Origin of the sequence: Campylobacter sp. TJR-1 (assembly GCF_032840035.1) — a bacterium.
GTDB lineage: Bacteria > Campylobacterota > Campylobacteria > Campylobacterales > Campylobacteraceae > Campylobacter > Campylobacter fetus.
Genome location: NZ_JAWIZX010000006.1, coordinates 1 through 57671, shown reverse-complemented (window position 1 = coordinate 57671; position 57671 = coordinate 1). Strand labels below are relative to the sequence as shown.

General features: G+C 34.7%; 56 protein-coding genes, 8 tRNA genes and 1 pseudogene (1 of these 65 running past the window's edge). 49 read left to right on the top strand and 16 right to left on the bottom strand.

Annotated elements, in window-relative coordinates; all coding sequences use genetic code 11:
• The 3 genes in view from RVY88_RS07560 to RVY88_RS07550 are tightly spaced (each overlapping or abutting the next) and all read left to right on the top strand, a layout consistent with a single transcriptional unit that may run on beyond the window.
• Positions 1 to 765 carry the 3' portion of a hypothetical protein gene (locus RVY88_RS07560; protein ID WP_002850207.1) on the top strand. 237 nt of this gene lie to the left of the window's left edge, so only the last 765 of its 1002 coding nucleotides appear in the window; its start codon lies off the left edge, out of view; it ends in the stop codon at positions 763 to 765.
• Positions 762 to 1289 (top strand): hypothetical protein, encoded by a 528-nt coding sequence (locus tag RVY88_RS07555; RefSeq protein WP_011732176.1) that lies wholly within the window; start codon positions 762 to 764, stop codon positions 1287 to 1289. Before RVY88_RS07560 ends, RVY88_RS07555 begins: the two co-directional genes overlap by 4 nt.
• On the top strand, positions 1276 to 1812 hold the full coding sequence (locus RVY88_RS07550) for a hypothetical protein (RefSeq protein ID WP_162167338.1): 537 nt from the start codon (positions 1276 to 1278) through the stop codon (positions 1810 to 1812). The genes RVY88_RS07555 and RVY88_RS07550 overlap by 14 nt, the downstream gene beginning before the upstream one ends.
• Here RVY88_RS07550 and tilS read toward each other — a convergent pair.
• From tilS to panC, 3 genes are read right to left on the bottom strand one after another with little or no spacing between them, the layout of a single operon-like run.
• The gene (tilS, locus tag RVY88_RS07545) at positions 1775 to 2785 is read right to left on the bottom strand and encodes a tRNA lysidine(34) synthetase TilS (protein WP_162167337.1); all 1011 of its coding nucleotides are present in this window, start codon (positions 2783 to 2785) and stop codon (positions 1775 to 1777) included. The two genes, RVY88_RS07550 and tilS, sit on opposite strands and share 38 nt — an antisense overlap.
• Positions 2773 to 4083 carry a 30S ribosomal protein S12 methylthiotransferase RimO gene (rimO, locus tag RVY88_RS07540; protein ID WP_002850202.1) on the bottom strand — a complete coding sequence of 437 codons (1311 nt, stop codon included), beginning with the start codon at positions 4081 to 4083 and terminating at the stop codon, positions 2773 to 2775. The genes tilS and rimO overlap by 13 nt, the downstream gene beginning before the upstream one ends.
• 1 nt (position 4084) lies before the next feature.
• Positions 4085 to 4906 (bottom strand): pantoate--beta-alanine ligase, encoded by an 822-nt coding sequence (gene panC, locus RVY88_RS07535; RefSeq protein WP_002850200.1) that lies wholly within the window; start codon positions 4904 to 4906, stop codon positions 4085 to 4087.
• Positions 4907 to 5077: 171 nt separating this feature from the next.
• Between panC and prfB the strand changes: the two genes are divergently transcribed.
• Genes prfB through RVY88_RS07515 form a run of 4 tightly spaced genes read left to right on the top strand, consistent with a single transcriptional unit; the run spans position 5078 to position 8276 of the window.
• Positions 5078 to 6187 carry a peptide chain release factor 2 gene (prfB, locus tag RVY88_RS07530; protein ID WP_038453970.1) on the top strand — a complete coding sequence of 370 codons (1110 nt, stop codon included), beginning with the start codon at positions 5078 to 5080 and terminating at the stop codon, positions 6185 to 6187.
• A gap of 45 nt (positions 6188 to 6232) precedes the next feature.
• Positions 6233 to 6556: a hypothetical protein gene (locus tag RVY88_RS07525; protein WP_011732173.1), complete on the top strand. Its 324-nt coding sequence runs from the start codon at positions 6233 to 6235 to the stop codon at positions 6554 to 6556.
• A 9-nt stretch (positions 6557 to 6565) separates the two neighbouring features.
• Complete coding sequence (locus RVY88_RS07520; protein ID WP_144686135.1) at positions 6566 to 7882, top strand: dihydrolipoyl dehydrogenase family protein; 1317 nt, start codon at positions 6566 to 6568, stop codon at positions 7880 to 7882.
• Between the two features lie 10 nt (positions 7883 to 7892).
• Entirely contained in the window at positions 7893 to 8276 is a 384-nt protein-coding gene (locus RVY88_RS07515; protein WP_162167336.1) for a sel1 repeat family protein, read from the top strand.
• A 35-nt stretch (positions 8277 to 8311) separates the two neighbouring features.
• On the opposite strand, the gene accA is transcribed toward RVY88_RS07515, so the two are convergent.
• The 5 genes from accA to gpmI are packed head-to-tail and all read right to left on the bottom strand — an operon-like array spanning position 8312 to position 13005.
• Positions 8312 to 9244: an acetyl-CoA carboxylase carboxyl transferase subunit alpha gene (gene accA, locus RVY88_RS07510; protein ID WP_011732172.1), complete on the bottom strand. Its 933-nt coding sequence runs from the start codon at positions 9242 to 9244 to the stop codon at positions 8312 to 8314.
• A complete protein-coding gene (locus tag RVY88_RS07505; RefSeq protein ID WP_002850194.1) occupies positions 9244 to 10458 on the bottom strand; it encodes a beta-ketoacyl-ACP synthase II in 1215 nt (404 codons plus the stop codon). The genes accA and RVY88_RS07505 overlap by 1 nt, the downstream gene beginning before the upstream one ends.
• A gap of 21 nt (positions 10459 to 10479) precedes the next feature.
• A complete protein-coding gene (acpP, locus tag RVY88_RS07500; protein ID WP_002850193.1) occupies positions 10480 to 10713 on the bottom strand; it encodes an acyl carrier protein in 234 nt (77 codons plus the stop codon).
• A 60-nt stretch (positions 10714 to 10773) separates the two neighbouring features.
• Positions 10774 to 11517 (bottom strand): 3-oxoacyl-ACP reductase FabG, encoded by a 744-nt coding sequence (gene fabG / locus RVY88_RS07495; RefSeq protein WP_162167335.1) that lies wholly within the window; start codon positions 11515 to 11517, stop codon positions 10774 to 10776.
• Positions 11518 to 11541: 24 nt separating this feature from the next.
• On the bottom strand, positions 11542 to 13005 hold the full coding sequence (gpmI, locus tag RVY88_RS07490; protein ID WP_002850189.1) for a 2,3-bisphosphoglycerate-independent phosphoglycerate mutase: 1464 nt from the start codon (positions 13003 to 13005) through the stop codon (positions 11542 to 11544).
• Between the two features lie 98 nt (positions 13006 to 13103).
• Here gpmI and mraY point away from each other — a divergent pair, with 98 nt between their 5' ends.
• The 3 genes from mraY to RVY88_RS07475 all read left to right on the top strand — a co-directional run bounded on the left by mraY (position 13104) and on the right by RVY88_RS07475 (position 15536).
• Entirely contained in the window at positions 13104 to 14168 is a 1065-nt protein-coding gene (gene mraY, locus RVY88_RS07485; RefSeq protein ID WP_038453964.1) for a phospho-N-acetylmuramoyl-pentapeptide-transferase, read from the top strand.
• 3 nt (positions 14169 to 14171) lie between these two features.
• Positions 14172 to 15368 (top strand): UDP-N-acetylmuramoyl-L-alanine--D-glutamate ligase, encoded by a 1197-nt coding sequence (murD, locus tag RVY88_RS07480; RefSeq protein WP_162167334.1) that lies wholly within the window; start codon positions 14172 to 14174, stop codon positions 15366 to 15368.
• 92 nt (positions 15369 to 15460) lie between these two features.
• Positions 15461 to 15536 (top strand) — tRNA-Phe (locus tag RVY88_RS07475).
• Positions 15537 to 15670: 134 nt separating this feature from the next.
• Here the strand turns inward: RVY88_RS07475 and RVY88_RS07470 are convergent.
• Both RVY88_RS07470 and RVY88_RS07465 read right to left on the bottom strand, forming a co-directional pair.
• A pseudogene (locus RVY88_RS07470) lies at positions 15671 to 16036 on the bottom strand (NAD(P)H-dependent oxidoreductase); the annotation flags it as partial.
• 15 nt (positions 16037 to 16051) lie between these two features.
• Positions 16052 to 16207 carry an NAD(P)H-dependent oxidoreductase gene (locus tag RVY88_RS07465; RefSeq protein ID WP_238389023.1) on the bottom strand — a complete coding sequence of 52 codons (156 nt, stop codon included), beginning with the start codon at positions 16205 to 16207 and terminating at the stop codon, positions 16052 to 16054.
• 239 nt (positions 16208 to 16446) lie between these two features.
• Here RVY88_RS07465 and pglE point away from each other — a divergent pair, with 239 nt between their 5' ends.
• The 11 genes from pglE (at position 16447) to RVY88_RS07410 (ending at position 27758) form a co-directional block, all read left to right on the top strand.
• The gene (gene pglE / locus RVY88_RS07460) at positions 16447 to 17541 is read left to right on the top strand and encodes a UDP-N-acetylbacillosamine transaminase (protein WP_152789292.1); all 1095 of its coding nucleotides are present in this window, start codon (positions 16447 to 16449) and stop codon (positions 17539 to 17541) included.
• A complete protein-coding gene (gene pglF / locus RVY88_RS07455; protein ID WP_162167333.1) occupies positions 17538 to 19325 on the top strand; it encodes a UDP-N-acetylglucosamine 4,6-dehydratase (configuration-retaining) in 1788 nt (595 codons plus the stop codon). The genes pglE and pglF overlap by 4 nt, the downstream gene beginning before the upstream one ends.
• Before the next feature lies 1 nt (position 19326).
• The gene (locus tag RVY88_RS07450; RefSeq protein ID WP_002850175.1) at positions 19327 to 20232 is read left to right on the top strand and encodes a PDC sensor domain-containing protein; all 906 of its coding nucleotides are present in this window, start codon (positions 19327 to 19329) and stop codon (positions 20230 to 20232) included.
• On the top strand, positions 20216 to 20827 hold the full coding sequence (gene hisH / locus RVY88_RS07445; RefSeq protein WP_162167332.1) for an imidazole glycerol phosphate synthase subunit HisH: 612 nt from the start codon (positions 20216 to 20218) through the stop codon (positions 20825 to 20827). The genes RVY88_RS07450 and hisH overlap by 17 nt, the downstream gene beginning before the upstream one ends.
• A complete protein-coding gene (hisA, locus tag RVY88_RS07440; protein ID WP_162167331.1) occupies positions 20827 to 21537 on the top strand; it encodes a 1-(5-phosphoribosyl)-5-[(5-phosphoribosylamino)methylideneamino]imidazole-4-carboxamide isomerase in 711 nt (236 codons plus the stop codon). Before hisH ends, hisA begins: the two co-directional genes overlap by 1 nt.
• A 65-nt stretch (positions 21538 to 21602) precedes the next feature.
• Positions 21603 to 21968, top strand: coding sequence for a chemotaxis response regulator CheY (locus RVY88_RS07435; protein WP_002850168.1), 366 nt, complete (start codon positions 21603 to 21605; stop codon positions 21966 to 21968).
• Positions 21968 to 22795 carry a 50S ribosomal protein L11 methyltransferase gene (locus RVY88_RS07430; RefSeq protein ID WP_162167330.1) on the top strand — a complete coding sequence of 276 codons (828 nt, stop codon included), beginning with the start codon at positions 21968 to 21970 and terminating at the stop codon, positions 22793 to 22795. Before RVY88_RS07435 ends, RVY88_RS07430 begins: the two co-directional genes overlap by 1 nt.
• Positions 22785 to 24716 (top strand): ATP-dependent zinc metalloprotease FtsH, encoded by a 1932-nt coding sequence (ftsH, locus tag RVY88_RS07425; RefSeq protein ID WP_002850165.1) that lies wholly within the window; start codon positions 22785 to 22787, stop codon positions 24714 to 24716. Before RVY88_RS07430 ends, ftsH begins: the two co-directional genes overlap by 11 nt.
• A 2-nt stretch (positions 24717 to 24718) precedes the next feature.
• Positions 24719 to 25336 (top strand): phosphatidylserine decarboxylase, encoded by a 618-nt coding sequence (locus RVY88_RS07420; protein WP_127349444.1) that lies wholly within the window; start codon positions 24719 to 24721, stop codon positions 25334 to 25336.
• 4 nt (positions 25337 to 25340) lie between these two features.
• Positions 25341 to 26075: a CDP-diacylglycerol--serine O-phosphatidyltransferase gene (pssA, locus tag RVY88_RS07415; RefSeq protein ID WP_002850161.1), complete on the top strand. Its 735-nt coding sequence runs from the start codon at positions 25341 to 25343 to the stop codon at positions 26073 to 26075.
• A gap of 162 nt (positions 26076 to 26237) precedes the next feature.
• Complete coding sequence (locus tag RVY88_RS07410; RefSeq protein ID WP_162167329.1) at positions 26238 to 27758, top strand: 2-isopropylmalate synthase; 1521 nt, start codon at positions 26238 to 26240, stop codon at positions 27756 to 27758.
• A 13-nt stretch (positions 27759 to 27771) separates the two neighbouring features.
• Here the strand turns inward: RVY88_RS07410 and RVY88_RS07405 are convergent, their stop codons facing one another.
• From RVY88_RS07405 to der, 5 genes are read right to left on the bottom strand one after another with little or no spacing between them, the layout of a single operon-like run.
• Entirely contained in the window at positions 27772 to 30102 is a 2331-nt protein-coding gene (locus tag RVY88_RS07405; RefSeq protein ID WP_162167328.1) for a tetratricopeptide repeat protein, read from the bottom strand.
• 9 nt (positions 30103 to 30111) lie between these two features.
• Positions 30112 to 31356: a serine--tRNA ligase gene (serS, locus tag RVY88_RS07400; RefSeq protein ID WP_162167327.1), complete on the bottom strand. Its 1245-nt coding sequence runs from the start codon at positions 31354 to 31356 to the stop codon at positions 30112 to 30114.
• Positions 31357 to 31365: 9 nt separating this feature from the next.
• A complete protein-coding gene (trpS, locus tag RVY88_RS07395; RefSeq protein ID WP_162167326.1) occupies positions 31366 to 32337 on the bottom strand; it encodes a tryptophan--tRNA ligase in 972 nt (323 codons plus the stop codon).
• Between the two features lie 3 nt (positions 32338 to 32340).
• Entirely contained in the window at positions 32341 to 32874 is a 534-nt protein-coding gene (locus tag RVY88_RS07390) for a shikimate kinase (protein WP_134867510.1), read from the bottom strand.
• Positions 32864 to 34255: a ribosome biogenesis GTPase Der gene (gene der, locus RVY88_RS07385; protein ID WP_317051289.1), complete on the bottom strand. Its 1392-nt coding sequence runs from the start codon at positions 34253 to 34255 to the stop codon at positions 32864 to 32866. The genes RVY88_RS07390 and der overlap by 11 nt, the downstream gene beginning before the upstream one ends.
• 127 nt (positions 34256 to 34382) lie before the next feature.
• On the opposite strand from der, the gene RVY88_RS07380 reads away from it, so the two are divergent.
• The 28 genes from RVY88_RS07380 to RVY88_RS07245 all read left to right on the top strand — a co-directional run bounded on the left by RVY88_RS07380 (position 34383) and on the right by RVY88_RS07245 (position 56526).
• Complete coding sequence (locus tag RVY88_RS07380) at positions 34383 to 35273, top strand: DMT family transporter (protein WP_162167324.1); 891 nt, start codon at positions 34383 to 34385, stop codon at positions 35271 to 35273.
• 57 nt (positions 35274 to 35330) lie between these two features.
• Entirely contained in the window at positions 35331 to 36125 is a 795-nt protein-coding gene (gene kdsA / locus RVY88_RS07375; RefSeq protein WP_024305412.1) for a 3-deoxy-8-phosphooctulonate synthase, read from the top strand.
• Between the two features lie 4 nt (positions 36126 to 36129).
• Positions 36130 to 36456 carry a DMT family transporter gene (locus RVY88_RS07370; protein ID WP_002850143.1) on the top strand — a complete coding sequence of 109 codons (327 nt, stop codon included), beginning with the start codon at positions 36130 to 36132 and terminating at the stop codon, positions 36454 to 36456.
• A complete protein-coding gene (locus RVY88_RS07365; RefSeq protein ID WP_002850141.1) occupies positions 36456 to 36776 on the top strand; it encodes a DMT family transporter in 321 nt (106 codons plus the stop codon). Before RVY88_RS07370 ends, RVY88_RS07365 begins: the two co-directional genes overlap by 1 nt.
• 53 nt (positions 36777 to 36829) lie before the next feature.
• Entirely contained in the window at positions 36830 to 37300 is a 471-nt protein-coding gene (ribH, locus tag RVY88_RS07360) for a 6,7-dimethyl-8-ribityllumazine synthase (protein WP_002850139.1), read from the top strand.
• A gap of 1 nt (position 37301) precedes the next feature.
• Positions 37302 to 37697, top strand: coding sequence for a transcription antitermination factor NusB (gene nusB, locus RVY88_RS07355; protein WP_002850137.1), 396 nt, complete (start codon positions 37302 to 37304; stop codon positions 37695 to 37697).
• Entirely contained in the window at positions 37697 to 38380 is a 684-nt protein-coding gene (gene pyrF, locus RVY88_RS07350; protein ID WP_162167323.1) for an orotidine-5'-phosphate decarboxylase, read from the top strand. The genes nusB and pyrF overlap by 1 nt, the downstream gene beginning before the upstream one ends.
• Before the next feature lie 57 nt (positions 38381 to 38437).
• A tRNA-Ser gene (locus RVY88_RS07345) sits at positions 38438 to 38528 on the top strand.
• Positions 38529 to 38655: 127 nt separating this feature from the next.
• Entirely contained in the window at positions 38656 to 39216 is a 561-nt protein-coding gene (locus RVY88_RS07340) for a superoxide dismutase family protein (RefSeq protein WP_011732164.1), read from the top strand.
• A 189-nt stretch (positions 39217 to 39405) separates the two neighbouring features.
• Positions 39406 to 39481: transfer RNA gene (locus RVY88_RS07335), tRNA-Thr, on the top strand.
• A gap of 56 nt (positions 39482 to 39537) precedes the next feature.
• Positions 39538 to 39622: transfer RNA gene (locus tag RVY88_RS07330), tRNA-Tyr, on the top strand.
• Positions 39623 to 39630: 8 nt separating this feature from the next.
• Positions 39631 to 39707: transfer RNA gene (locus RVY88_RS07325), tRNA-Gly, on the top strand.
• A gap of 138 nt (positions 39708 to 39845) precedes the next feature.
• Positions 39846 to 39920 (top strand) — tRNA-Thr (locus tag RVY88_RS07320).
• A gap of 75 nt (positions 39921 to 39995) precedes the next feature.
• Positions 39996 to 41195 (top strand): elongation factor Tu, encoded by a 1200-nt coding sequence (gene tuf, locus RVY88_RS07315; RefSeq protein ID WP_002850129.1) that lies wholly within the window; start codon positions 39996 to 39998, stop codon positions 41193 to 41195.
• A 47-nt stretch (positions 41196 to 41242) separates the two neighbouring features.
• Positions 41243 to 41410 carry a 50S ribosomal protein L33 gene (gene rpmG / locus RVY88_RS07310; RefSeq protein WP_010401324.1) on the top strand — a complete coding sequence of 56 codons (168 nt, stop codon included), beginning with the start codon at positions 41243 to 41245 and terminating at the stop codon, positions 41408 to 41410.
• Positions 41411 to 41436: 26 nt separating this feature from the next.
• A tRNA-Trp gene (locus RVY88_RS07305) sits at positions 41437 to 41512 on the top strand.
• Between the two features lie 13 nt (positions 41513 to 41525).
• Positions 41526 to 41705 (top strand): preprotein translocase subunit SecE, encoded by a 180-nt coding sequence (secE, locus tag RVY88_RS07300; RefSeq protein WP_162167322.1) that lies wholly within the window; start codon positions 41526 to 41528, stop codon positions 41703 to 41705.
• A gap of 9 nt (positions 41706 to 41714) precedes the next feature.
• Positions 41715 to 42245, top strand: coding sequence for a transcription termination/antitermination protein NusG (gene nusG, locus RVY88_RS07295; RefSeq protein WP_002850123.1), 531 nt, complete (start codon positions 41715 to 41717; stop codon positions 42243 to 42245).
• A gap of 17 nt (positions 42246 to 42262) precedes the next feature.
• Positions 42263 to 42688, top strand: coding sequence for a 50S ribosomal protein L11 (gene rplK / locus RVY88_RS07290; protein WP_002850121.1), 426 nt, complete (start codon positions 42263 to 42265; stop codon positions 42686 to 42688).
• A 59-nt stretch (positions 42689 to 42747) separates the two neighbouring features.
• Positions 42748 to 43452, top strand: a complete 705-nt coding sequence (gene rplA, locus RVY88_RS07285; protein WP_002850119.1) for a 50S ribosomal protein L1 — start codon at positions 42748 to 42750, stop codon at positions 43450 to 43452.
• Between the two features lie 104 nt (positions 43453 to 43556).
• Positions 43557 to 44042, top strand: a complete 486-nt coding sequence (rplJ, locus tag RVY88_RS07280; RefSeq protein WP_002850117.1) for a 50S ribosomal protein L10 — start codon at positions 43557 to 43559, stop codon at positions 44040 to 44042.
• A 32-nt stretch (positions 44043 to 44074) separates the two neighbouring features.
• Positions 44075 to 44449: a 50S ribosomal protein L7/L12 gene (rplL, locus tag RVY88_RS07275; protein ID WP_002850115.1), complete on the top strand. Its 375-nt coding sequence runs from the start codon at positions 44075 to 44077 to the stop codon at positions 44447 to 44449.
• A 99-nt stretch (positions 44450 to 44548) separates the two neighbouring features.
• Positions 44549 to 48688: a DNA-directed RNA polymerase subunit beta gene (rpoB, locus tag RVY88_RS07270; RefSeq protein WP_011732163.1), complete on the top strand. Its 4140-nt coding sequence runs from the start codon at positions 44549 to 44551 to the stop codon at positions 48686 to 48688.
• On the top strand, positions 48681 to 53207 hold the full coding sequence (gene rpoC / locus RVY88_RS07265) for a DNA-directed RNA polymerase subunit beta' (protein WP_317051288.1): 4527 nt from the start codon (positions 48681 to 48683) through the stop codon (positions 53205 to 53207). Before rpoB ends, rpoC begins: the two co-directional genes overlap by 8 nt.
• Before the next feature lie 180 nt (positions 53208 to 53387).
• On the top strand, positions 53388 to 53771 hold the full coding sequence (rpsL, locus tag RVY88_RS07260; RefSeq protein ID WP_002850111.1) for a 30S ribosomal protein S12: 384 nt from the start codon (positions 53388 to 53390) through the stop codon (positions 53769 to 53771).
• A 66-nt stretch (positions 53772 to 53837) separates the two neighbouring features.
• Positions 53838 to 54308: a 30S ribosomal protein S7 gene (gene rpsG / locus RVY88_RS07255; protein WP_002850109.1), complete on the top strand. Its 471-nt coding sequence runs from the start codon at positions 53838 to 53840 to the stop codon at positions 54306 to 54308.
• A gap of 12 nt (positions 54309 to 54320) precedes the next feature.
• Complete coding sequence (gene fusA / locus RVY88_RS07250; RefSeq protein ID WP_002850108.1) at positions 54321 to 56396, top strand: elongation factor G; 2076 nt, start codon at positions 54321 to 54323, stop codon at positions 56394 to 56396.
• 53 nt (positions 56397 to 56449) lie between these two features.
• A tRNA-Arg gene (locus tag RVY88_RS07245) sits at positions 56450 to 56526 on the top strand.
• A 271-nt stretch (positions 56527 to 56797) separates the two neighbouring features.
• On the opposite strand, the gene RVY88_RS07240 is transcribed toward RVY88_RS07245, so the two are convergent.
• On the bottom strand, positions 56798 to 56992 hold the full coding sequence (locus tag RVY88_RS07240) for a hypothetical protein (RefSeq protein WP_010401894.1): 195 nt from the start codon (positions 56990 to 56992) through the stop codon (positions 56798 to 56800).
• Positions 56993 to 57671 lie beyond the last annotated feature (679 nt).

The following is a 57671-nucleotide window of genomic DNA, read 5'->3' as shown; positions in this document are numbered from 1 at the left end:
TGGGCTATCCCTGCGGTTAGTAAGCAAGATTTTTCTAAATTTGCTATACAATACAATAGTGTAGATATAGTAGCTGTGGATAATAACTGGTCTATTGTAGTCCCAAAAGGTGAAATAGCAGCTTTTGATAGTTCTCTAAATAGAGCTGATGCAGATCTTATATATTCCCCGTTTTCTATCTTATATGAGAGTATCTTAAGAAATATGATAAAAGATAAATTGATACTATATATCTATAATATAGAAGATAGCATGACTATGATGATATTTCAAAATAAAGAAATGAGATTTTCGGCATATTTTGATACTAGAAAAGACAGTAGTCATTTGGTAGATGAAAAAGAGCTTAGTAAAGAAGATACTACAGATATAGACAATGTTATAGAAAAAGAAGAAGATAAGCTAAACGAATTAGACGGACTAGATGATTTAAGCTCCGTTATAAATAGTTCAAAAAAAGAGTCTTTTGAAGATCTGCAAAGCTCTGAAATAAATGATATCAATAGAAATTTAGAAGATAGCGTAAGAGATATCGGTAGAGAAACTTTGCTTTTAAATAATATACGTTTGGCGATTATGGAGTTTTATAAAAATGAAGCTTATAGAAGCGATTTTATAGAGCATATAATGATTTTTGATGGTTTGAAATTAGAAAAGTCATTTTTAAGCATCCTTGAATCAGAGCTTTTGATAGAAGCCGATATACAAGAGATAAATATTGAAAATGATATGAATGATATTATGATCAGAGAGCTTTATGTATGAGTTATAGCTTTATTAAACCAAAATTAAAACCGATATTTTCAATATTTTCTAAGATATGGATAGCTGCTATTTTGATAGTAACTTTTTCTTTGGTATGCGCTGATTTATTTATTAAATTTGAAACATATTCGCTTAAAAAACAAAACGACGAAAAACAAATCAGATACGACAAGATATTTGCACAGATTTCAAATTTAAAATCCGAGATGAAGACTCTTATGGTGCAAAGAGATGCTGCTCTTGATATATATTCATCAAATAATATTCTAAAAAAAAGTCTTCATAATCTATTTGATTTGGTGCCAGATGCTATCACGTTAAATGATGTTTATATTGATACAAACTCACTTATCGTCAAAGGACTTACTCCTACAAAAGATGTTTATAAGCTGCTACTAGAAGCTCCATTAAAATCTATCTTTAATAGCTCAAGTACTACTTTTTATCAGCTAGAAAATGGTTGGTTTAACTTCGTTAGTATAAATAAAATGGATAATTTAGAGGTCGAAAATGAGAAAAGATAGAAGCTTAGAAGAGATTGATATCGTAAAACTACTATTTTACGCATTATTTTTTGCAATTTGCTGTATTATCATGATATTTGGTTTTATAGTACCTAGTATCAAAGAGTATAAAAATGCAAAAATTATCAACAATGATAAGATAATAAATTTAAACAAAATAGAACAAGTATATAACAGTCAATTAGCAAATTTAACAAGCTTAAAAGATAAAAATATAAGACCTTTAGAAGCTATAGTTAGTCATTTTAACGAGATGAAATTCGTAACTGGAGCCGGAAAATATTTTAGCAATGTGAAGTTAAATAAACTTCCGCAGTTAGATAAAAACGAACATTTTTTGAGATATGAATTAAATGTCACCGGTCTTATAAAAAGCCCACAAAATTTCTATAGTTTTATAGATTTTATAAATGAATACGAGAATATAATAAGGGTTGATTTTCCTATCTCTATGAAGGGAAACGGGGATAAGATAGATACGAGTTTTAAGATAAAGGTTTATGTTTCTCAAAAAGAGACATAAGATGTTGATTTTGACTTAAATATCCGCGAAGTAGTGGAGGAATGCGTAAAACTCTACACTTTTCTTTGAATTTTTTATCCATTTTTTCCTTTATAAACGGTGCTACGAAATAGTTCGTTTCATTAGAAGTTACACACACTTTGTGAGATATCACGTAATCGTTTTTTAAGCATTGTTTTCTTGAGCTTTGGCTCATTAAAACATCTAATTTTTTACAAGCCAAATCTACTAAATTTATAGAATTTATGCTTTTTTCTATGATAAAAAACTCCGAGTCTTCATAGATAAACTCCCCTAAAAGTGCAGTTCTATCTGCTCTTAAAAACTCAAAGCTTTTTATAACTCCTTTTTCAAATTTTTCTATAAAAGCATCACTGAAATTTGCTCTTATAAAGTTTCTTTTGAATTTAAAATCGAAATTTGAAATATCTGTGAAGTAGTTGATATTTTTCTGTTTTAAATAAGATATAATCTCATTTCTACTTACGTTTATCAGCGGTCTTATAACGCTAATTTGTTTTTTGATATTTTCAAATTCGGCTATTTTTGTATTTGTAGGCTCTAATCCACATAACTGCACTGTTCCAGAACCTTTGCTAAGCTGCATAAATAGCCACTCTAAGCAGTCATTTAGCTGATGAGCTAAAATCAGTGTGTCATAGTTAAATTTAATACAAATTTCATCAAAAAATTTATGTCTAATATCGCGTGCCTTTTTCTCAAAATTTGAGCCATTTTCTAAATTTAAAGGTGCTATTTTTATATAAATATTTTTATTAAATTTTAAGCAAAGTTCCTTTGCGCTAACTTCTTCTTCGTCACTTTGCACTCTGGTTTTATAATTTATAAATGCGCAGTCAAACTCGATATTTTTCTCATTTAATATATGAAAAAGTGCGGTACTGTCGGTTCCATATGAAAATGCTAACAAGCACTTTTTATGATGCAAACTATCTAAATTTAAGAGTTGCAAATAATCTCTCCGATAAGCTTGTCTTTGACAAATTCATTTATCTTGCAGTCATAAATTTCGCCCACTTTAGGATCTTTTATTTGAGTGTCATTTATGAGAATCTCGCCGTCGATCTCTCTATCCCATATTATGCTTTTAGCTCCAAAAAACATTTCTCCTTCGCTGCTTGAGCCGTTTATCTGGACTTTTATGACCTCGCCTACTAGACTTTTGAAACTACCTTCTATCTGTTTTTTTATAATTTTTTCTATCGTATTTAGTCTTTTTGTTATGGTTTTAGAAGGAATTTGCTCCATCTCATAAGCTAGAGTACCTTCTTCTTTAGAGTAAGCAAAAGCCGATATCCTATCAAATTTGAACTCGGTTAAAAAATCGCACAACTCATCAAATCGCTCCCCAGTCTCCCCCGGATGACCTATTATAATTCCTGTTCGCAAAAAGCTTTTAGGCGCTGCTCTCATCTTTGTTAAAAGCTCTTTTAAGCGCTCTTTTGAACTTCCTCGCCTCATTATCTTTAACATATCGTCATTTATATGTTGGATAGGCATATCAAAATAATTTACGAATTTAGGCGAAGCTATAATTTTATCTATAAGCTCCATACTCGCAGTTGTTGGATATAAGTAGAGAATTCTAGCAGATTTTACTGCTTCTATCTTTTCTACTTCATCTATGAGCTTTATGAGCCCATCATTTATCCCTGCGTCTCTTAAAAATGAGCTAGTATCTTGTGCGATGAAGCTAAAGTCGCTATATCCGTCTTTTGTTAGCTCTTTTACTTCTTTGATTATGCTGTTTATATCTCTGCTTTTTAGTTTGCCTTTGAAAGTGGGTATGGCACAAAAACTACATTTTTGATTGCAGCCTTCGGCTATTTTTATATATGCATGATAGCTAGAGCCGGTTATAACGCGTTTTGTGTCGCTTTTTTGCAGATAAACACCAGGACTAAACAGATTTTGCTTTTTTAGTATCATTTCATCTATGCTAGCATAGTCGCCCACTCCTGTAAATATATCTACTTCTGGAAGTTCTTTCATAAGCTCGTCGCGATATCTTTGCATAAGACAACCTGTGACTACCAATACGCTGTTTTCTTTTTTATAACTTGCTAGTTCTAGTATAGTCCTTACGCTCTCTTCTTTTGCGCTCTCTATAAATCCACAAGTATTCACTATCATTACATCCGCATTATTTGGTTTATCTACTATATTATATGAGCTAAGACGTCCTAGCATTATCTCGCTATCGACTAGATTTTTATTGCATCCTAATGAAACTAAGTATAAATTTGGCATATTATATCCATATATTATCTATTAATCTGGTTTTACCAACATATGCAGCGACCAAAATTATGCTATTTCCTATCTCTACATTTTCTATCGGTTCGAAATTTCTATCTACAACAGCGATATAATCGACTTTTAACGGCTCTAAGCACTCACTCATAGATGATTTTATGATATTTGAGTTTAGCTCGTTTGCTTTTATTAAATTTGAAGCTCTCATAAGGGATCTTGATAACTTTAAAGCATAGCAAAGTTCGTCGTCGTTTAGATAACTATTTCTGCTTGAAAGTGCCAATCCGTCGCTTTCTCTTACTATATCACAAGGTACTATTTCTAAATTTAAAAAAAATCTTTTTACCATATTTTGTACAATTACTAGCTGCTGAGAATCTTTTTTACCAAAATACGCTCTAGTCGGAGATACAAGATTAAATAATTTGTTTAAAACCATACATACGCCATCAAAATGACCCGGTCTAGTAGCGCCCTCAAGTATGGTGGATATACGTTTTGGAGCGATTATGAGCGGTTCGTCTTTACTGTATATTTCATCTGCATTTGGAAAAAACAGCGCGCTTGCTCCGCACAATTCACATATTTTTATATCTCCGCTTTGATTTCTTGGATATTTTTCTAGATCCTCTCCGGGTAAAAATTGCGTAGGATTTACAAATACGCTTACTATCGTATCGTCGTTTTGCGAAACCGAATTTTTTATAAGCGTTGCATGACCGTTATGTAAAGCACCCATAGTAGGTACAAAACCTACACTGCCGCCGCAGTTATTGCGAAATTCTAAAAGTTCGCTAACACTTTTTAATATTTGCATTTTTGAATTACTCTTTGTAAGAATTTTTAATCTAATATTTTATCATAATTTTTCTAAAATGTGATATTTATAGTTTAGTTATCATATGCGTACTGAGTTTTACAACTAAAATCTCATAACCAAATTTTAACGAAAAATTTGATAAAATTACGAAAAAATTAAGGATATGATTTGGATAGTTACGAATATACAGAACTTTTAAAAAAATTAAATACTAAAGTTCAAAATATAAGTCGTGTTATAAAACCTCAAGATATAGAAATAAGACTTAAAGAGATAGAAGATATAGAAAACAGACCTGAGTTTTGGAATGATATCAAAAAAGCCGGTGAAATAGGAAAAGAAAAAACTAAAATTTCAAATATGCTTTGCAAATTTAAAAACGTAAAAAGTGCAATAAGTGATGCTTATGAGCTTTATGAATTAGCAAATGCCGAAGATGATGAGCAAACTATAAATTCGCTTTTTGAAGATGCACAAAATCTTGAAAATAAGATAACGAATTTAGAAATTTCTATGATGCTTAGCGGAGAAGACGACAGTAAAAACGCTATAGTAAGCATCCATCCAGGAGCCGGAGGAACTGAGAGCAATGACTGGGCAAGTATGCTTTATAGGATGTATTTGAGATTTTGTGAGAGAGAGGGATTTAAAGTTGAAACTTTAGACTTTCAAGAAGGTGATGAAGCGGGACTAAAAGATGTAAGCTTTATCGTAAAAGGCGAGAATGCTTATGGGTATCTAAAAGCTGAAAATGGTATCCACCGCCTTGTTAGAACTAGCCCGTTTGATAGTGCAGGACGCCGTCATACAAGCTTTTCAAGCGTAATGGTAAGCCCTGAAGTTGATGATGATATAGCTATAGAAATAGAAGAAAAAGACCTTAGATTGGATTATTACAGAGCTAGTGGAGCAGGTGGGCAGCACGTAAATAAAACAGAAAGTGCGGTGCGTATAACTCATATACCAACAGGTATCGTTGTGCAGTGCCAAAACGACAGAAGTCAGCATAAAAACAAAGCTACGGCTATGAAAATGTTAAAATCAAGACTTTACGAATTTGAGCTTATGAAGCAGCAAGAAGCAAATAACGCCATAGAAAAAAGTGAAATCGGCTGGGGTCATCAGATACGCTCATACGTACTTTTTCCGTATCAGCAAGTCAAAGACACTAGAAGCGGCGAGGCGTACAGCCAAACAGACGCTATACTCGATGGCGATATAAAAAAGATAATAGAATCAGTACTTATAAGCCAAAAAAGTAGCGCAAACAAAGAGTAGTTTCATATATAAATTTAATAAATCAAACTAAAATAAGGAGAAAAAATGAGCTTAGATCTAGTTTTAACTGGTCTTGGGTATAACGTAAATAGTGCTTTGCTAGAGCAGGTTAAAAGAATTTTGTCTGCTTGCGACTTTGATGAGAATGAAATTTCTCATATTTTAAATTTAAATGAAAAATTAAAAATATATACTTCTTTCGTCGCTATATCAAATAGCGAAGATGTATTTAAGATTAAATGTGAATCAAACGATGATGAAGTTAAACAAACCTTCAATGATATGGTTAACGAATGGGCGTTAAAATACAAGTTCAAAATCAAAAAACTAAACGGTAAGGAGACATATTATATCCTAAGCCGTGCGTAAAGGAGAGTCGTGAAGTATGATTTGATAATTATCGGATTTGGTAAGGCCGGAAAAACTTTAGCAGCTAAAGCCGCAACGCTTGGAAAAAAAGTCGCTTTGATAGAAAAAAGCGATAAAATGTACGGAGGAACTTGTATAAATATAGGTTGCATTCCAACTAAAAAGCTAGTTACTCTTAGCAAAGATGCTAAGTTTTTCAGCGATAGAAATGAGTATTTTTGCAAGTCTATGGAGGCTAAAGATACACTTGTAAGTGCGCTTAGAGCTAAAAACTATGGTATGTTAAACGACAATCCAAATGTAACGCTCATAAAAGCTACTGCTAAATTTAAAGATGAAAATACTATTTTAGCAGACGGTGAAGAGCTAAGCGCTCCTATAATTGTGATAAATACCGGAAGCAAGGAGAAAGATATTCCGTTTGAAGTTAAATCAAATCAAATTTATACTTCTACAACTATTTTAAATTTAAAAACACTACCTAAGCATTTAATTGTTTTAGGTATGGGATTTATAGGGCTTGAGTTTGCTTCTATGTTTGCAAATTTTGGTTCAAAAGTAACTATTATGGCAAGAAAAAACGAGTTTTTACCCGACCTTGACAATGATACTTCAAGTAGCGTAAAAGAGGCTTTGCAGGCTCAAGGCATAGAAATTATCCTTGGTAGTAAATTTGAAAGACTTGATGGCGATACTCTTAGTTTTAATCAAAACGGTATAAGTAAAAATATAAAAGCAGATGCATTTTTAGCCGCATTTGGTAGAACTCCGGCGATAGATGAGTTGTCTTTACAAAATGCTAATATAGCAGTTGGTGATAAATGTGAAGTGCTTGTCAATGATCATCTTCAAACTACAATACCTCATATTTATGCTGTTGGAGATTGTAAAGGCGGACCGGAATTTACTTATATCAGCCTTGATGATTATCGTATAGTGTTTAATCATATATTTGGTGATAAAACTCGCAGCTCTGCTAATAGAAGCGTGTGGGCTACTACGACTTTTATGGATACCGAGCTTAGTCAAGTTGGCAAAAGTGAAAAGGAGCTATCAAAGCATGAGTTAAAGATAGCAAAAGTAAATTTGAGCTCTGTGCCTATGGCAAAAGTTCTAGCTCACGATACTGGTTTTATGAAAGCCATTGTGGATAAAAATAGCGATGAAATACTTGGTATCACGCTGCATTGCAAAAATGCGAACGAGATAATAAATATGTTTAGCTTAGCCATGGAGAATAAAATCAAAGCTTCTAAGTTTAAAAGCCAGATTTTTACGCATCCTAGTATAAGCGAAGCTATAAACGATTTGTTTAGTCAAATTTAAAAGGTAAAAGATGAATATCATGAAAGTTACTGCTTTGATCGGTGCTTGTTTCTTCATAGCAGGTTGTGCACAAGCTTCAGCTCAAAAACAGGTAGAGTCTAAAACACTTAGCGTTAGCCAAGATTCTAAAAAAGAGTGCAAATCGGGAATTCAAGCCAGTTGTAAAGATTTGGGCGATTACTTTTATGATAAATTGGATTTTAAAACAGCTGCTAGAGCCTATGATTATACTTGTGCTAAATTTCAATATTTACCGGCTTGTTTAAGGTTAGCTTATATGTTTGAATCTGGAAAAGGCATGGATAAAAATCTTGAAATAGCTAAAGATATTTACATAAGAGCTTGTCATAGCGGCGATAAAGAGAGCTGTAAAAAAGCACAAAATATAAAATAAGATTGGTTTGCAATGGTTGTTAAACCGTTGCAAATCTAAGCATAAGCTCCAACAGATAGTATCTTTTCTATACGATTTTTTACTACATCATTAATATCTTTTTTTTCTAATTCATCTAACTGTTTTAATATATATTCACCAAGAGCTTTTATGGCTCCTTCTTTGTCTCTATGAGCGCCCATAACAGGCTCATCTATTACATCATCTATAAGTTGCAGCTCTTTTAAGTCATCTGCGGTAATTTTCATCGCTTTTGTTGCAGCTTCATTTTTTGATGGATCATTCCATAATATGGCAGCGCATCCCTCAGGAGATATAACTGAAAATACCGAGTTTTTCATCATAGCCAATCTATCGGCAACTCCTATAGCAAGTGCTCCGCCGCTTCCGCCTTCACCTATAACAACGGCTATTGTTCTAGTTTTTAACTCGCTAAATTCAAATAAATTTCTAGCTATCGCTTCACTTTGACCACGCTCTTCAGCTCCTACTCCTGGGTATGCTCCTGGAGTATCTATAAGAAATATAATAGGTATTTCAAATTTTTCTGCTAATCTAGCGATTCTTAATGCTTTTCTATACCCTTCAGGGTGAGGCATACCGAAATTTCTCATTATTTTATATTTTGTGCCTCTTCCTTTTTGTTCTGCTATAACTATAACTCTTTTACCGCCTATATATCCGATATAGCATACTATAGAAGGATCATCGCGAAATGCTCTATCGCCGTGTATTTCATAGCCATCTTTTAATAATGCTCTGATATAATCAAGAGCATATGGACGATCGGGATGTCTTGCTAAATTTAATCTTTGGAATTCATTTAAATTTTTATATGTTTTTGTTATTTCTTTTTCTAAATTTTTTCTTAAAATTTCTACGGCATGTTCGTCGCCTCTTATTTTTGCGTTTGCTATATCATCATCTATCTGTTTTATGCCTTTCTCAAAGTCGAGGTAGCTAGCCATTATTTTTCCAACTTTTTAAATATTACGGAGCCGTTTGTTCCACCAAAGCCAAAAGAGTTGCTCATAGCTGTTTTTAGCTCAGCTTTTCTAGCTATATTTGGAACATAATCCAGATCGCATTCATCATCTTGTTCTATCTGGTTTATGGTAGGCGGGATAATACTATTTTGAAGAGCCATTATAGATATAACAGCTTCTATAGCTCCAGCAGCTCCTAGACAATGGCCGATTTGACCTTTTGTTGAGCTAACAGGAGGAATATTTGAGCCAAATATTGCTTTTAAGGCATTAGTTTCATTTGTATCGTTTGCATATGTTGAAGTACCATGAGCATTTACGTAATCGATTTTTATATTTTCAGCCATTGATAGAGCTTTTTTCATAGCACGTTCCGGACCGTCTTGACTAGGACTTGTTATATGATGTGCGTCTCCAGTTTCTCCAAATCCAATTATTTCGGCATAAATTTTAGCTCCGCGAGATAATGCGCTTTCATACTCTTCAAGAACTAAGGCACCGGCTCCCTCTCCCATTACAAATCCATCTCTATCTTTATCAAAAGGACGTGAAGCATGCTCAGGGTCATCATTTCTAGTAGATAACGCTTTCATAGCGGCAAATCCTCCGATACCAACAGGGCATATTGCAGATTCTGCACCAACAACGAGCATAGCTTTAGCTTCGCCTATCATAATACTTTTTGCGGCTTCGCATAAAGCGTGAGTTGAGGCTGCACACGCTGTAACGCTTGATAAATTTGGACCTTTTAGATTGTGGTTTATGCTAACTAAACCGCCAAGCATATTTACAAGTGAGGATGGGATAAAAAATGGCGAGATTCTTTTAGGACCTTTTTCAAAACATATGTTTGAGTTTTTTTCAATATTTGGGAGTCCGCCTATACCAGCAGCCGAGCTAACACCAAATTCATTCGGGTCAAATTCACTTAAATTTGCGTCGTTTATAGCTTCATTTGCTGCTTTCAAGCCAAGATGTATGAATCTATCCGCCTTTTTTATCTCTTTTGCTTCCATAACAGTAGCTGGATCAAAGTCATCTATTTGTGCAGCTATCTGAACAGGAAAATCGGTAGCATCAAATAAGGTTATCTTTTTAACTCCGGTTTTACCATCGCAAATATTTTTAAAAGATGTCTCTTTATCAAGACCTAGCGCATTTACCATACCCATACCAGTTACTACGACTCTTTTCAATGCTACTCTCCTTGTTGAAATTTATTTTTTTAGACCATCTATATAATTTACAACATCAGATATGCTTATTAATTTCTCAGCTTCGCTATCTGGAATCTCTACTTCGAATTTCTCTTCTAAAGCCATAACAAGCTCAACAACATCAAGTGAATCAGCACCTAGATCCTCTATGATTTTTGATTCCATTTTAACCGCGTCTGGGGCAACACTTAATTGCTCTACAACTACATCTTTAACTTCATCAAATACTGCCATAATTTTTCTCCTAATAAATAAAAATGTGCAAAATAGTACTATATTTTTGCTTAAAGTTTGCTACATATATAAACCGCCATTAATCTTAAGAACATCCCCGGTAATATAGCTTGAGTAATCACTAAGCAAAAAAGCAACGCTATTTGCGACTTCTTTTGCTTCTCCTAGCCTTTTTAGAGGTATATTTGCTATATAGTTTGATTTTACTTCTTCAGATAGCACATTAGTCATATCGGTTTGTATAAATCCAGGCGCTACACAGTTATAACGTACGTTTCTAGCAGCTCCTTCTTTAGCAAATGATTTACTCATGGCTATCATACCGCCTTTGCTTGCGGCGTAGTTTGTTTGTCCTGCATTTCCCATTTCTCCAACTATAGAAGCGACATTTACAACTGCTCCAAAACGTTTTTTACTCATTACCTTTAGGGCTTCTTTGCTACCTATAAACGCGCTTTTTAAATTTGCGTCTAAAATAGACACGAACTCTTCTGTTTTCATTCTAATTGCTAATTTATCGTTTGTAATACCGGCGTTATTTACAAGATAGCTTAACTCTGAGTCGCTTTGAACTATTAAATTTATAGCTTCTATAAATTCATCTTCATTTGCTGCATCAAATTTAATAACAGCCGCCTTTCCTCCGCTTTTTTCTATCTCGTCTTTCAATGAGTCCGCAAGTTCTGGCTTACTTCTATAGTTTATCCATACTTTTAAGCCAAATCCCGCCAGGACTTTACAGACTTCTGCTCCGATGCCTCGACTAGCTCCTGTGACTAAGACGTTTTTTCCGCTGAATTTCATATTGTTCCTTTTATTTAAATTTGATTATATTAACGGTTTATCCATAACTTTTGGAATATTTATGTTCATAAGTTTTAAAATAGTTGGAGCTACATTACTAAGTCCGCCTGAATTTACTTTATTAACCCCATCTGCTAATATGAATGCAAATACGTCAAAAGTCGTATGATTAGTTAAAACTCCACCTTTTTTGTCTTGCATAGCTTCACAGTTTCCATGATCGCTTATTTGCATATAAGAGTAACCCTCTTTTTTTGCCGCTTTTATAACTAATCCTAAACATTCGTCTACCGCTTCTACCGCTTTAACAGCAGCGTCAAAATCGCCTGTGTGTCCTACCATATCGCCGTTTGCGTAATTTACGACTATAAAATCAATTCCGTCGTTTATCGCTTTTATGACAGCTTGAGTGACTTCGTATGCACTCATTTGCGGTTTTTCATCGTATGTTTTTACTTTTGGACTAGGGATTAAAACACGAATTTCATTTTCCACTAGCTCTTCTTTTCCGCCGTTAAAAAAGAATGTAACATGTGCGTATTTTTCAGTTTCTGCGGTGTGTAATTGACGAAGATTATTTCTAGCTATAATTTCTGCTAAAGTGTCTTTTATCTCTTCATTTTCAAACATTATAGGAAAGTTAAATTTATCGTCGTAATTTGTCATTGTTATAAGATTTTCGCAGATATTTTTTCTTTGAAATTCGTTAAAATCTTTTATACTAAGAGCAGAGCAGATCTCTCTTGCTCTATCGTTTCTAAAATTTACAAATATTATACCGTCTTCAGACCTGATACCGCCAAAATCGCTAAAGCTAGCTGGTTCTATAAACTCATCAAAAATCTTATTATTATATGAGTTTTGTATATATTGTGTTGGTGTTATGTTTTGCAAATTTGAGTTTTGAGAGATAACTTGATACGCTTTATTTACTCTTTCCCAGCGTTTGTCTCTATCCATAGCGTAAAATCTACCGCTTATAGAGGCGATTTTGAACTTGGATTCTAATTCTTTTATAAAACCTAGTCCAGAAGTGGGACTAACGTCTCTTCCATCTGTTATGGCGTGAGCAAAAGTCTCTTTACCGTTTTGCTTGCAGATATTGCATATAACATCAAAATGTTTAAGATGAGAATGAACTCCTCCATCACTATAAAGACCGATGATATGTACTCTTTTTACTTTTTTAATTAAATTTAGAAGAACTTCATTTTTTTCTAAGCTTCCATCGTCTATAGCTTTATCGATTTTAACTAAATTTTGATATAGTATTCTTCCGCTTCCTATCGTCATATGTCCAACTTCGCTATTTCCCATCTGTCCATCAGGAAGTCCAACGGCAAGTCCGCTTGTTTTTATATAGTTCATAGGTGCATTTTTAAACAACCAGTCATAAGTCGGTTTTTTTGCCGCGGCAAATGCGTTAAAATCACTACTTTTATTATAACCTATACCATCTGTTATCACTAATATGCATTTTTTATTCATAAAAAAATCCTTTGTGTAATTCTATCAATTATTTCTAAATTTTAACTTACTTTTATCAATGCTTTTGTATAATTTTGACTTTTATATAAGGGCTTAATGTGTTTTATTATTTTTATGAACTTTTTGGGATAAATTTCTTTAGTTATATCACTGTTAGAGCTGGTATTAGCTTCTTTTTGGCTTTTGTTTTGACTGTATATTTTATGCCTAAATTTATATTGTGGGCAAAGGCTAAAAATGCAAATCAGCCTATCTATGAATTAGCACCGCAAAATCATAAGAAAAAAAATAAAATACCGACAATGGGCGGCGTAGTATTCGTACTTTGTGCTATTTTTGCTACGCTTTTTAGTGCTAAATTAGATAATAATTTTGTTCTTATAGGAATTCTTGTACTTGCTAGCTTTAGTCTGCTTGGATATATTGATGATAGAGGCAAAATTTTGGGCGCAAAAAATCACGCCGGATTGCATGCTAAAATTAAGTTTATTTTGCAGTGGATTATAGGTATTATTTGTGCTTGTTTGCTGCTTTTTTTTACTGATTTAGACTCACTTTTTTATATTCCTTTTTATAAATATTCTATTTTTGATATGGGTTATTTCATAATTTTATTTTGGGCTCTTGTGATAATTTCAGCTTCAAATGCCGTAAATTTGACTGACGGTTTGGACGGTTTAGCGACTGTTCCTTCGATATTTGGACTTGTTACATTAGGTGTTTTTGCTTATTTGATGGGAAATGCAGTTTATAGTTCATATCTGCTTTTACCTAAATTTGTAGGAGTAGGCGAGTTACTGATTTTAGTTACTGCTCTTATAGGTGCTTTACTTGGATTTTTATGGTTTAATTGCTATCCTGCCGAAGTTTTTATGGGCGATAGCGGTAGTCTTAGCGTAGGTGCGTTTATAGGATATATGGGCATAGTAACTAAAAATGAGATTTTACTTATAGCAATAGGATTTGTTTTTGTGATGGAAACCTTATCTGTTATATTGCAAGTAAGTAGTTTTAAAATACGCAAAAAACGGATATTTTTAATGGCGCCAATTCATCATCATTTTGAGATAAAAGGGTGGAGTGAAAATAAGATTATTGTTAGATTTTGGATGATAGCTCTTTTGGCAAATTTAATAGCGTTAATTGCTTTAAAATTAAGGTAAATTATGAGAAGATCACTATTTGGTTATGGGAAAACAACAAAAGCGATATCCAAAAGCGGCGGTTGGGATATTTATGATGATAGCTTTAAAGATGATAGTCTCGACGAGTTTGGCAATAGGCTTTTAAATCCTAGTAAATTTAAAGCTCAAAATAGCTCTTTAGAAATTCCAAGCCCCGGATTTCCGCGCAACCATGCTCTAGTGAAATCGGCTTTAAATTTAATAAGCGAATATGATTATTTTATAAACGATACACCAAAATCAATCTGGATTAGCGGAACTAATGGTAAAACTACAACTACAAAGATGACCGAGTGGCTTTTAGAAGATAGAGGTTGCGTTATGGGCGGAAATGTCGGAACTCCGCTTGCTGATCTTTTAAATTTAAAAGCTAAAGTTTGGGTTTTAGAAACCAGCTCTTTTACTATTCATTATACTAAATTTGCAAAGCCCGATATCTATGTTTTGCTGCCTATAACTCCTGATCATTTAAGTTGGCACGGTTCTATGGAGGAGTATGAAAAAGCAAAACTTAAACCACTTAGTATGATGCGAGAAGGAAGCGTGGCTATTATTCCTAAAAAATACGCAGATATAAGCTCTTGTGCTAAAATCATAGGGTATGAAAGCGAAGAGGATTTAGCAAGTCAATTTGATATTGATTTAAGCAATATTTCGTTTAAAACCCCGTTTTTGATAGATGCTCTTTTGGCTTTGTGTGTTGAAAATATAATTTTTAGTAAAGTTAGCTATGAGCTTTTAAATAAATTTCAAATAGAAGCTCATAAGCTTGAGGAGTTTAGAGACAGATTGGGTAGGCTTTGGGTGGATGATACAAAAGCTACAAATATCGACGCGGCATTACAAGCTTTAAAACGTTATAAAAATGATAAACTTCATATAATTCTTGGTGGAGATGATAAAGGCGTGAGTTTAGATCCTTTATTTGATGAGCTAAGAGGTATGAGCGCTACTATTTATGCGATCGGTTCAAACGCAGGTAAAATAGTCTTCTTAGCAGATAAATTTGGTATTAAATGTATAAATTGTGAGTTTTTGAACAAAGCCGTAGAAAACATAAATACCGTTATGAAAATAGATGAAATAGGGCTTTTAAGTCCGGCTTGCGCAAGCTTGGATCAGTTTAAAAGTTACGCTGAACGCGGAGATATGTTTAAAAAATATGTAAATTCCCTTTGATATTTAAATTTAATCGTTAAATTTAAATATTTTTACATCTTTTTAGCTATTTTTAAGTATTAAATAAATATAATAACATTTCTTTTTTAGATGGTTGGATAGCTCAGTCGGTAGAGCAGCAGACTGAAAATCTGCGTGTCGGCAGTTCGATTCTGCCTCTAACCACCATCTTTAAATTTCACATTTAATCAACATTAATTTAAAATCTTTTTAAGATTATTTTTTATAAATTATATTATGTATAAATTCACAATAGATATTGGGAATTTATACTTTAGAACTGTTTTTTTGATGTTGTAAATTTAAGTATAAGAACTATTTTTAAGATATTCTAAATACTCTTTTGCTCGAGTTTTTAATTTTTCTTCACTCATTTGAGGCTCTACTTCAAAAGTTATGAAAGAGTTTATAAATTTAGCTCCGACAAATTTAGCAGTAGCTTTAAAAGGAGTTAATATCTCTTCCATGCTAAATCCTACTTCGCCGCTTTTATCAAAGTCTTGTTTGCTTCCGCCAGCGCTTATGCATAGCCCGAAAATTTTACCTTTTAATTTATCTGCGTTGCTTCCATATGCCCAACCATGCTCAAAAATGTCATCAAAGTATTTTTTAAGTAAAGAAGGACAAGAGTACCAATATAGCGGAAATTGGAAAATAATTTTCTCATAGCTTTCTAAAAGTTTTTACTCTTTTTTTATATCGAAATCAAATCCTGTATAGACTTTGTAAAGTTCGTGTATTTGTACGTCTGAGGTGTTTTTTAGAACTTCGTTTCTTAGTTTTTTGTTAAAAACTCCGTTTTCTATATCTGGGTGCGATAAAATGATCAAAGTTTTCATTGCTTTTCCTTTTTTTATAGATTGATGTTTGAATTATACTTTAAAAATATATACTATTTAAAATATATATTTAATATATAAAAACATATAACAAACTAACAAATACCGATATTCTTAATTCTTATTTAGTTATTTTTTATATTTTTAAATTTATATAATATTAGAGAAAATAGTTCATGTTTTAACTTCAGTTTATGCTATCTTTGATAAAATACACAAAAAATTAAAGGAAGTGTTTTATGGCACGTGTTTTTTTGAGCCCTCCATTTATGGGCGGTAATGAAGAAAAGTATGTTAAAGAAGTTTTTAAAAGCAATTATATAGCCCCTCTTGGCGAATATGTAAATAAATTTGAAGATAGTATAAAAAACTATAGCGGTGCTAAATCTGCTCTAGCGTTGAACTCTGGAACCGCAGGATTGCATTTGGCTCTTAGAGTTATAGGCGTTAAAGATGCGGATGTGGTTTTAGCTTCATCTTTTACGTTTGCGGCTAGCGTAAATCCTATAATGTATGAGAGATGCATTCCTATGTTTATAGACTGTGATGAGAGTTGGAATTTAAGCCCAAAACTGCTTAAAGAGGCGATAAAAAATGCACCTAAAAAACCGAAGGCTCTGATAGTAACTCATCTTTACGGACAAGCTGCAAAGATGAACGAGATACTTGAAATTTGTAAAAATGAAGATATAAAAGTTATCGAAGATGCTGCTGAGGCTCTTGGAGGATTTTATGAAGATAAAGCTCTTGGAACTTTAGGCGATATTGGAGTTTATAGTTTTAATGGCAATAAAATCATTACGACAAGCGGCGGGGGAATGCTGATTTCAAATGACGAAAATTTAGTCGCTAAAGCTAGATATCTAAGCACTCAAGCAAGAGAACCGCTTTTGCATTACGAGCATTTGGATTATGGATATAACTACAGACTTAGCAATGTTTTAGGCGCTATAGGCTTTGGTCAAATGGAAGTTTTGGCTAGCAGGGTAAAAAGAAAAAGAAAGATTTTTGAAATTTATAAAAATTTGTTAGAGGATTGTTGTGAGTTTATGCCTGAGGTTGCAAACTCAAGAGGAAATCGTTGGCTTACGACTTTGCTTTTCAAAGAGAAAAATGCGCATTTAAAAGCTATAGAAGCATTAAATAAAAATGATATAGAAAGCAGACCGCTTTGGAAACCTATGCATATGCAGCCTGTGTTTAAAGATACTTTAAGAGTTGTTGATGGAACTAGCGAAAATTATTTTAATAGAGGTATATGTTTGCCAAGCGGAGCTGATATGAGCGATGATATGATCGGCAAAGTAGCAGGTATAGTAAGGAAATCGCTTTGATATTAAGAGCTACAAAAAATAGGCGTACTATATTTTTTCTAATATTTGATACTATTATATTTTGTCTCAGTATATATTTTGCATTTTTGCTTAGATTTAGTGGAGAAATACCTGAGATATTTGAGCGAGGAATGATATATGGCGGAATTATTTTAGTATCGTCTAAATTAGTTTTAATGTGGATTTTTCGTCTTTATAAAGTTCCCTGGAGGTTTTTTGGACTAAATGAAGCTAGAAAAATATTTTTAGTTACTATACTATCTGCCGGAATATTTTATACTATTTTTATATCTTACGATGAGTTTTTTAACCCATTTCCAAGAAGCGTTATCATAATAGACGCTATTTTATCGGCTTTGATGGTTGGAAGTTTAAGAATAGTAAAACGTATATTTTTGGATTTTAAAAAATCACATAATGGCGAACCTTGTGTTATTATAGGAAGCACTAGTAAAACTTTGCAGGTATTAAAAGGATTAAAAAGCGGATATGCGGATTACTATGCTACTGGGATAGTAGATGGCAGAAGCGATGTGGTAGGAACTTATTGTGATGGATTTTTAGTAGGAAATAAAAGCGAATTAAAAAATTATGTAGAAGATGGCGTAAAAACCGCGATTATAGCTTTAAAACTGCGTCCAAATGAGCTTAAAGAGCTTTATGACGAGCTTGATGAGATAGGTTTTAAAGATATCAAGATATTCTCTTTGCTTGACGGAAAAAAAGAGGGTATTACCGATATTAGTATTGAGGATTTGCTTGCTAGAAAGCCAAAAGATTTAGATAGCAAGGTTGTTGAGAAGTTTATCGGCGGTAAGGTTGTTATGGTGACCGGAGCCGGTGGAACTATAGGAAGTGAAATTTGTAAGCAGTGTTTGAAATATGGCTGCAAAAATCTTATAATGGTTGAGCATAGCGAGTATAATCTATATCAGATAAACGAAGCTACGAAAAGTGATATGAGAAACAAGCTTGTAATGTTAAATATAATGCATTTAAAAGAGTTTGAAGAGATATTTGCTAAATTTAAGCCAGATATTGTTATACACGCAGCTGCGTATAAACATGTTCCGCTTTGTGAGTTTAATCCTATAAGTGCAGTTCAAAACAATATTTTAGGTACAAAAAACGTTGTCGATCTCTCAAAAAAATACGGAACAAAAAGAGTCGTGCTTATCTCTACCGATAAGGCAGTACGACCTACAAATATAATGGGAACGACAAAACGTGTTTGTGAGTTGTACGCTTTAAATTCAAATGAAAGCGGCAAAACCGAGATAGTGGCAGTTCGTTTTGGTAATGTTTTAGGTAGCAGCGGTAGCGTTATACCTAAATTTAAAGCTCAAATAGCGGCAAACGAGCCCCTAAGCGTAACTCATCCAGATATCACAAGATATTTTATGTTAGTTAGCGAAGCCTGTCAGCTTGTGCTACAAGCAGCGAGTATTGCCGATGGCGGTGAGCTTTTTGTTTTAAATATGGGAGAACCGGTTAAAATAGCAGACCTTGCGGCAAGAATGTTGAAATTAAGCGGTAAAGAGGAGCTCGGTATCAAATTTGTCGGACTTCGTCCCGGAGAAAAACTTTATGAAGAGCTACTCATAGATCCGAATGACGCGGCTACTAAATTTGAGAGTATTTTTGTGACAAAATCCGGAGATTATGATCTAAATCTACTCAATTCGCAGATAAATAAACTTATAAATTTAGAAGATGAAACGTTAATAGAAACAGAGCTAAAAAATATAGTTCCAGAGTTTCATCATTCATTAAATAAGGATTAAAATGCTTATAAAAGAGATTCAAGAATTTAGCGATATAAGGTATAAAGCAAGAGCTTATTTGTGTTATCTTTTTGATAGGAATATACCAAATAACTTGCCTGGAGTTAATCTATCTTTGGTAAAAGACGGCTTTGATAAAATAGCTCATGAAATAGAGTATTTTGAAGCATTTTATATACTTGATAAAAACGGCGTTCAAATAGAAAATAATATAAGTTTAGACTCAAAAAAGATGATAGGAAAAGGCGATAACAGAAGTAATAAAGCATATTATTACAGAGCAGTTAGAGAAAAACGCTGCGTACTAACTGATCCATATCCTTCAAGCCTTACAAACGGACTTTGCGTGACCGCTTCTATGCCGGTTTATGACGATAAAGACGAGCTTAAATATATAGCTTGCATGGATATAAGCCTTGTTGATATCTTAAAACTTGTTCATCCAAGTTCCGTCGACGGATTATTCGGTAAATTTAGTAAATTAGTATATTCTATATTTTCACTTGCTTTATTTATAGTTGCCGTTGTACTTTTCATACACGGTATAAAAGGTTTTGTGCTAAAAAGTTTTCATGATATTAATATAAGCGAAGTATTTGAATCTACCATAGTTTTGACACTTGCTTTGGCTATATTTGATCTGGTGAAAGCTATATTTGAAGCCGAGGTTTTAGGTCGATCAAATCACGATAATAACGGTGGTAGCAAGACTATGGTGAGATTTATAGGAAGTATCATCATAGCACTTGCGATAGAGTCGTTAATGCTTGTTTTTAAATTTGCAATTACAAATCCTAGCGGAGTAGTATATGCTATATATTTAATAGGCGGTGTCGCCATGCTCATGGTAGCTTTAAGCCTATATCTTTGGGTGCTAAAAAGGAGCAGCTTTGATAGGGATTATTGACTATGGTGCAGGAAATATAAAAAGTGTAAAAAATGCTTTTGAGTATATAGGTTCAAAAAGTGAATTGATTAGTTTTGGTGATAATTTAAAAAAATATGATAAACTTATACTTCCAGGAGTAGGAGCGTATGGAGTCGCTATGCAAAAACTAAGAGCAAATGGCTTGGAAGATGGTATTTTGGAGTTTATAAAAAGCGGTAAGCCGTTTCTTGGTATATGTCTTGGAATGCAGCTTTTATTTGAGCGAGGATTTGAGTTTGGTGAGCATAAAGGACTTGGAGTTATAAAAGGTGATGTTATTAAATTTGATGAGAGTAAATTTAATAAGCATCTAAAAGTTCCCCACATAGGGTGGAATAGCTGCGAATTTAAAAAAGAATGCAGTATAAACAGAGGTTTGCCAAAGAGTTCTTATCTCTATTTTGTGCATTCATATCACGCTGTTTGTGATGATGAGTTTGTTTTGGCTGTTACTACTTATGGATACGAGTTTGTGAGTGCAGTTTGTAAAGATAATGTTTTTGGATTTCAGCCTCATCCTGAAAAATCACATGAAAACGGGCTTAAGATTATAAAAAATTTTGTGGAGTTGTAATGGAGATAATACCCGCTATTGATTTAAAACAGAGTAAAGCAGTAAGACTCACTAAAGGCGATGTGCAAACTGCTAAGATCTACTCAGATAAACCTTGGGAATTAGCTAAAGAATTTGAAGATTTGGGTGCTAAATGGTTGCATATAGTTGATTTAGACGGCGCATTTGCCGGAGATGCTATAAATTTAAAAACTATTGAAAAGATAGTTTCTACTACAAATTTACAAGTAGAAGTAGGTGGCGGTATAAGGACAAAAGAGCGTATAAAAAGCTGTTTGAATTCTGGAGTCAGCCGTATTATATTAGGTTCAATCGCTCTGAAAAATCCTGAATTTGTAAAAGAAGTAGCAAAAAAATATAGAGTAGTAGTAGGCATAGACGCTATAGATGGATTTGTAGCTATAGAAGGCTGGGCAAATGTAAGTAAGATGCAAGCCTCTAACCTTGCAAAACTATATGCAGATGCAGGAGTTGAAGCCATCATCGCTACCGATATAAGTAGAGACGGTATGCTTAATGGCGTAAATGTGGAATTTAGCGCTTCTATAGCAAAGGCTAGCGGTATCGATACTATAGCGAGCGGCGGCGTTAAAGATATAAATGATATAAAATGTTTAAAACTAAATGGTAATATTGCAGGAGTGATAGTAGGAAAAGCGTATTATGAGGGTAAATTAGATTTAAAAGAAGCTTTTAAGTCTAATTTTTAATTCTGTTAAAGTTTTTTTAAAACTAAATTCTGATAGAATAATAGAAATTTGAGAAAGGATGATTAGTGAAGTTATTGGTTGTTGATGATAGCTCTACTATGAGAAGAATTATTAAAAATACTCTCCAGAGGCTTGGTCATAAAGATATATTAGAGGCTGAGCACGGGCTTGAAGCATGGGGTCTTTTGGAACAAAATCCAGATATAGGCGTTTTAATCACAGATTGGAATATGCCTGAAATGAATGGCTTGGAACTTGTAAAAAAAGTAAGGGCCGAACAAAAATACGAAAATATGCCTATTATAATGGTAACTACCGAAGGCGGTAAGGCTGAGGTTATTACGGCGTTAAAAGCCGGAGTTAATAACTATATAGTTAAGCCATTTACTCCGCAAGTACTTAAAGAAAAACTTGAAGACGTTCTTAATTAATGAAAGAAAAGTTTTTTGAACTAAAAGTTTTAAGCCGTAAAAGCGATGTTCTAAAAGAGTTTGCGTTTGAACTAGGCGCTACTTGCATAGAAGAGATAGAAAACGGCTTTATACTAAGAGATGAAGACGATCTAAGCAATATATCCTGGGGTTTAGAGGAATTTGCTGGACGAATCGGATCTGATATATCCACCAGCTTAGAGATCAAAGATAATATAGATTGGATCAATGAGTATAAAAAAGGCATTAAGCCTGTATCCTCCGGTAAATTCTATATAAGACCTAGCTGGGAAGAACAAAAAGATGGTTTTATAGATATAATTATAGATCCTGCTCTTGCATTTGGCTCTGGTCATCATGAAAGCACAAGCTCCTGCTTAAATTTGATTAGTAAATATATAAATTTAAAAGAGTGCAAGATAGCTTTAGATGTGGGCTGCGGGAGCGGAATTTTAAGTATAGCTTTAGCAAAATTAGGACTCGCGGTAGATGCTTGCGATACCGATGAACAAGCTGTTTTAAGCAGCACTGATAATGCAAGAAAAAACGGTATTAAATTTAATAACATATGGACCGGTTCTATCACAGACGCTAATGGCAGATATGATGTTGTAGTGGCAAATATCATAGCTGATGTGATTTTACTACTTTCTAAAGATCTAAAAATGCATGTAAATAATAATGGATATCTGATATTATCTGGTATATTAACAAAATACAAAGATAGAATCTTACAGGCTTTTGTGGATTTAGAGCTTGTTTGGAATATCACTCAAAATGAGTGGGAGAGTTTTATATTCAAAAATAAGGATAAAAATGGAAAATAATGAGAATAAAAACGGGCAAAATAATAATAACGGAAACTTTTTTAACAAAAATCCTATTATGGTTTTTGCGATTTTTGCAATAATAATAGTTGTCGTATTTAGAAGTTTTAACCCAGACGGTATGAACGAATTCGGAGATAGTACTAGTTCTAAAAATATTACATATTCGGAGTTAAAACAGCTTATAAAATCAAAGCAGATAAATAATGTAGTAATAGGACAGACTACTATAAAAGCCACCGGAAATGGTGTAACTTATGTAGCAAAGAAAGTAAATGACCAGACGCTTGTTCCGCTTCTTGAGAGTGAAGGAGTAAGCTACGGAGCTTATAATGAGACAAACTGGCTTAGCGATATGCTTTTTTCATGGGTAATTCCTATATTTATATTTTTTGGAATTTGGATGTTTCTTGCTAGCAGAATGCAAAAAAATATGGGCGGTGGAATACTTGGAATGGGTAGCAGTAAAAAGCTTGTAAACAGCGAGAGACCAAAGGTTAAATTTAATGATGTAGCCGGAGTCGAAGAGGCAAAAGAAGAGGTTAAAGAAATAGTTGATTTCTTAAAAAATCCAGATAGATATATAAGACTTGGTGCAAAAATTCCTAAAGGCGTACTTTTAGTAGGACCTCCAGGAACCGGTAAAACTCTTCTTGCAAAAGCGGTTGCCGGTGAAGCTGATGTTCCTTTTTTCTCAGTTTCTGGATCAAGCTTTATAGAGATGTTTGTAGGAGTTGGAGCTAGTAGAGTCAGAGATTTATTTGAAAATGCGAAAAAAGAAGCTCCTGCTATCGTATTTATAGATGAAATAGATGCTATAGGAAAAAGCAGAGCAGCTGGAGCCATGATGGGCGGGAATGACGAGAGAGAGCAAACTCTAAATCAACTTTTGGCTGAGATGGATGGATTTGATAGTGATAAAAGTCCGGTTATAGTTTTAGCAGCTACAAACAGACCTGAGGTTTTAGATGCCGCTCTCCTTCGTCCAGGACGTTTCGATAGACAAGTTTTAGTCGATAAACCTGATTTTAAAGGTCGTGTGGATATACTAAAGGTTCATAGTAAAGAGGTAAAACTTGCTAATAACGTAAATATGGATGATATAGGTCGTTTAACTGCTGGACTTGCAGGCGCTGATCTAGCAAATATCATAAATGAAGCAGCCCTTTTAGCAGGTCGTGCTAGCAAAGAGTATATTGAACAACAAGATCTTATAGAAGCCGTTGAGAGAGCTATCGCGGGACTTGAGAAAAAATCTCGCCGTATAAATCCAAAAGAGAAAAAGATAGTTACTTATCATGAGTGCGGTCACGCTCTTATCGCTGAAACTACAAAAGGTGCAGATAAAGTTACTAAAGTTTCGGTTATACCAAGGGGAATTGCAGCTCTTGGATATACGCTAAATGCTCCAGAAGAGAATAAATTTTTAATGCAAAAACACGAGCTTATCGCAAAAGTTGATGTTCTTTTAGGAGGTCGCGCGGCAGAGCATGTGTTTATAAAAGAGATAAGTACGGGAGCTAGCAATGATCTAGAGCGAGCAACAGATATCATAAAAGCTATGGTTTCTATGTATGGAATGACAGATGTTGCAGGTCTTATGGTGCTTGAAAAGCAAAGAAACGTATTTTTAAATGGTGGGCAAACTTTAAAAGATTATAGCGATGATATGGCCCATAAACTAGATGAGTATGTAAAAAACTTTTTAAATGAAAGATTTAATGCCGTAGTGGCCACTCTTGAGCTTTATCGCGGAGCTATAGAAAAGATGGTTGATTCTTTATACGAAGAAGAGACTATAGAAGGCTCAAAGGTTAGAGAGATTATCAGAAGTTATGAAGAAGAAAACAATATTCCAAGCCGTTTAATAGTCGAAGAAGACGGTAATAGCGATATAAAAAAAGCAAAAGATAAGGAATAGCTATGGATAATTTAAGAGTGATAAGTAAGTATGGATATTGCAGTATCGGTTTGTTTGGAGTCATATTTCTATTATCACTCTTATTTGATACTTTTATATTTCTATCTGCTATTTTGCTGATTTTTGTAGTGTTTATATATAGAAACCCAGAAAGACTTCCTGCTGTGGAGAGTATGGACGCCATATTATCTCCTATAGACGGCGTTATCGAAGATATAAGAAAAAGTAGTTATAATGGTGTTTTATATACCGAAGTTGTTATAAAAAACTCTATTTTTGATTCTGGAGTATTGCGAGCTGTAGCAAATTTAAAAGTCGATGAGATTAAATCTAAAAACGGTCTAAATTTAGCGACAACTAGCTTAGATAAAAATCTATTAAATAATAGAATAGCTTATATATGCTCTGTTGGAGATAAGCAAGTTATCATAAGAATCAACTCCGGTGCAATGAGTAGAAAAATACATCTTGAAAAAACAAAAGAGTTAAAAGCCGGTAGAAGATTTGGGTTTATTTTAGATGGAAGGGTAAGCTTATTTTTACCTCTTACTACAAAATTAAATGTTTCGGTTGGTAACAGAGTAAAAGCAGCTGATTTAATAGGCTTTTTAGAGGAATAAAATAATGGAAAATAAGCCGAAATTAATATATATATTGCCAAATTTATTTACAGCAGGTAGTGCTTTTTTAGGTATTATCAGCATTTTAGCGTCTGCTAATGGTGAATATATGAAGGCTATAATTTATATAGTTTTATCTTTGATATTAGATGGTTTGGATGGAAGAGTTGCTAGGCTTACGAAAACCACTTCTAAATTCGGAGTCGAATTTGATAGTTTAGCTGATTTAGTCGCGTTTGGCGTGGCTCCGGCTTTACTTTTTTATTTCAGTATAGGTTATAATTTCGGTCGTTTCGGAGCACTTTTAACAGCTATGTTTGTAGTATTTGGCGCTATAAGGCTTGCTAGATTTAATGTTATGAGCGGAACTTGTGAACCAAATGTTTTTATAGGGCTTCCTATACCAAGTGCTGCTATAGTGAGCGCTTTTTGGGTTGGAATTTATAATAATTATGATTTTATGCACGGTTTTGAGCCTATTTTTATAGTGATTATGGCCGGACTTTCCGTACTTATGGTATCAAATGTTAGATATCCGAGTTTTAAAAAAGTTGATTTTAAAAGAGCAAATTATTTAAAAACACTTGTTTATTTAGTAATAATATTTTCTATGTTATACTTATGCCCGTTAGAAAGCGCAACAATTCTTATTACTATTTACACAATTTATGGTATAATTAGAGCCATATGGGCAAGATTTTTTGCTAAAAATATAAAATTAACCAAGGAGAACAGATGACCACGCCATTTTCACAAAAAAAATATATATTTATCTACAAACTCTCTCTCCTTAACCTGCTGTAAAACTTAATTTTTTTAATAACCCCAATATACAAAACACAAGGTGATTTTAAATCTTTACACTTAGCAATATGCTAAATTTAAAAAAGAGGATAATAAAATGGATAATAATAAAATAATAGTTTTTGATACTACTTTAAGAGATGGTGAGCAAAGCCCGGGTGCTTCAATGAATACTGAAGAGAAAATTCAGATCGCATTGCAGCTTGAGCGCTTAGGTGTTGATGTTATGGAAGCAGGATTTGCCGCGGCAAGCCCCGGTGATTTTGATGCTATAAATCAAATAGCAAAACAAATTCACTCCATTCGCATAGCAAGCCTTGCTAGGGCTTTAGAAAAAGACATTAAAGCCGCAGGGGAAGCGATATCTCCAGCAAAAAATAAGCGTATACATACGTTTATAGCTACGAGTCCTATTCATATGGAGCATAAATTAAAAATGACTCCGGATGAAGTTATTAAAAGAGCAGTCGAGGCTGTAAAATACGCTAAGACTTTTGTAGATGATGTTGAGTTTAGCTGTGAAGATGCTGGAAGAAGCGATATAGTATTTTTAAAAGAGATTTGTGCTGCTGTTGTTGAAGCTGGAGCTAGAACTCTGAATTTACCTGATACTGTTGGGTTTAGAATGCCAGACGAGATATATAATATGGTAAAATCAATGGTAGATTTTATAGGAGATAGAGCTATTATTTCTGTGCATAATCATAATGATTTAGGTTTGGCTGTAGCAAATACTTTAGCAAGTATCAAAGCTGGTGCAAGACAAGTAGAATGTACTATTAACGGACTTGGCGAGAGAGCAGGAAACGCCGCTCTTGAAGAGATTGTTATGACTATAAGAACTAGAAGTGATGAGTTTGCTCCGCTTTATACGGATATAGTAACAAAAGAGATCTACGCCACCAGCAGACTGGTTGCTAGTATAACAGGCATTGAGCCGCAACCAAACAAAGCTATAGTCGGTAAAAATGCTTTTGCTCACGAAAGTGGTATTCATCAAGATGGTATGTTAAAATGCGCTCAGACTTATGAGATCATAAAAGCTGAAGATATAGGCGCTGAGAAAAATAGTTTAGTTTTGGGTAAGCACAGCGGCAGACACGCATTCAAAGATAAACTTATAAATTTAGGTTTTGATCTTGATGATAATGAGATAAATGAAGCATTTATTAAATTTAAAGAGTTATGCGATAAGAAAAAAGAGATCTTTGATGATGATATAAGAGCGCTTGTTAGCCATGAGATTATAAAAATACCAGAAATTTACTCTATACAAACTTTAAGCACAAGCTCATGTAATGCCGGACACTCAAGTGCCGCTGTGAGCATCAAATTTAGCGATAATATAATAAGCGACGCAGCTCTTGGAAACGGTACTGCTGATGCGATATTTAAGGTGATTGATAGGATCAGTGGAATTAGCGGAGAGTTGAAAGATTATAAAGTCAATGCTGTCTCGCAAGGAAAGGATGCACTTGCAAAGATCACTGTTAAGGTTGTTTTTGAAGGTTCAAGCTGCGCTACAATCGGTCATGGGCTTGATATTGATACTATGATGGCAAGCGCTAAAGCATATGTAAGCGCTTTAAATAGCTACTTATCTATGAAAAATAGATAGTAGCCAAATTTAATTAATTTACCAGCTCAAAAGTGAAAAATTCACTTTTGTAGCTTGTATTTCCTATATTTTCGTATTGTGATATCGCCGCGTCTATATTTCCTACTTCTTGATAAAGCATACCAAGAGCTAATCTATCTTCTATAGATGTTGGATCTACTAATTTTGATAGCTCTAAATACCCAATCGCACTTTCTGGATGTCTTGCTCCTATACTTGCTACGCTAGCTAAGAATAGCGTGTTTGGATCATTTACGTTTTTATTATCTATTAGCTCATTGTATATACTGTACGACTCTTCAAAATTTGCGGTAAATAGATCTATATAAGCTAAAGTTTGGAGTATATTTTGTGCGTTTTGAGTAGAAATTTCTAAATCAGATTTTATGCGATCTCTTTCTACATTAAGAAGTCCCGCTACTTGCAATAGTTTGATATATTGAATTCTTATGATATTTGCTCCACCGTATAGCGCCTTTTTATTGACATTGTTATTAAAAAATCCATGTTGAATATCTCTAGCGTAATCTTTTATATTATTATCTGTAAATCTTGCTGTTGAGTAAAGAATATTTGCCATAATATCATTAGGTAAAATCTCTTTAAGCTTGTCTGTTTTTGATATTATAATATCTTTCCTGCCTGTTATCTGAGCCGCTATGATATCAAAAACTATATTTAAGATATTTGTACTATTATCCGTATCAAGCCATCTTTGAAGTACACCGTTATTGCCCAGTACTAGCTGCACCATTGAGTCATATATATTTTCTTGATTTAAATTTGAATCTTCGTTTAGATTATCAAGTATTTCTGATATAAGTTTTTTATTATCTTTTCCTATCATTGAGGATGTCATAACTGCATAAACTCCTGCTAAATAGTTTGTAGAATCTAAATGGTAGCTTGTGATAAAGTGTCTATATGCCTCAGAAAAATTACCGAGTTGAGCATAAGTTAGTGCTAGATTATAGTGAAGTATCGAGTGGCCCGAGTAAATTTTAATAATATTTAAGAACTCCTTATTTGCCTCTCTTAGGTTATAATTTAGTGCCGTTGCTATAGTTTTTGATAAATTTAAATTTACTTTTGATATAGCTCCGCTTGTTTTTAGATACTCATCGGCTTGCGTGTTCTCATCGATAAATACACTGATTCCGCCTTTTCTTATGTAATTTATAGTCTGCTTAGCATCAAATACTTTATATGGAGTAAAATAAAATAGTATCTGATATATGTTGTCTTTACTAAAAAGCATATCTACGCTGAATTTTTTTTGTGCCATATTTATATCAAACAGTTCAGGATTTAATATAGTTTTTATAGGATACGTTTCAGATATAAATGTAGAGTTTTTATCGTTTATATCTTTTAAATTTAGCGCAGCAGAGCCGAATTGTCCTGTTTTTATATCGATTAAAGCTAAAGCAAGTTTTGTTGAGTCGGCATTATTTTCATCAACTAAAGCTTTGTTCAGATATTTTCTTGCTAGATCATATTCGCCAAGCCTAGCATACAAAAGTCCCATAGGTATATTCGTATCGAACGTATTTGTGTTCTCAAGGGCTTTTATGGACTGTTTATCTTGATATATATAGCTTAGTATTTTTGATCTAAGATAGTTTTTTTGACCTTCATAATACCGATTTTTTGAGCTATCTAATATATGCAAAGCTTCTATATAGTAGCCTTTGTAGTAGTTTATTAACGCGTTATAATAGTCGTATAAACTAGAGTCTGATTCTTTACTTAAAAAAGCATTTGCTAATTCTATATAGTATTTAAACAACGGTTCGTTATTTATCTCAAGTGCACTTACGGCAGCGTTTAGAGCGCTTACGGAAGTGTTTTCATTGTTTTCTATAGCTTTTTTAAATGAGCTGATCGCGTCTTCAAATTTTGATTGATTCATTTGAGATACGCCAAGATTGTAATTCGATAAGGCTTCATTATATATTGCTACGTTTTCATAAATTTTGAGTGCTTCGAATTTATTTCCGCTTTCATAGAGACTGTTTGCTTTTTTTAGCATATCATCGATTTTTGATGGGCTAAATTTTTGCGTTATGACTTGCGTCTGTTTGGGCTGCTCTAAATTTTTAGTTGGTTGCTCTTTTGTTTCATCTTTTTTTAGTAATAAAATAATCGCAATCAACAAAATCAAAGCTATTGCACCGCTTGCGGCTGCTATTATAAAAATATTTTTTTTAGGTTTTTTTTGCGGTTTCGGAGTTTCTACCTGCTTCTCTTTTTTATCTAGATCTTCAAGCGGAGTTATATCCCCATCATCTTTTTCTAGTATTACTATCTCTTCTTTTTGAACTTCATTTTGCTCATCTGCCAAAGCTTATCCTTACATATATTTTTTAAGAACTTCTGGGATATTTATAGAGCCGTCGCTATTTTGGTAATTTTCCATGATCGCTATAAGAGTTCTACCGACTGCCAAGCTTGAACCATTTAGAGTATGAACTAAAGCATTTTTTTTACCGTCTTTATATCTGATTTTTGCTCGTCTGGCTTGAAAATCTCTGGTATTTGAGATAGAGCTTATTTCTCTGTATTTGCCTTGTCCTGGAAGCCAAACTTCAAGATCTATAGTTTTTGCCGCACCAAATCCAAGATCTGCGCTACAAAGCATCATATGACGATGAGGAAGCCCCAACTCTTTTAGCATATCAGAAGCGCAGCTTACCATTTCGTCAAGTATTTTCGCGCTATCTTCTGGTTTGCTTATGCTTACCAGCTCGACTTTTTCAAACTGGTGCTGACGTATCATTCCTCTGGTATCTCGTCCTGCGCTTCCTGCTTCTTGTCTAAAACATGCTGAGTAACAAGTCATTTTTATAGGTAAATTTTCAACCGGAATTATCTCGTTATTGTAGATGTTTGTAACTGGAACTTCGCTTGTGGGAATAAGATATAAGTCTTCATCTCTTATTTTATACAGATCTTCTTCAAATTTAGGAAGTTGTCCTGTGCCATAAAGCGTGTTTGAGTTTACCAAAAACGGTACGTTTACTAGCTCAAAACCTCTAGCGGTATTGAAATCTATCATAAAATTTACTAAAGCTCTACTAAGTCTAGCTCCATCGCTCCTAAGCACAGTAAAGCGACTACCTGAGAGCTTTGCTCCTGTTGCAAAATCCAACCAGCCGAGATTTTCTCCAAGCTCAAAATGCTCTTTTGGGGTAAAGTTAAACTCTCTAGGCTCAAGTATGGTTTTTATACAGACGTTATCGTCTTCGTCTTTGCCTAATGGCACGTCATCATCTATCACGTTAGGCACTCTACTAGCTACCGTGTCTAGTTTTGTTTCAAGCTCGCTTACTAAATTTGAAGCGGTCTGCATAAGTTTTTTATTTTCTTCGAGTTCGGTTTTTAGTAGCGTTGTGTCCACGCCGCTTCTAGCTAGTATGCCTACTTCTTTTGATTTTGCGTTTTGCACGGCTTGAAGATTTTCTAACTCTTGTTTTTTGATTTTTAGTTCATTGTACGTATCAAGTAAATTTTTTAAAACGCCTTCATCAACTTTTTTCGCTTTTAATTTAGCGTTAAACTCATCAAAATTCGTCTCTATTAGTTTTAAATTTATCATAATTTTCCTTTATCTATAAATTCCCACAGCGTCTCTTACTTTTTGCATCGTCTGGGACGCTACGTTGTTAGCTTTTTTTGCTCCAGCATCAAGAATATCATAAACTTCGTTTTTATGACTTAAGTAGTATTCAAATTTTTCTCTAGCTTCCGCAAAATAGTTCCAAACAAGCTCGTTTAGATACATTTTAAAATGTCCATAACCCTCGCCACCTTTTTCATATCTAGCTGCGAGTGCCTCTTGTTCTTCGGTGTTTAAAAATAGTTTTGCTATGTTAAAGATGTTGCAGTTTCTCCACTGCTTTGGAACTTCTAGAGCAGTGGAGTCGGTCACTATGGAACTGCACTGTTTTTTTAGTGTTTTTGCATCACTGAAAATATCTATCGTATTTCCGTAGCTTTTACTCATTTTAGCTCCGTCAATCCCTGGAACTGTAGCTACGTTTTGCTGAACCCCGGCTTCAGGAATAGTAAATATATCTCCGTGCGCATTGTTAAATTTGATAGCTATGTCGCGCGCTATCTCGACGTGCTGAATTTGATCTTTTCCTACCGGAACTATGTTTGAGTTAAAAAGCAAGATGTCTGCAGCCATCAAAACAGGATAGCTAAAAAGTCCGTGATGAGCTTCAAATCCTTTTGCGACTTTGTCTTTATAAGCATGAGCGCGCTCGACTAAACCCATGGGAGTTAGTTGGCTTAGTATCCAGTAAAGTTCCAGCACGTCTTTGACGTCGCTTTGAATCCAAAATGTAGATTTGTTCGGATCTATGCCAAGTGCTAAAAACGCGCACGCGGCTTCAAAAGTGCTCTCTTTTAGCTTTTTTGCTTCATTTACCGAAGTCATAGCGTGATAGTTCGCGATAAACATAAACATATCGTCATTGCCTAAGTTTTGAGTATCGACCATAGGTTTTATGCTAGCAAAATAATTTCCTAAATGTAGTTTTCCTGAAGGTTGAAGTCCTGTTAAAGTTCTCAAATTCTATCCTTTGGCTTTTTGTGAATTTAGTAATTTCACTATTTGATTTGTTATCTGTTTTGCTGTTTTATCTTCAACCAAAATAGAAAAATCAGCTTTTTTCTCATACTCTTTATCTCTACTAGCGTGTATATTTTTGGCTTCTTCTAAATTTGAAAGAAGTGGGCGTTTGGCGAATTTTTTCTCGCTATTGCTTGAGTTTTTTAAACGCTCGATTATCTTTTCAAAGCTTGATTTTAGATAGATCACGGTGCCTATTTTTTTTAAATTTTTTACCTTATAAAATCCGCCGCCTGTGGATATAACGGCTCCTTTTACTGAGTTTTCTAAAAATTTAGCTAAATTTTTTTCTATCTTTCGAAATGCTTCTTCACCGTCTTCTTCGAAAATAGTTTTTATTTTTTTATTTGCAAAACTTTCTATCATATCATCGCCGTCTATAGCAAATACGCCTAATTTTTCAGCCAAAGCTCTTGCTATAGTGCCTTTTCCGACTCCCATAAATCCTATTAAAACTATATTTTTATCAATTTTCATTTTCTGTGCTCTCTTTTTGACTACGATTTTTAGGTATTAAAATTACCGGGGTTCCGCTTAGCTCATAGTTTTCTCTTAATTTATTTAGCAGATATCTTTTATAACTAAAGTGTAAAGACCTCGGTTTATTCATTATGAGGGCGATTTTCGGAGGCGCGAATCCAAACTGAACTCCATAATAAATTTTAACTATTTTTCCATGATCTCTAGGGATCGGATGAGTTCTAATGGCTTCTTCTAAAACTTCATTTAGCCTTGAAGTTTTCATTTTTTGAGTGTAATTTTTATAAACTTCAAGTATAAGCGGATAGAGTTTATGAACTCTTTTTCCGCCGAGTGCGCTAACGCTGATGATAGGAGCGTAAGCTAGAAATTTAAATTTATCTCTTAGCTCATATACGACTTTATCAAATTCGCCATGATCTTTATCCCATTTATTTAAAACTATAATGAGTCCCAGCTCAAACTTAGCTCCAAGACCGGCTATCCTCTCATCTAACTCCGTAAGCGGCTCACTTGCATCAAGAACAAGCAATGCTATATCTGCTTCTTCTAATATTTTTTCTGTTCTATGTAGCGCAAGTCTTTCTATGCCTTCTATCTTTCCGCGTTTTCTGATACCTGCTGTATCAACAAATTCAAAAACCCTATCTTCATAAACATAGCTTTCATTAACAGGATCTATCGTAGTTCCGGCGATTTTGCTTACGACTGAACGATCTTCTTTGACAAGAGCGTTTAGAAGGCTTGATTTTCCTACATTTACTCTGCCGATTATCCCGATTTTTATATTTTTTGTTTCGTAATCAACAGACGGCAATCCCATTTCTCCGTTTTCATTAACACAGTCCAAAAATTCGTCAAAATCATCACTCGTATCAGCTTTTATCTTGCTTTTAGGAATAAGTTTATACATCCAATCACGTAGTTCGTCGGTTCCTAAATTATGGCTAACAGATAGGTTAAAAATGTATTTCGCGCCAAATTCGTTAAACTCCCAACTTCTCTCTTCGTCTTTTTTGCTATCGACTTTATTTACTACTAGAGCTATAGGTTTATTTAAATTTGAAAGCTCATAGAAAAATCTTTTGTCTATTTCATCTGGAAAATTTTTTCCATCTACCATAAAAACGATTATATCAGCATTTTTAGCCTCATTTAGCGTGTTTATTTTTACATTTTTAAATAGCTCATTACTATCATCAAGACCGCCGCTGTCTATCAAAATACAGTTTTTATCATCAATAAAAATTTCAGCTTTATTCGTATCTCTTGTCGTACCGCTAACGTCACTTGTTATGGCTATTCTCTGTTTTGCTAAACGATTAAATAGCGAACTTTTTCCGACATTTGGACGTCCTACTAGCATGATTTTTTTCATATTTTTCCTTTTAAAACTTTCAATTATAGCGAAAAATAGCTAAATTTATAAAAAATTATGTATCATCGTGGTAATATTGCAACTAAAATTTTCCATAAAATTTAAAAAATGAATGCAGGTTAGATCTATGTATAATCACTTTTTAATGAGGCACCTTGGTATATATTATATGCTTGTAGCTTCTATATGTTTTGCTGCTACTGGAGCATTTGCGAAGATGTTAAGTAGCGATATGAGTTCAATCGAAGTTGTATTTTTTAGAAATTTAGTAGGATTCATTCTTATTATTATCGCGCTTTATAAAAAACCGCTGCATCAAAAAGGCGGGCGTCCGTTCTTGCTTATTTTTCGTGGAGTCATCGGCACGCTTGGACTACTTGCGTTCTTTTACAATATAGCAAATATAAATTTAGCCGCAGCTTTCACGTTTTCAAAGACGAGTCCGATTTTTACCGCTCTTTTGGCTGCATTTATATTTAAAGAAAAATTAAGTTCCAAAGGTTGGTTTGCTATTTTTATAGGCTTTTTGGGAATTTTATTTATCATTCAACCAAATTTAGGTGTTAGTAAAAATGATCTTATAGGATTATTAAGCGGTATAGGCGCAGCTCTTGCATATACAAGTATAAGGGAGCTTAGAAAGTATTACAATACTGGAGTTATAGTGCTTTCATTTATGATATTTGGCACATTTATGCCTTTGTTGTGCATGATTTTAGCCGAGTTTTATACTGTTTCTTATTTAGATTTTATGCTTGCCCCTTTTATAATGCCTGATACTAAAGGTTGGATATTTATAGCTTTGATGGGAATCTGCGGAACATGGTTTCAAATTTATATGACAAAAGCTTACGCAGCTAGCCGAAAAGCAGGAGCTGTTGCAGCTGTTAGTTATAGCGATGTTGTTTTTAGTATGATTTTTGGTTTGATGCTTGGAGATTCTTTTCCGAATTTTATAGTATTTTGCGGAATAGCCCTTATCGTTTTAAGCGGAGTTTTGGTCGCCAAAGAGAAATAGTAAGCAAATATTTATAGGATTTTGGCTATAATCGGTAAAAATTTAGGAAATATAATTATGGTTTTGATAGCAGGACCTTGTGTCATTGAAAGTAGGGATTTAGTTTTTAAAGTTGCCGAGAAGTTGTCTAAATTTAACGAAATGGGCTGGATAGATTTTTATTTCAAATCCAGTTTTGATAAAGCAAACCGCACAAGCATAAGCAGCTTTAGAGGACCGGGGCTTGAAGAAGGCTGTAAAATTCTATCTGAAGTTAAAAAAGAATTCGGATTTAAAATATTAACAGATATCCATGAAAGTTATCAAGCAACACCTGTTTCACAGGTCGCTGATGCTTTGCAAATTCCCGCTTTTTTGTGTCGGCAAACAGATCTTTTGGTAGCTGCTGCAAAGACAAAAGCTATGGTAAATATCAAAAAAGGTCAATTTTTATCTCCGGACGCTATGAAATATAGCGTTAAAAAGGTGCTTGAGACACGCGGAATTAATGAGTTTGGTTATGAGATCGCAAAACAAAACGGAGTGTATCTTTGCGAAAGAGGAAGTACGTTCGGTTATGGAAATTTGGTTGTAGATATGAGAAGTTTGGTTATCATGAAAGAATTTGCTCCGGTAATATTTGACGCAACTCATAGCGTACAAATGCCTAGCGCAAACGGCGCTACTAGCGGAGGAGATAGCAGATTCGTACCGTACTTAGCAAGGGCAGCAGCAGCTGTTGGAGTAGATGGATTTTTCTATGAAACTCACATAAATCCTTGCGATGCGCTTTGCGATGGAGCCAATATGCTTACTCTTGAAGCATTAGAAAAAAATATAAACGACATTAAAAATATTAAAGAGGTTTTATAGCCAGATGTCAAATAAGGGACTCTTTTTCGTAATATTTGGAGCCATAGTAGAAGGCGGCTGGGCTTATGGATTAAAATACGCTGATTCAAATTTAGAATATCTAATAACAATTATTTTAATATGCTGTAGTTTTTTCTCATTTATGGCAGCATTTAAATATCTTCCAGCTAGTGTGGCTTACACTCTTTTTATAGGATTCGGAACTCTTTTTATAGTAGGAACGGAGATAATAAGCGACTATTTTCGAGGAAGTAGCATAGACTTTTTGCGCATAGTTTTTATATTTACTTTGATAATTGGTGTTTTGGGGTTAAAAAGGAGTGAGAGTTAATGCATCTTTTGGCTCTTTTATTAGCTGGGGGATGTGAAGTTTTAGGAATTGTATTTCTAAATAAATTTTCACATTCAAACGGAATTAGAAAAATAGTTAATTTCATGTTTATAGTGGCCACATTCGGCTTTTCTCTTAGTCTTTTAAGATATGCTATGCAAGTTTTGCCCATGTCGGTGAGTTATGCTATTTGGACTGGAATCGGAGCAATCGGAGCCGTTTTTGTAGGCGTAGTGTTTAATCATGAAAAATTAGGGATAAAAAAGTGCGTTTATCTATTTTTGATAGTTTTTAGTGTTATAATGTTGAAATTAATTTAATGTTGCTTTGGATAAAGCTCGTTTGTTTAGTTATGAATTATTAAGGAGAAAATATGAATATAATAGAAGGAAATCTGCATTTAAACGGAGATGAAAAAGTAGCTATAATAAATGGTAGATTTAATCATATAATAACAGATAGATTAGTAGAAGGCGCAAAAGACGCTTTTTTAAGACATGGCGGAAAAGAAGAAAATTTAGATCTTATTTTGGTACCTGGTGCATTTGAAATACCTATGGCATTAGAAAAAGTTTTAAGTAGCGGGAAATGGGACGCTGTTTGCTGCGTTGGAGCTGTTATCAGAGGGAGTACGCCGCATTTCGATTATGTTAGTGCTGAGACTACGAAAGGTATAGCAAATGTTACTTTGAAATATGGTAAACCAGTTACTTTTGGAGTTCTAACTGTAGATAGTATAGAACAAGCCATTGAAAGAGCAGGTAGCAAAGCTGGAAATAAAGGTTTTGAAGCAATGACTAGTGTGGTTGAGCTTTTAAATTTATATAAAAATATAAAGGCTTAAGATGGCTACTAGACATCAGGTAAGACAGAGTGTTGTAAGCTTGCTTTATGCAAATGAAATGGGCAGTGAGATGGAAGAGTTTTCAAATGAATTTTTAGAAGAAAAAAAGATACGAAATGATCAAAAAAGCTTTACGCTAACTCTTTATAACGGTGTTTTAGACAATTTGAATTTGATAGACGAAGCGTTAGACGCTCATCTTGGAAAGTGGAAACTCGGCGAAATAGGAGCTGTTGAGCGAGCTATACTTAGACTCGGAGCTTATGAAATTAAATTTACTAATACCCAAAGTGCGATAGTGATTAACGAAGCAATTTTGTTGGCAAATGAGCTTGGCTCGGATTCATCTACAAGATTTATAAATGGCGTACTTGATGCTATAAGTAAGGTGAACTAATGAAATTATGCGTAGCATTAGATCTTGCGAACTCTGATGAGTGTTTAAGAGTGGCAAGAGAGCTAAAAGGTCTTGACGTATGGCTTAAAGTCGGACTTAGAGCTTATTTAAGAGATGGTTTTAAATTTATAAATGAACTTAAAAATGTAGATAATTTTAAAATATTTTTAGATCTCAAAGTGCATGATATACCAAATACTATGGCTGATGCTTGTGAGGTTATCTCGCAAATAGGCGCAGATATGATAAATATCCATGCAAGCGCCGGAAGAGTTGCTATGAATAGTGTTATGGAGAGATTGTCGAAATTAAATAATCGTCCTTTGGTGTTGGCGGTTTCTGCTCTAACTAGTTTTGATGAAGAGAGTTTTAGTGAGATTTATGCAGCGCATATCAAAGAAAGTGTAGTTAAATTTTCAAAAATTTCTTATGAATGCGGTCTTGATGGAATGGTATGTTCTGTTTATGAGAGCTTAGATATAAAAAATGCTACTAGTAGCAATTTTCTTACTCTTACTCCTGGAATTAGACCTTTTGGCGAGTCAAATGATGATCAAAAGAGAGTAGCAAATTTAAAAACAGCGATGAACAACAAATCGGATTTTATAGTTGTAGGACGACCTATATATCAATCTAAAAATCCAAGAGAAATTACTGAAAAAATCCTATATAATATAACTTAAAGCTAAATTAAGCATAATATAAGGAATTAAAAAGTATAATTTCATTTCACTTTTTATGGACAGATGGGTGAGCGGCTGAAACCACACCCCTGCTAAGGGTGCAAGTCTTAATCGGGCTTCGAGGGTTCAAATCCCTCTCTGTCCGCCACTACACTTTATATTTATTTAAATCAATAAAAATTATAGTTTAATTAGTTTTAGTATTTCATTAATTTATTCTCTATTTAATAATTACTGTTAAAATTTTCTTATATTTTAAAAATTAAAGGGGATATATGAGTAAAATAAGTTTTATTAGCGCATTGCTAGCTACTGCTTTATTTGGAGCAACTCATGGCGAACAAAGTTCTCCATTAAATAGCTTTGATCCAAAATCCGTAGATCATATCGTTATCAAAATGAGTGCTCTTAGCGCAAATGGAGATAAAAGCGTAGGCGAAGTCGTAGCTATAAATACAGCAGATGGCGTTGCATTTTTTCCTAGACTTTCTGGATTATCTGCACCAGGTATGCATGGATTTCATGTTCATACAAACCCAGATTGCGGATCTAGTGATAAAGGACTTGGTATGAAAGCTGGTGGTCACTGGGATCCTCAAAATACCGGTAAACACTCATTTTCTTGGGATAATGATGGTCATAAAGGAGATCTTCCCGCCTTATATGTAGATACAAACGGAGATGCAAATTATCCGGTTTTATCAACAAAAATTAAAAATATAAATGAGCTAAAAGGACACTCTTTAATGGTTCATTTAGGTGCGGATAATCATAGTGATAGCCCAAAACCTTTAGGTGGAGGCGGTGCTAGACTTGTTTGCGGAGTTATAAATTAATCTAAATTGCAGCCTAGTAATCAATTAGGCTGCTTTAAAATTTAATTTTATATTTAGTACTATTAAATTTGGAATTTTTAAATTTTAAAATAATATTCTTAATATCTTAATTGATTTTTATTAAATTTGTTAAAAACTCTTGACATAGTATAAAAAATAAGATATAATTCCAGCTCACAAGTTAAGGGTGCTGGTGTAGCTCAGTTGGTAGAGCAACTGCCTTGTAAGCAGTAGGTCGGCGGTTCGACTCCGTTCACCAGCTCCATTTATTTTAACAGTGTTTGACCAGATATTTATAGCAATCAAAAAAATTTTATTTAAGGTGAGATACTCAAGCGGCCAACGAGGGCAGACTGTAAATCTGCTGACTTTGTCTTCCGTGGTTCGAATCCACGTCTCACCACCATTGCTATTGCGGGAGTAGCTCAGTTGGCTAGAGCATCAGCCTTCCAAGCTGAGGGTCGCGGGTTCGAGTCCCGTTTCCCGCTCCATTTTGGATTTTGACTGGGAGCTGTATTCTAATTTACTATTCTTTAAATTATACAGTTATTCTAGTTGATTAAGTTATTGGTGTTTGTATTATTTTTGTAAAACTCTGTTTTGCCACACGAAGTTTCTTATTTAGAAACGCTCATATGGCTCAGAGGTAGAGCACTTCCTTGGTAAGGAAGAGGTCGTGGGTTCAAGTCCCACTATGAGCTCCATAAAAGTTAAAATAAGAAAATACATGATATACAAACTTTAAATTTTAAAAGTTAAAATTTATAACGGAGGATACAATGGCTAAGGAAAAATTTTCACGTAATAAGCCACACGTAAACATCGGTACTATTGGTCACGTTGACCACGGTAAAACAACTCTAACAGCTGCTATTTCTGCTGTTCTTTCAAGACGTGGTCTTGCTGAGCTTAAAGATTATGATAATATCGATAATGCTCCAGAAGAAAAAGAGAGAGGTATTACAATTGCTACTTCTCACATTGAGTATGAAACAGAAAATCGCCACTATGCGCACGTTGATTGCCCAGGACACGCCGATTATGTTAAAAATATGATTACAGGTGCTGCTCAAATGGACGGTGCCATACTAGTTGTTTCTGCAGCTGATGGCCCAATGCCACAAACTAGAGAGCATATTTTGCTATCTCGTCAAGTTGGTGTTCCATATATAGTTGTTTTTATGAACAAAGCTGATATGGTAGATGACGCAGAGTTGCTAGAATTAGTTGAAATGGAGATCAGAGAGTTATTAAGCGAATATGACTTCCCTGGTGATGATACTCCTATTATAAGCGGATCAGCACTTCAAGCTCTTGAAGAAGCTAAAGCTGGTAATGATGGCGAATGGTCAGCTAAGATTATGGATCTTATGGCTGCTGTTGATAGCTACATACCAACTCCAGTTCGTGCTACTGATAAAGATTTCTTAATGCCGATTGAAGACGTATTCTCGATTTCTGGCCGTGGTACTGTTGTTACTGGTAGAATTGAAAAAGGTATAGTTAAAGTTGGTGATACTATCGAAATCGTAGGTATTAGAGATACACAAACTACAACAGTTACCGGCGTTGAAATGTTTAGAAAAGAAATGGATCAAGGCGAGGCTGGTGATAACGTTGGTGTTCTTTTACGCGGTACAAAGAAAGAAGACGTTGAAAGAGGTATGGTTCTTTGTAAGCCAAAATCAATTACTCCTCATACTAAATTTGAGGGAGAAGTTTATATCTTGACTAAGGAAGAGGGCGGTAGACATACTCCATTCTTCAACAACTATAGACCACAATTTTATGTAAGAACAACAGATGTTACTGGATCAATCACTCTTCCAGAGGGTACCGAGATGGTTATGCCTGGTGATAACTTAAAAATCACTGTTGAGTTAATAAACCCAGTTGCTCTTGAAGATGGCACAAGATTTGCTATCCGCGAGGGTGGTAGAACTGTTGGTTCAGGTGTTGTTTCTAAGATAATAGCTTAATTTTAATTGCGAGCTTTGGCTCGCATTTAATATAAAAGGGAAATTAAATGGCAAGTGCAAATAGAGTTAAAATAGGTTTGAAGTGTGCTGAATGTAATGATATAAATTACACAACAACTAAAAACAGTAAAACAACAACTGAAAAGTTGGAACTTAAAAAATATTGCCCAAGATTAAAAAAACATACAGTCCATAAAGAAGTTAAGCTTAAATAAGGCATTCTTCTTTACTGTATGCCATTAGGGCAGTAGCTCCAACGGTAGAGCGCCGGATTCCAAATCCGATGGTTGGGGGTTCGAATCCCTCCTGCCCTGCCACAAAAGGTTAGATATGGAAAAATTTATAAGTTATTTTAAATTATCACGAGCAGAAATTGGCAAGGTTGTTTTTCCTACCAAAGAACAGATTAGAAATGCGTTTATAACAGTTTTTGCTGTTGTAGCTATAGTTTCTCTATTTTTGGCTTTGGTTGATTTAATAATGTCATTTACTGTATCAAAACTTGCATAAGGATGCAAAATGGCACATAAATGGTATGCTATTCAAACCTATGCTGGTAGTGAGATGAGTGTCAAAAGAGCGATTGAAAATTTAGTCGTTGATCATGGTATAGAAGAGCAACTTTTAGAAGTTGTTGTTCCTACTGAAGATGTGATCGAGATAAAAAATGGAAAACAGAAGATCAATGAAAGAAGTCTTTATCCTGGATATGCTTTTGCACATTTAGATCTAGACACAGCACTTTGGCATAAAATTCAATCTCTTCCTAAAGTCGGTCGCTTTATAGGTGAGTCTAAGAAACCAACGCCTTTAAGCGATAAAGATATCAATTTGATATTAGAAAAAGTTAATAAAAGAGCAGCTCCGAAACCTAAAATTTCATTTGAAACAGGTGAGGTTGTTCGTGTTACCGAAGGTCCGTTTGCTAACTTTAATGGAACGGTTGAAGAGTATGATATGGTTCATGGTAAGCTTCGTTTAAATGTTTCGATATTTGGTAGAAGCACTCCAGTTGAGATTTTATATTCACAAGTTGAAAAGATAGTATAAGTTTAAGGAGAAAGTTTATGGCTAAAAAAGTTGTAGGCGAAATCAAATTACAAATTGCAGCTACAAAAGCAAATCCAAGCCCACCAGTTGGTCCAGCTCTTGGTCAACAAGGTGTAAATATAATGGAGTTTTGTAAAGCATTTAATGAGAGAACAAAAGATATGGCTGGATATAATATTCCAGTTGTTATTACAGTTTATGCGGATAAGAGCTTTACTTTTATCACAAAACAGCCGCCGGCTACAGATCTTATTAAAAAAGCTGCTGGTATCACAAAAGGTGCGGACAATCCGCTTAAAAACAAAGTTGGTCAATTAACAAAAGCTCAAATTCTTGAGATTGTTGATAAAAAAATTGTAGATATGAATACAAAAGATAAAGAGCAAGCAGCTAAGATAATTTCTGGTTCGGCTCGTTCTATGGGAATTACTGTAGTTGATTGATCCTATACCGCTGGGATTTTAAACATTAGTGGTAGCACTTTAAAAATGCGGAGAAATTGATGTCAAAAAAAGTTACTAAAAGATTTTCAGAGTTACTTAAAAAAGTAGATTCTGATAAAATATATACTCTTGATGAAGCAGTAAGTACAGTTAAAACTTTAGCTTCTGCTAAATTTGATGAAACAGTCGAAATAGCTCTTAAACTCAATGTTGATCCAAGACATGCAGATCAGATGGTTAGAGGCTCAGTTGTGCTTCCGGCTGGTACTGGTAAAACTGTAAGAGTAGCAGTTATAGCTAAAGATGCTAAAGCGGATGAGGCAAAGGCTGCTGGGGCCGATATAGTCGGTGCTGAAGATTTTGTAGATGAGATAGCAAAAGGCGTTATAAATTTTGATGTTCTTATAGCTACACCAAATTTAATGGGATTAGTAGGTAAAATAGGTCGTTTGCTTGGACCAAAAGGTCTTATGCCAAATCCAAAAACCGGTACAGTTACAATGGATGTTGCTCAAGCTATAAAAAATGCAAAAGGCGGACAAGTAAATTTCCGTGTTGATAAACAAGGAAATATACATGCCGGACTTGGCAAGGTAAGCTTTAGCAAAGATCAGCTAAATGACAATATATCAGCTTTTATTAAGATGATAAATAAACATAAACCAGCAGCTTCAAAAGGTAGATATATCAAATCTGCTGCGTTGTCATTAACAATGAGTCCATCAATAACTCTTGAGCCACAAGAGCTTATGGATCTTAAATAATTTAAATTTATATCTTAGATTGGAGATAGCCGAGGCGTTTTTCGCTTAATTGAGCTTGTGTTAGCTCTCTCTGCTTGAAATCGCCGGTCGGAAAGGAGAAAAAAGTGACTAGAAATGAAAAAGCCGAGATTATTTCAAACCTTGAAGCTGAATTTAAAACAAGCGATGCTATTGTTGTTTGCGATTATAAAGGTCTTAGCGTTAAGAAACTTGAAGCATTAAGAAATAGCGCTAGAGAGTTAAACGTTAAGGTTCAAGTAGTTAAAAATACTCTTGCAAATATTGCTTTAAATAATTGCGGAAAATCTGGTATGGAGCTTAAAGATACAAATATTTTTGTATGGGGCGAAGATCAATTAGCGGTTACAAAAGTAGTAGCTAAATTTGAAGAGTCAAATAACGAACTATTCAAGATTAAAACAGCTCACATTGATGGTGAAGTTGCTTCTGTTAGCAAAGTTGTCGCTCTTTCTAAAATGCCGTCTCGTGATGAGCTTATTGCAATGCTTTTGCAAGTTTGGAATGCACCGATACAAAACTTTACTATCGGCTTAAATGCGCTTAGAGAGAAAAAAGAGCAAACAGCTTAATTAATTATTAAAATAAAATTAGGAGAATTAAAATGGCAATAACTAAAGAAGATGTATTAGAATTTATTTCTAATCTTTCTGTATTAGAACTAAGTGAATTGGTAAAAGAATTTGAAGAAAAATTCGGCGTAAGCGCTGCTCCTGTTATGGTAGCTGGCGCAGCTGGTGGAGCTGCTGTTGAAGCTGCTGAAGAGAAAACTGAGTTTAATATCGTTCTAGTTGATGCTGGCGATAAAAAAATCAACGTTATCAAAGTTGTTCGCGCTCTTACAGGTCTTGGTCTTAAAGAGGCTAAAGACGCTGTTGAAGGAACTCCATCAGTTCTTAAAGAGGGTGTTAGCAAAGATGAGGCAGAGGCAGCTAAAAAAGAGCTTGAAGAAGCTGGCGCTAAAGTCGAACTTAAATAATTTACTTTTTTTGGAGGAGCAAGAGTTCTTGCTCCTAAAATTGCTTATGCCACGTCATTGTGGTTTATTTTCTTTCAAACTATTCCATGAGGTAGTCAAATGCTAAATAGCCTATATTCTGGAAATCGTCTCAGAGTTGATTTTTCAAATGTTGCAAAAGAGATTGATGTTCCAAATTTATTACAATTGCAAAAAAAGAGTTTTGATCATTTTTTAAATCTTGATAATTCACAAACCGAAAGCGGAATTGAAAAAGTATTTAAGTCGATATTCCCAATACATGATCCTCAAAATAGACTTACATTAGAGTATGTCAGCAGCGAAATAAGTAAGCCAAGATATACAGTTAGAGAGTGTATGGAAAGAGGACTTACGTATTGCGTAAATTTAAAAATTAAAATTAGACTGATTGTACATGACAGAGATGAAAAAACAAGTGAAAAAGTCGGTGTCAAAGATATAAAAGAACAAGAAATTTTTGTACGTGAAATTCCTCTTATGACTGATAGAATTTCATTTATAATAAACGGCGTAGAAAGAGTCGTAGTAAATCAGCTTCATAGAAGCCCAGGTGTTATATTTAAAGAAGAAGAGAGTCCAACTGTAGTAAATAAACTAATATATACAGCACAAATTATACCAGATCGCGGTAGCTGGCTCTATTTCGAATATGACACAAAAGATGTTTTATATGTGCGTATAAATAAAAGAAGAAAAGTTCCTATAACGATTCTTTTTAGAGCGCTTGGATATAAAAAACAAGATATAGTAAAGTTATTTTACCCTATCCAAACATTAAATATAAAAAATAATAAATTTTTAACCATGTTTAATCCGGATGATTTTTCTGGAAGAGTTGATTATGATATAAAAGATGAAGATGGAAATATTTTACATCAAGCAGGAAAGAGACTTACAAAGAAAAAAGCAGATAAGCTTATTGAAGATGGACTCAAATTTGTAGAGTACCCGATAGAAGTTTTGGTAAATAGATATTTGGCTAGTCCAGTTATCGATAAAGAGAGCGGCGAAGTTATTTATGATACTTTAACTCAGCTAGATGAAAATAAATTAGCAAAAATAGTAGCTGAACAAAATAGTATAGAAATAGCAAATGATCTTGCAAGCGGTGTTGATGATGCTATTATTAACTCATTTTTACAAGATTATGAAACGCTAAAATTACTTAAGCAAACTGAAGGCTTAGAAGATGAAAATGACCTGGCTGCTATTAGAATTTATAAAGTTATGCGCCCAGGAGAGCCTGTAGTTAAAGAAGCTGCAAGAACGTTTGTAAATGATCTATTTTTTAACCCAGAAAGATATGATCTTACAAAAGTAGGTCGTATGAAAATGAATCATAAATTAGGTCTTAGCGTTCCTGAGTATGTTACTGTACTTACAAATGAAGATATTATAAAAACTGCTAAATATCTGATAAAAGTAAAAAACGGACAAGGTTATATAGATGATAGAGATCACTTAGGTAACCGTCGTATCAGATCAATAGGCGAGCTTTTAGCAAATGAGCTTCATTTGGGATTTGTGAAAATGCAAAAAGCTATTAGAGATAAATTTACAAGTCTTAGTAATAACGTAGATGAGCTTATGCCTTATGATCTAGTAAATCCTAAAATGATAACTACGACTATTATGGAATTTTTTACAGGCGGTCAGCTCAGCCAATTTATGGATCAAACAAATCCTCTTAGCGAAGTTACGCATAAACGTCGTTTGTCGGCTCTTGGCGAAGGCGGTTTAGTAAAAGAGCGTGCCGGATTTGAAGTACGTGACGTGCATCCGACTCATTATGGTAGAATTTGCCCTGTTGAGACTCCAGAAGGTCAAAATATCGGTCTTATCAACACTCTTTCTACATATGCAAAAGTAAATGATCTAGGATTTGTTGAATCACCTTATAGAAGAGTAATAGACGGTAAAGTCACAAATGAGATTGTTTATTTAACAGCTACTCAAGAAGAGGGTCATATTATAGCTCCAGCTTCAACTGTATTAGATGCAAACGATATTATAAAAGAAGATCTTATAGAAGTAAGGCGAGATGGAGAAATGCTTCTTGCAAAAAGAGAAGACGTAACATTGATAGATCTTTGTAGTGGTATGGTTATGGGTGTTGCCGCTTCTTTGATACCGTTTTTAGAGCATGATGATGCAAACCGTGCACTTATGGGTTCAAACATGCAGCGTCAAGCAGTTCCTCTTCTTAGATCTACAGCACCTATAGTAGGAACCGGTATGGAAGCTATAGTTGCAAGAGACGCGTGGGAGGCTATAAAAGCTAAACGTGGTGGCGTTATAGAAAAAGTTGATAATAGAAACATATTTATTCTTGGTGAAGATGAAAACGGTCCATATATTGATCAATATACTATGGAAAAAAATTTAAGAACTAACCAAAATACAACTTTTAGCCAACATCCTATAGTTAAAAAAGGCGATATGGTAAAATCAGGACAGATAATAGCTGATGGCTCGAGTATGGAAAAGGGCGAGTTAGCCATAGGTAAAAATGCTCTTATAGCATTTATGCCTTGGAATGGTTATAATTATGAAGATGCTATTGTTATGAGTGAGAGAATGATACGCGCAGACGCATTTACTAGCGTTCATATATATGAAAAAGAGATAGAAGCAAGAGAGCTAAAAGACGGTGTAGAAGAGATAACTAGAGATATTCCAAATATGAAAGAAGAAGATCTTATGCACCTAGATGAGAGCGGTATAGTAAAAATAGGCACTCATATCAAACCAGGAATGATTTTGGTGGGTAAAGTTTCACCAAAAGGAGAGGTAAAGCCGACTCCCGAAGAGAGACTTCTTAGAGCAATATTTGGTGAAAAAGCAGGTCACGTTGTAAATAAATCTTTGTATGCCGGAGCTAGTCTTGAAGGTGTGGTTATAGATGTTAAGATATTTACAAAAAAAGGCTATGAAAAAGACGCTAGATCATTTAAAGCATATGAGGATGAAAAGAATATTTTAGAAAAAGAACATCATGACAGACTTTTAATGCTTGATCGTGAAGAGATGTTAAGAGTTACTGCTTTATTATCTAAAAATCCTCTTGAGAGTGAGCTAGAGATCGGTAAAAATAGCTATAAAAAAGGTGATAAGATAAAAAGATCAGATCTTGATAATGTAAATAGATTTACTCTTAACACCTATGTAAAGTGCTTTTCAAAAGAAATTCAAAAAACATATGAAGATATGAAAGCTTATTTTCAAAATGAGAAGAAGAAATTAAAAGACGAGCATGACGCTAAACTTGAAATTTTAGAAAAAGATGATATATTGCCAAGCGGCGTAGTTAAGTTAGTTAAAGTATATTTAGCTACAAAAAGAAAATTAAAAGTAGGCGATAAGATGGCAGGACGTCATGGAAATAAAGGTATTGTATCAAATATAGTTCCGGATGTTGATATGCCGTATCTTCCAAATGGACGTACGGTAGATATAGTTTTAAATCCATTAGGCGTTCCAAGTCGTATGAATATAGGTCAAATTTTAGAAAGCCACCTAGGTTTAGTTGGTATGAAATTAGGAGAGCAGATTGAAGAAATCTTTGAAAATAAAAAAGCCGAATGGATAAAAGAGCTAAGAGCAAAAATGACTGAGATAGCAGATGTATCTCGTCTTATGGATGCTAAAGCTATTTTAAGCAAAATTGATGATGATAAGCTCATAGATTATGCTAGGGACTGGGCTAGCGGGGTTAGATTTGCTACTCCTATTTTTGAAGGTGTTAAAGCTGATGAATTTAAAAAGTTATTTGAGATGGCAAAAATAGATATGGATGGTAAAACCGAACTTTATGACGGACGTACCGGATCAAAGATGGCTGAGCGTGTTAATGTTGGATGTATGTATATGTTAAAACTTCACCACTTAGTTGATGAAAAAGTTCATGCAAGAAGTACCGGACCATACTCTTTAGTAACACAACAACCAGTTGGTGGTAAAGCTCTAAGTGGTGGTCAAAGATTTGGAGAAATGGAAGTTTGGGCACTTGAGGCTTATGGCGCGGCTCATACTTTAAGAGAAATGCTGACTGTAAAATCTGATGACGTAGAGGGTCGTTTAGCTGCTTATAAAGCACTTACTAGAGGAGAAAATGTACCAAGTACTGGTATTCCAGAAACGTTTTTTGTTTTAACAAATGAGCTAAAATCTCTAGCACTTGATGTTGAGATCTATGATGAGGAAGAGAATAATGAGTGAGTTAAAACCTATTGAGATAAAAGAAGATGCAAAACCAAGGGATTTTGAAGCCTTTCAGCTAAGACTCGCTAGTCCAGATCGTATAAAAGCGTGGAGTCACGGTGAAGTTAAAAAGCCTGAAACCATTAATTATCGCACGTTAAAACCGGAGCGCGACGGTCTATTTTGTGCTAAGATATTTGGACCTATAAGGGATTATGAATGTCTGTGCGGTAAGTATAAAAAGATGCGCTATAAAGGAATTAAATGTGAAAAGTGCGGCGTTGAAGTAACTACTTCGAAGGTTCGTCGCTCACGCATGGGGCACATTGAGCTTGTTACTCCTGTAGCACATATTTGGTATGTAAATTCGCTTCCTAGTCGTATAGGCACTCTTCTTGGCATAAAAATGAAGGATTTAGAACGTGTTCTTTACTATGAAGCTTATATAGTAGAAAATCCGGGCGATGCATTTTATGACAATGAAAATAGTAAAAAAGTAGATCTTTATGATGTTTTAAATGAAGAGCAGTACGTATTACTTGAGCAGAAATTTAGTGAAAGTGGTTTTAAAGCTAGAATGGGCGGCGAAGTTATACGTGATCTACTCGCAAGTTTAGATTTAGTATCTGTACTTGATCAGTTAAAGATCGAGATAGAAAGTACAAATAGCGAAGCAAAGAAAAAAACTATAGTAAAACGTTTAAAAGTTGTTGAGAGTTTTTTAAATTCAGGTAATCGTCCTGAATGGATGATGATAACAAACTTGCCTGTTTTACCACCTGATTTAAGACCTCTTGTCAGTCTTGATGGTGGTAAATTTGCAGTTTCAGATGTAAATGATCTGTATCGTAGAGTTATAAATAGAAATACTCGTTTAAAAAGACTAATGGAACTTGACGCGCCAGAAATTATTATTCGTAATGAAAAAAGAATGCTTCAAGAAGCAGTTGATGCTCTGTTTGATAATGGTAGGCGTGCAAATGCAGTAAAAGGTGCAAATAAAAGACCGTTAAAATCTCTAAGTGAAATTATAAAAGGTAAACAGGGTCGTTTCCGTCAAAATCTGCTTGGTAAACGTGTGGATTTTTCAGGACGTTCAGTTATAGTTGTAGGGCCAAAGCTTAGAATGGATCAATGTGGGCTTCCTAAAAAAATGGCACTTGAGCTATTTAAACCTCATTTGTTGGCTCGCCTTGAAGAAAAGGGATATGCTACTACTGTTAAACAAGCTAAAAAGATGATCGAAGATAAAACAAATGAAGTTTGGGAGTGCCTTGAAGAGGTAGTTGCAGATCATCCCGTTATGTTAAACCGTGCTCCTACTTTACATAAAATGTCTATTCAGGCGTTTCATCCGGTTTTAATAGAAGGTAAAGCTATTCAGCTTCATCCTCTTGTTTGTTCGGCGTTCAATGCAGACTTTGATGGCGACCAAATGGCTGTGCATGTACCACTTTCTCAAGAGGCTATTGCAGAGTGTAAAATTCTTATGTTAAGTTCGATGAATATCTTACTTCCTGCGAGCGGAAAAGCTGTAACGGTACCTTCTCAAGATATGGTTTTGGGAATTTATTATTTAAGTCTTGAAAAAAATGGAGCCGTTGGAGCTAATAAAATTTTTGCTAGTGTCGATGAGGTAATGATAGCTGTTGAAGCTCACTATCTTGACTTGCACGCAAAGATAAAAACTATGGTAGAAGGACGCACTGTATTTACAACTGCGGGTCGTCTTATTATAAAATCAATACTGCCAAATTTAAAAGAAAACTCTGTTCCAGAATCTATGTGGAATAAAGTTATGAAGAAAAAGGATATTGCTAATTTGGTTGATTATGTTTATAAAAATGGCGGTCTTGAAGTAACAGCCGGGTTTTTAGATAAGCTTAAAAATCTAGGATTTAGATACGCTACAAAAGCAGGGATAAGTATATCTATAGCTGATATTATCATACCTGAGAGTAAATATAGTTATGTAGATGAAGCAAAGAAAAGAGTTAGAGAAATTCAAAATCAATACGGCTCAGGTTTACTAACTGATTCAGAAAGATACAACAAAATAGTTGATATCTGGACAGATACTAATAATAAAGTTGCAGCTGAAATGATGAAACTTATCAAAACAGATAAAAGTGGATTTAACTCTATTTATATGATGGCAGACTCGGGAGCAAGGGGAAGTGCAGCTCAAATTCGTCAGCTTGCTGGTATGCGTGGACTTATGGCAAAACCTGATGGTTCGATCATTGAGACTCCTATCACATCAAATTTCCGTGAGGGACTAAACGTGCTCGAGTATTTCATCTCAACTCACGGTGCTAGAAAAGGTCTTGCAGATACTGCACTTAAAACCGCAAATGCCGGATATCTTACAAGAAAGCTTATCGATGTTGCTCAAAACGTAAAAGTTACTATGGATGATTGCGGTACTCACGAAGGTGTTGAGATAACAGAGATTACTGAAAACGGAGAGCTTATCGAAAGCTTAGAAGAAAGAGTATTAGGTAGAGTTTTAAGTGATGACGTAATTGATCCTATTACTAATGAAATCTTATTTACCGAAGGTACTCTTATAGATGAAGTAAAAGCTAGAACTATCACTGACGCTGGTATAAAATCAGTAAGCATAAGAACTCCTATAACTTGTAAAGCAAGTAAGGGCGTATGCTCAAAATGTTATGGTATAAACCTTGGCGAGGGTAAATTGGTAAAACCAGGAGAGGCCGTGGGCATCATCTCAGCTCAATCAATCGGCGAACCTGGTACTCAGCTTACTCTAAGAACATTCCACATTGGCGGTACTGCTTCAACGGAGCAACAAGATCGTCAAGTAGTGGCTCAAAAAGAGGGATTTATTAGATATTATAATCTTAAAACATATGAGAATAACAATAAATTTATAGTAACAAATCGTCGTAATGCAGCTATATTATTAGTTGAGCCGAAGATAAAAGCTCCGTTTGACGGAGAGATAAATATAGAAGTGGCACACGAAGATATAAATGTTATTATAAAAGGCAAAAGCGATGAGGTTAAGTATGTTTTAAGAAAACACGATTTAGCCAAACCGAATGAGTTAGCCGGAGTAAGCGGTAAAGTTGAAGGTAAGTTCTACATACCTTATATAAAAGGTGATAAAGTCAAGGAAAACGAGAGTATAGTCGAGGTTATAAAAGAGGGTTGGAATGTGCCAAACCGTATTCCTTTTGCTAGTGAAGTAAAAGTAGCTGATGGCGATCCTGTTACTCAAGATATATTATCTGGAGCAAACGGCGTACTTAAGTTTTATATATTAAAAGGCGACTATCTAGAGAGAATTAAAAACGTCAAAAAAGGCGATATGGTTAGCGAAAAAGGATTATTTGTTGTTATCGCCGATGATGACGATAGAGAAGCTGTTCGTCACTATATACCAAGAAATAGCGTTATTAAATTTAATGATAGCGATATAGTAAGCGCAAAAGATACTATAGCAAAACCGCAAGATGACAGTAAACTTGTAATTGCCGAGTGGGATCCGTACTCAACTCCTGTTATAGCAGAAGAAGCCGGTACAGTCGCTTATGAAGATATAGAGCCTGGATATAGCGTAGCCGAGCAGTATGATGAAGCAACCGGAGAAAGTAGGCTTGTTATAAACGAATATCTACCAAGCGGAGTTAAGCCAACTATAGTTATATCAACTAAAAGCGGAAAACTTATTCGTTATCAGTTGGAGCCTAAGACTGCTATATTTGTAAAAGATGGAGCAGAGGTTTCTAGAGCCGATACTATAGCTAAAACTCCAAAAGCAGTTGCAAAATCAAAAGATATCACAGGAGGTCTTCCTAGGGTTTCAGAATTGTTTGAAGCAAGGCGTCCTAAAAATACAGCTATTATTGCAGAGATTGATGGTACTATCAAATTTGATAAACCTCTTCGCTCAAAAGAACGTATAATAATAATGGCTGAAGATGGCTCAAGCGCAGAGTATCTTATAGATAAATCTCGCCAAATTCAAGTAAGAGATGGTGAGTTTGTGCATGCTGGAGAAAAATTAACCGACGGTTTAGTTAGCAGCCATGACGTATTAAGGATATTAGGTGAAAAAGCATTGCACTATTACTTGATAAGTGAAATTCAACAAGTTTATCGCTCACAAGGCGTTGCTATAAGTGATAAACATATAGAGATTATCGTATCTCAAATGCTGCGTCAAGTAAAAATAGTAGATAGCGGTCACACAAATTTTATCGTAGGCGATATGGTAAGTAGACGTAAATTTAGAGAAGAAAATGATCGTATAATGAAAATAGGTGGCGAGCCAGCAATTGCCGAGCCAGTACTTCTTGGTGTAACAAGAGCTGCTATAGGAAGCGATAGTGTTATCTCAGCAGCTTCTTTCCAAGAGACTACAAAGGTTTTAACAGAAGCAAGTATCGCTGCTAAATTCGACTATCTTGAAGATCTAAAAGAGAACGTTATTTTAGGTCGTATGATACCAGTTGGTACCGGTCTTTATCAAGATAAAAAAGTTAAGATTAAAATAAACGAAGATTAAGCTTTTTTATCAAACAATATCGTTTTAAATTTAAAAAGCATAGATGCAACATTTTGCTGTATCTATGCTTTGTTGCTTCAAATGCTGCTTTATTCATAGACAAATTCAAATTCATATAATATTAAGTAATTTTTTAGTAAAATAAGCTCTTTTTAATAAATTTAGTTGAAAGGAATTATTGTGCCAACCATTAATCAATTGGTCAGAAAAGAACGCAAAAAAGTGATAGTTAAATCAAAATCGCCAGCGTTAAAAGAGTGTCCTCAAAGAAGGGGAGTTTGTACTAGAGTTTATACAACGACTCCTAAGAAACCAAACTCGGCTTTGAGAAAAGTTGCCAAAGTAAGGCTAACAAGCGGATTTGAAGTGATCAGCTATATAGGCGGTGAGGGTCACAACCTACAAGAACACAGCATAGTACTAGTTCGTGGCGGTAGGGTAAAAGACTTACCGGGTGTTAAGTATCATATCGTACGTGGTGCTCTTGATACTGCTGGTGTTGCAAAAAGAACTGTTTCTAGATCTAAATACGGTGCTAAACGCCCTAAAGATGCTAAAAAATAAAAATTCGTACAGACTAACTCGTTGTTTTAGTTAAGTTTGAGTAAAATTTAAATTTGAAGGAAAGTTATGAGAAGAAGAAAAGCCCCTGTTAGGGAAGTAATGCCTGATCCGATTTATGGCAATAAAATAATAACTAAATTTATTAATTCACTTATGTATGATGGTAAAAAAAGCGTTGCTACAGAGATAATGTACGGCGCACTTAAAACTATCGATGCAAAAGGCGGTGATCTAAAAGGTATAAATGTTTTTAATGACGCTATTGATAACGTAAAACCGATCATGGAAGTTAAATCACGCCGTGTCGGCGGTGCTACATATCAAGTACCTGTAGAAGTTCGTCCAGCACGCCAACAAGCTCTAGCTATCCGTTGGATCATAAGCTTTGCTAGAAAAAGAAGCGAAAGAACTATGATGGAAAAACTAGCAGCAGAGCTACTTGATGCAGCAAACAGTAAGGGCGCATCATTTAAGAAGAAAGAAGATACTTACAAAATGGCTGAGGCAAATAAAGCATTTGCTCATTATCGCTGGTAATAAGGAGCGTCTATGTCAAGAAAAACCCCATTAAATATGGTAAGAAACATAGGTATTGCAGCCCATATCGATGCTGGTAAAACTACTACTAGTGAAAGAATTCTTTTCTTCACCGGTATGAGTCATAAGATCGGTGAGGTTCATGATGGCGCTGCGACTATGGACTGGATGGAGCAAGAAAAAGAGCGTGGCATTACGATTACTTCTGCTGCTACAACTTGCTTTTGGAAAGATCATCAAATCAACCTTATAGACACCCCAGGACACGTCGACTTTACTATTGAAGTTGAGCGTTCTATGCGTGTTCTTGATGGCGCAGTAGCCGTATTTTGCGCTGTTGGAGGTGTTCAACCGCAAAGTGAAACAGTTTGGAGACAAGCAAACAAATACCGCGTTCCAAGAATGGTATTTGTAAACAAAATGGACAGAGTTGGCGCAAATTTCTTTAATGTTGAAGAACAAATCAAAAACAGGCTAAAAGCAAATCCGGTGCCTATTCAAATTCCAATTGGTGCCGAAGATGAGTTTAAAGGCGTAATCGATCTAATCGAAATGAAAGCTTTAGTTTGGGAAGATGATACAAAACCGACTGATTATGTAACAAAAGATATTCCTGCGGAACTATTAGAAAAAGCGCAAGAGTATAGAGCAAAAATGATTGAAGCGGTAGCTGAAACCGATGACGCTCTTATGGAGAAATTTTTCGGCGGTGAAGAACTAAGTGTAGAAGAGATCAAAAGAGGTATAAAAGCCGGATGTCTTGCCATGACTATGATACCTATGCTTTGCGGTACCGCATTTAAAAATAAAGGTGTTCAACCGCTTCTTAATGCCGTTGTTGATTATCTACCTGCTCCGGACGAAGTTGCTGCCATAAGAGGCGAACTCGAAGATGGAAGCGAAGTCGTAGTAGATAGTACGGATAATGGTGAGTTTGCAGGGCTTGCGTTTAAGATCATGACCGATCCATTTGTTGGGCAGCTAACTTTCGTTAGAGTTTATCGTGGACAACTTGAGAGCGGAAGTTATGCTTATAATACCGTAAAAGGTAAAAAAGAGCGTATTGGAAGACTTCTTAGAATGCACTCAAACAAAAGAGAAGAGATAAAAGTTCTTTACGCCGGAGAAATAGGCGCTGTCGTAGGTCTAAAAGATACTTTGACAGGTGATACTTTAGCAGGTGAAAAAGAGCATGTAATTCTTGAAAAAATGGATTTCCCAGATCCGGTTATCAGCGTTGCGGTTGAGCCAAAAACTAAAGCTGATCAAGAGAAAATGGGTATAGCTCTTCAAAAACTAGCTCAAGAAGATCCGTCTTTTAGAGTTAGCACGGATGAAGAGAGTGGTCAAACTATTATCTCTGGTATGGGTGAACTTCACCTTGAGATCATCGTCGATCGTATGCTTAGAGAATTTAAAGTAGAGGCTGAGGTAGGACAACCGCAAGTTGCTTACCGCGAGACTATTAAAAAATCAGTTGAGCAAGAGTATAAATACGCAAAACAATCAGGTGGTCGCGGACAATACGGTCACGTATTCTTACGTCTTGAGCCACTTGAGCCGGGCAGCGGATTTGAATTTGTTAATGATATCAAAGGCGGTGTTGTTCCTAGAGAGTATATACCAGCAGTCGAAAAAGGTTGTCAAGAGGCACTTCAAAGCGGTGTTTTAGCAGGATATCCTGTTGAAGATGTTAAAGTTACACTGTTTGATGGTAGCTACCACGAAGTCGACTCATCTGAAATGGCGTTTAAATTAGCTGCTTCAATGGGCTTCAAAGAAGGTGCTAGAAAAGCCGGCGCTGTTATACTTGAGCCTATGATGAAAGTTGAAGTTGAAACTCCAGAGGAGTACATGGGCGATGTTATCGGCGATCTTAACAAACGCCGCGGACAGATCAACTCTATGGATGAAAGAGCTGGAAATAAAATAGTTACGGCTTTTTGTCCACTTGCCGAGATGTTTGGATATTCAACAGATTTAAGAAGCCAAACACAAGGTCGTGCTACTTATTCTATGGAATTTGATCACTATGAAGAAGTTCCAAAAAATGTTTCTGAAGAAATAATCAAGAAAAGAAACGGCTAAATTTAATCCTAAACCGCCTAGTTTTTAGGCGGTTTTTCCACAGTTTTACTTTTGTCCTCATAGCTCAGCAGGATAGAGCGCAGAATTCCTAATTCTGAGGCCGTGAGTTCGAATCTCGCTGGGGACACCATTCTATTCAATTTTTATTATTAGGACTTTATTTGACACGGCATTCAAATCGTATATTGGTTCTTGATTCTATTAGATGACTTCTTTTGATGCATATGTTCATAGATCATTTTATTTGGGCTAACCTGTCTCAAAGTATATCTATGAGTGTTTTGTATTTTTCTGCAGCGGATAGTTTTTTATTTTTGTCTGTATGCTGGCTGTGATCAGCAAAACAAAACGTGGGCTTAATACATCGTGGATGAGAAAAAGGGTATTTAAATATGGCTATTTCATATAGGTACGATTTTGTTGCTTACGGTTTTTTCGGCTTTGTTTTTGCATGATTTACACGGTAGTCTAGCTATCGTTGTTAAGCACGAATTGACAGGTTGAGCATTGACTTTGATCTTGGCAAATACTCCGCCACGGCTAGATGTTTTGCCTATATATATGTTTTTAATGCTGTTTTGATCGTTTTTTTCCATCAATGTTTTGTAGCAAATTTGGACTGATTTTATGTCTATTTTGATTGATTCTTATCAGCTCTTGGATGGGAGTTAGGGAATTTATACTTGATATATATCCTAGTGAGCCTTGGATATTCAAGCTTTTATTTAGGACCGCTTCGTTGTATAAACTTCATAGCTTTTTGCTTTGTTCATATCTTATAGTATCAAAATAGTACTAAATTTGCTAAATTTTAATTTTTCTTCAGTTGTCGGTAAACATAGCTTGGAGGTTTATTCGCTTCTTCTTTTATTTTGGACAAATTTATAGAGCAAGTTTAATATCACTTATTATAGTTTCAAAAGTAATATAGCCCTATATGCTATAAATACGAGCACTCAAGCAGGGCAAATATACCATAACAAGATTAAAATAGCACATTTCCAGCTGCTAGATTTTCATATAAAATTTCTAATAAGCGTCATAGCTACCAAGAGTTGTACTGTGTAAGCTCCTGTTAGTAGAGTATTTATTCATATTGTCGTTGGTAGCCAAGACCTATTTTTAGGCTAAGTTTGATAATAAATTTTCAATAAGTGCCTTTTTGGCACTTATTGCTTAAAACTTCTTCCTCTTAACCTCACTAACCACTTCATTAGCTATAGTTTCTACTTCTATAGTAACTCTGTCCGTATTGCTAGCTATAGCAAGGTTTTG

Bases quoted from the DNA above. Each gene is read 5' to 3' on its own strand.
- RVY88_RS07555 (WP_011732176.1), top strand. From the start codon at position 762: ATGAGTTATAGCTTTATTAAACCAAAATTAAAACCGATATTTTCAATA.
- RVY88_RS07550 (WP_162167338.1), top strand. From the start codon at position 1,276: ATGAGAAAAGATAGAAGCTTAGAAGAGATTGATATCGTAAAACTACTA.
- rimO (WP_002850202.1), bottom strand. From the start codon at position 4,083: ATGCCAAATTTATACTTAGTTTCATTAGGATGCAATAAAAATCTAGTC.
- panC (WP_002850200.1), bottom strand. From the start codon at position 4,906: ATGCAAATATTAAAAAGTGTTAGCGAACTTTTAGAATTTCGCAATAAC.
- RVY88_RS07525 (WP_011732173.1), top strand. From the start codon at position 6,233: ATGAGCTTAGATCTAGTTTTAACTGGTCTTGGGTATAACGTAAATAGT.
- RVY88_RS07515 (WP_162167336.1), top strand. From the start codon at position 7,893: ATGAATATCATGAAAGTTACTGCTTTGATCGGTGCTTGTTTCTTCATA.
- accA (WP_011732172.1), bottom strand. From the start codon at position 9,244: ATGGCTAGCTACCTCGACTTTGAGAAAGGCATAAAACAGATAGATGAT.
- acpP (WP_002850193.1), bottom strand. From the start codon at position 10,713: ATGGCAGTATTTGATGAAGTTAAAGATGTAGTTGTAGAGCAATTAAGT.
- fabG (WP_162167335.1), bottom strand. From the start codon at position 11,517: ATGAAATTCAGCGGAAAAAACGTCTTAGTCACAGGAGCTAGTCGAGGC.
- gpmI (WP_002850189.1), bottom strand. From the start codon at position 13,005: ATGAATAAAAAATGCATATTAGTGATAACAGATGGTATAGGTTATAAT.
- murD (WP_162167334.1), top strand. From the start codon at position 14,172: ATGAGAAGATCACTATTTGGTTATGGGAAAACAACAAAAGCGATATCC.
- RVY88_RS07465 (WP_238389023.1), bottom strand. From the start codon at position 16,207: ATGAAAACTTTGATCATTTTATCGCACCCAGATATAGAAAACGGAGTT.
- pglE (WP_152789292.1), top strand. From the start codon at position 16,447: ATGGCACGTGTTTTTTTGAGCCCTCCATTTATGGGCGGTAATGAAGAA.
- RVY88_RS07450 (WP_002850175.1), top strand. From the start codon at position 19,327: ATGCTTATAAAAGAGATTCAAGAATTTAGCGATATAAGGTATAAAGCA.
- hisA (WP_162167331.1), top strand. From the start codon at position 20,827: ATGGAGATAATACCCGCTATTGATTTAAAACAGAGTAAAGCAGTAAGA.
- RVY88_RS07430 (WP_162167330.1), top strand. From the start codon at position 21,968: ATGAAAGAAAAGTTTTTTGAACTAAAAGTTTTAAGCCGTAAAAGCGAT.
- ftsH (WP_002850165.1), top strand. From the start codon at position 22,785: ATGGAAAATAATGAGAATAAAAACGGGCAAAATAATAATAACGGAAAC.
- RVY88_RS07420 (WP_127349444.1), top strand. From the start codon at position 24,719: ATGGATAATTTAAGAGTGATAAGTAAGTATGGATATTGCAGTATCGGT.
- pssA (WP_002850161.1), top strand. From the start codon at position 25,341: ATGGAAAATAAGCCGAAATTAATATATATATTGCCAAATTTATTTACA.
- RVY88_RS07410 (WP_162167329.1), top strand. From the start codon at position 26,238: ATGGATAATAATAAAATAATAGTTTTTGATACTACTTTAAGAGATGGT.
- serS (WP_162167327.1), bottom strand. From the start codon at position 31,356: ATGATAAATTTAAAACTAATAGAGACGAATTTTGATGAGTTTAACGCT.
- RVY88_RS07390 (WP_134867510.1), bottom strand. From the start codon at position 32,874: ATGAAAATTGATAAAAATATAGTTTTAATAGGATTTATGGGAGTCGGA.
- der (WP_317051289.1), bottom strand. From the start codon at position 34,255: ATGAAAAAAATCATGCTAGTAGGACGTCCAAATGTCGGAAAAAGTTCG.
- RVY88_RS07380 (WP_162167324.1), top strand. From the start codon at position 34,383: ATGTATAATCACTTTTTAATGAGGCACCTTGGTATATATTATATGCTT.
- kdsA (WP_024305412.1), top strand. From the start codon at position 35,331: ATGGTTTTGATAGCAGGACCTTGTGTCATTGAAAGTAGGGATTTAGTT.
- RVY88_RS07370 (WP_002850143.1), top strand. From the start codon at position 36,130: ATGTCAAATAAGGGACTCTTTTTCGTAATATTTGGAGCCATAGTAGAA.
- RVY88_RS07365 (WP_002850141.1), top strand. From the start codon at position 36,456: ATGCATCTTTTGGCTCTTTTATTAGCTGGGGGATGTGAAGTTTTAGGA.
- ribH (WP_002850139.1), top strand. From the start codon at position 36,830: ATGAATATAATAGAAGGAAATCTGCATTTAAACGGAGATGAAAAAGTA.
- nusB (WP_002850137.1), top strand. From the start codon at position 37,302: ATGGCTACTAGACATCAGGTAAGACAGAGTGTTGTAAGCTTGCTTTAT.
- pyrF (WP_162167323.1), top strand. From the start codon at position 37,697: ATGAAATTATGCGTAGCATTAGATCTTGCGAACTCTGATGAGTGTTTA.
- RVY88_RS07340 (WP_011732164.1), top strand. From the start codon at position 38,656: ATGAGTAAAATAAGTTTTATTAGCGCATTGCTAGCTACTGCTTTATTT.
- tuf (WP_002850129.1), top strand. From the start codon at position 39,996: ATGGCTAAGGAAAAATTTTCACGTAATAAGCCACACGTAAACATCGGT.
- rpmG (WP_010401324.1), top strand. From the start codon at position 41,243: ATGGCAAGTGCAAATAGAGTTAAAATAGGTTTGAAGTGTGCTGAATGT.
- secE (WP_162167322.1), top strand. From the start codon at position 41,526: ATGGAAAAATTTATAAGTTATTTTAAATTATCACGAGCAGAAATTGGC.
- nusG (WP_002850123.1), top strand. From the start codon at position 41,715: ATGGCACATAAATGGTATGCTATTCAAACCTATGCTGGTAGTGAGATG.
- rplK (WP_002850121.1), top strand. From the start codon at position 42,263: ATGGCTAAAAAAGTTGTAGGCGAAATCAAATTACAAATTGCAGCTACA.
- rplA (WP_002850119.1), top strand. From the start codon at position 42,748: ATGTCAAAAAAAGTTACTAAAAGATTTTCAGAGTTACTTAAAAAAGTA.
- rplL (WP_002850115.1), top strand. From the start codon at position 44,075: ATGGCAATAACTAAAGAAGATGTATTAGAATTTATTTCTAATCTTTCT.
- rpoB (WP_011732163.1), top strand. From the start codon at position 44,549: ATGCTAAATAGCCTATATTCTGGAAATCGTCTCAGAGTTGATTTTTCA.
- rpoC (WP_317051288.1), top strand. From the start codon at position 48,681: ATGAGTGAGTTAAAACCTATTGAGATAAAAGAAGATGCAAAACCAAGG.
- rpsG (WP_002850109.1), top strand. From the start codon at position 53,838: ATGAGAAGAAGAAAAGCCCCTGTTAGGGAAGTAATGCCTGATCCGATT.
- fusA (WP_002850108.1), top strand. From the start codon at position 54,321: ATGTCAAGAAAAACCCCATTAAATATGGTAAGAAACATAGGTATTGCA.
- RVY88_RS07240 (WP_010401894.1), bottom strand. From the start codon at position 56,992: ATGGAAAAAAACGATCAAAACAGCATTAAAAACATATATATAGGCAAA.